Origin of the sequence: Amycolatopsis sp. NPDC101161, from assembly GCF_044768185.1 — a bacterium.
Taxonomy (GTDB): domain Bacteria; phylum Actinomycetota; class Actinomycetes; order Mycobacteriales; family Pseudonocardiaceae; genus Amycolatopsis.
This window is the reverse complement of the sequence record NZ_JBIWPI010000001.1, coordinates 1,394,800-1,452,470: the sequence shown is the minus strand read 5'-3', so window position 1 is coordinate 1,452,470 and position 57,671 is coordinate 1,394,800. Positions and strand designations below refer to the sequence as shown.

Sequence of the window (57,671 nt, the reverse complement as noted above, 5' to 3'; positions counted from 1 at the left end):
GGCAGAGCTTGAACCCGGCCGGCTTGCCGCCGGCCAGCCGCCGCAGCTCGGCGAGGAACAGCACCAGCTCGCGCGGGGTCGAGAAGACCCGGTGGTACGGCGGGGAGATGACGGTCTTGCCCTGGGGCACGTCGCGGACGCGGGCGATCTCCGCGTTCACCTTGCCACCGGGCAGCACGCCGCCGATGCCGGGTTTCGCGCCCTGGGAAAGCTTCAGCGACACGCACTTGACGGCGTCGTGGGCGGCTTTGTCGGCGAATTCGGCTCGGTCGAAGTCACCGTCGCCGGTGCGGCAGCCGAAGTAGCCGGTGCCGATTTCCCAGACGAGGTCACCGCCGTGCCGGAGGTGGTATTCGGACAGGCCGCCTTCGCCGGTGTCGTGGGCGAAACCGCCGAGTGCCGCGCCTTTGTTGAGGGCGAGGATGGCGTTGGCCGAAAGGGAACCGAAGCTCATCGCCGACACGTTCAGCAGCGCCATGTCGTACGGCCGCGTGCAGTCCGGCCCGCCGATCCGGATCCGGGGCGGGTCGTCCGGGGGCGCGACCGGGGCCATCGAGTGGACGAGGGATTCGTAGCCGTCGGCGTAGACGTCGCGCTCGGTGCCGAACGGCTCTTCGGCGTCGGTGCCCTTGGCCCGCTGGTAGACGATGCTGCGAACGTCCCGGTCGTAGGGGCGGCCGTCGAAGTTGCGTTCGACGAAGTACTTGCTGCAGCTCGGGCCGCACGGCTTCGAGGAGGAACCGCAGGTGCCCGAGCACCGGGTAGTTCCGCAGGACCGAGTGCTTGCGCTGAACCAGATCCCAGCAGCCGATGGCGGCGAGCACGAGCAGCGGCACGGCGAGCAGCCACCACCACGGGCCGGCGGCCACGGCGAGCGCGCCGGCGCCGAACGCCAGCAGGACGAGCACGGCGACCGCACCGAATCTGACCACGAACCGAAAGCTATCCGCGCCGTCGCCCGGGTGCAGCCCGAGCGCACCGTTCGGGGTGTTCACGACACCGATGAGGCATTCGTCCCACGGCGAGCGTCGCCGCGACGGCCGAGTCCGCTGGCCCCTCCGGCCGATCCTCCACGCCGCAGCCGGCGCGTGCGGCCCGGCGGCGTCAGCGTCGAACGGCAAGTACCGCTTTCGCCTCAAGGCCGGCAACGGCGAAGTCGTCGCTGTCGGCGAGGCCTACGAAAGCAAGTCGAGTGCGCGAGCCGGCTGCGAGGCCGTCCAGCGAGCCGCCGCCGGAGCGTCGATCGTCGAAACCGATTCCTGATTCGCGGCAACCGGGCTGGAGCGCGAGACCCGCGCTCCAGCCTCAATTCAGCTGAAGTCCCCGGCGTGGTCCGCGGCCCACTCGGCGAAGCCGCGCGCCGGGCGGCCGGTGACCTCCCGGACGGTCTGCGTCGTAGGCTGCGGACGATCCACCAGCGCCGCCAGCCGCCGGATCCGGGCCTCGATCACCTCGGCCGACCCGACGCTGCCGAGCCCGCGTGCCTCGAACGCCGCGGTGAGCTCGCGGCGGTAGTCGTCGAGGTCCTGGGTTTCGACGCGGACCGGCCGTCCGGCCACCCGGCCGAGCACCGACGCCTGCTGCCGCACCGTGAGGGACTCGGGACCCGTCAGCGCGTACGCCGCACCGAGGTGTCCGGACGACGTCAAGGCGCACGCGGCGACGGCGGCGATGTCGGCTTCGTGGATCAACGCCGAATGCGAATCCGGGAAGGGGTCGCGCACGACGCCGTCGCGGACGGACCTGGCCCACAGCAAGCGGTTGGCCGCGAACCCGCCGGGGCGCAGGAAGGTCCACGGGATCCCCGAGTCACGCACCGCCTGCTCGGCTTCGCCGTGGGCGCGGGTGATGGCGTCGTCCGACGCCGGATCCGCGCCCAAGGCCGACAGCAGCACGACCTGCGTCAGGCCGCTCGCCCGGGACAGGAACCCGTCGAGACCCGCGGTCCCCGCATACAGGAACGCCTTCGTGACGCCGTCGAGGGCCGCGTCCCAGCTCTCGGGCCGGGCCAGGTCGGCCGCGACCACCTCCACCCCGCCGGGCAGCCGGGCCCCGCCCGGGTCGCGCCCGGCCGCCCGGACCTCGTGTCCGCCGTCGAGCAGTTGTCCCACCAGCGCGCGGGCGACGTTCCCGCGGGCGCCGGTCACCAAGATCGTCATGCGCTCAGACTCGCCGCCGGGGCTCGGAGCGGGGTAGGCACTGGCGGTACCACCCCGGCGCGGGGTGATGATGGGAGCGTGGACAGGACGGAGCTGAGCGGGTTCCTGCGCAGCCGGCGGGACCGGCTGCGGCCCGCCGACGTCGGCTTGGCGCCCGGCCCGCGGCGGCAGGCACCGGGGTTGCGGCGCACCGAGGTCGCGCTGCTGGCCGGGATCTCCGTCGACTACTACGTCCGGCTCGAACAGGGTCGCGGGCCCCGGCCGTCGGAGCAGGTCCTGACCGCCCTCGGCCGCGCGCTCCGGCTGACCGGCGACGAACACGCGTACCTGCTGCGGCTGGCGCGCCCGGCTCCCGCGTCCGCGCCGCGGCCGGTGCCCGGGAACGTCCTGCGGCTGCTCGACCGCCTCGATGACGTACCGGCGATGGTCATCGACGCGAGCTACGACTTGGTGGCGTGGAACCGGATGCTGGTCGCGCTGATCGGCGACCCGACCACGTGGCCGCCGCGGCGGCGCAACCGGCTGCGGCGGCTGTTCGACACCGGCGACGCGATCACCGGCAACCGCCTGGACCTGGCCCGGCTGTGCGTCGCGGACCTGCGCGCGAGCGGGCGGTACCCGGCCGATCCCGCGGTGCGCGCACTCGTCGGCGAGCTGCTCGAAGAGAGCCCGGAGTTCGCCCGGCTGTGGGCCGAGCGGGAGGTCGTCGTGCAGCGGACGCTGACCAAGCGGACCGTCCACCCGGTCGTGGGCCCGCTGGAGCTGGACTGCGAGATCCTCGCCGTCCCCGGATCCGAGCACCGGCTCCTCGTCTACACGGCGGCGCCCGGCACCCCGTCGGAGGACGGCCTGAAGCGGCTGCTCGCCGGGTGAAAGCCCGCCCGGCGGGCTGACGGCTGCGGAAGAACGCCTGGGCAGCTGCCCATGCCCGACGGTCTTCGTGCACGGTGACCTGTGGTTCGGGAACACCCTGTGGTCCGGCGACCGCTGCACCGGCCTGGTCGACTGGGACTGCGCCGGCGCCGGATCGCCGGGGATCGACCTCGGTGGGGCGCGCTTCGACGCGGCCCTGATGTACGGGCTGCCCGCCGCCGAACAGCGTTCCTCAGCGCGGCACTGAGCCGGCTCGCAGGCAGTGCCTGATGTCTTCCACGTGGTGCGTGACCTCGTGGGCGGCCTGGCGGACCAGCCAGCGGGCCGTGCGGTGTTCGCCCGGCAAGCGCGTCACGACGCGTTCGCCGTCCGCCGGGGTCAGCCGTCCGATCTCGTCGACGAGTCCGGCGGCGCAGGCCGCCAGCTCGTCACGCACTCCTTCGAAAGACCGGTCGTTGTAGCGGAAACGTCGGGCGCGCAGGTCGTTGAGCATCGGCTCGAGCACGGGCCGGTCCTCGGTGCGGGCTCGGTGCACCCGGATCGTGTACGTCACGCAGACATCGCGCAGGTGGAGGAGGTACTCCAGCGCCGACCAGCGTTCCGGCGCGGGCCGGCGCCGGAGGTCCTCCCGGGACGCCGCCCCGGCCACGGCCTCCACCGCATCGGGCAGCGACGCGATGATCGCGCGGGCGGCGTCGAGCGTGAGCGCCGGATACGAGATTCCGCATTCGGCGCAGGTGTGGTCTTCCGCGGCCAGTGGCGGGATACCGGCGGGCGGCTCATCGGGCATGGCCACCATCATGGCCGAGATCGCCAGCAGCGTTGCACTGAACGGTCAGGAACCGGACAGCGGCTGGCTGAACCGGATGCTGTTGCCGAAGGGGTCGCGAAGGCCGCAGTCGATCCCGTACGGGCGTTCGGTCGGCTCGTCGGTGAACTCGACGCCCTTGGCCAGCAGCGTCTCGTACGTCTTGCGGCAGTCGTCGCTGCCGAAGAACAGCGAGCCGCCCATCGCGCCCTTGGTCAGCAGGTCCCGGACCTGGTTCGCCGTCGCCTCGTCCATCCGGGGCGGGCCGGGCTTCTCCAGGAGGATCTCGCGGTCCGGCTGACCGGGCACGTTGATCGTCAGCCACCGCATGAAGCCCAGGTCGGCGTCGGTGTGGACCTCCAGGCCGAGCTTGCCGACGTAGAAGTCGAGCGCCTCGTCCTGGTCGAGCACGAAGATCTGAGAGATCGTGATTGCGTTGAGCATGGGGGCGACGGTAGTTCAGGTGGGCGCCGGGGCGCTTATCCGAAACGATCAGTTCCGCGGCCGCATCCACGCCATGGCGAAGCAGGTCGGCACGCCGGCCAGCGGCCCGCGCCGCCGGTAGGCGGTCGGCGACTCGCCGACGATGTCCCGGAAGGTCCGGCTGAACGTCCCGAGGCTGGTGAAGCCGACCTCCAGGCAGATGTCGGTAACGCTCCGATCGCCCGAGCGCAGCAGGAACATGGCCCGCTCCACCCGCCGGCGTTGCAGGTAGCGGTGCGGCGTTTCGCCGAAGGTGGCCCGGAAGGTCCGGCCGAAGTGCGGCACCGAGACGTGCGCGACCCGGGCCAGCGCGGGCACGTCCAGGGGCTTCGCGTAGTCCCGGTCCATGGTGTCGCGGGCCCGCAGCATCCGGCGGTTGACGTCCTCCACGGCGCGGCTCACCCCCGGATCACACCACACCGGGACGCCCTATACGTCGTTATACGCGCTGGGCGCCGCCCGTCAGCAGCTGCCGGCGGAACTCCGCGGGCGTCAATCCGTTCTCCCGCTTGAACACCTGCCCGAAGTGCGACGCGCCGGGAAAACCCCACCGCGCGCCGATGGCGGACGCCGGGACGTGCGCGAGGGCCGGGTCGGCCAGGTCGAGCCGGCAGCGTTCGAGCCTGCGCTCGCGGATGCTGCGGGACACCGTGGTGCCCGTCCGCTCGAACAGGCCGTGCAACGCCCGCGACGAGAGGAAGTGCGCCGCCGCGATCCGGGCGGGGTCGAGGCGCGCGTCGGCCAGGTGGCCGTCGATGTAGGCGAGGATCCGCTCGAGCAGGTCCTCCTGCGGGGCCCGCGCGGGGACGCGGTGCCCGAGCTCGCCGCGCAGCATCGCGGCGACGAGGGTCATCAGGGACCGGATGGCGGTGGGTCCGTGCGGGCCGAGCGCCTCGAGGTTGCGGTTGACGCTGAGCACCGTGCTCCACACGGTGTCGGTGAGTCCCGGTGCGCAGGCGAACGGCGTCGCGGTGATCTCGGCCAGCGGATCGTCCTGGCGGGGGGTGATCGCGGTCTTGGGGAACCGGATGCAGGTGGAGCGGTAGCCGTCACCGACGGTCAGGACGGCCGGTTTGCCCGAGTCGTACAACGCGAACAGGCCCGGCTCGAGCCGGGCGACGCGGCCGTCCTGGGCGATCCGGATGTCGCCGGCGAGCTGCAGGGTGAGCACGTAGAACCCGGCGTCGGCGGCGCGGATCGTGCGCTGGTCGCGGTAGGCGGCGTGCCGTCCGGAGGCCATGTCGACGAAGCTGACCCCGTGCAGGTGGCGGTCCCGGACCCGGCCGGTGAACTTCTCGGGCCGGTCGCAGTCGAACTCGAAGGTCAGCACGCTGCGCCGGACGGCGTCCGCCCAGGACCTGAGCGTGATCGGGCGCGGCGCGACGCCGGTGAACTGTTCCGGTAGCGATGTGAACGACGTCATCGTCAGCTCCACGGTCGGTCAGCCCACGGTACCCAGCCGCCCCCGCGCGGACCAGTGCGCTGGTTCGACATCGCCGTGCGCTCTCGCGCCACCCACCGGCCCGCCGCGTTCCTAGAGTTCGCCTCGGCGGACATCTCAGTGTGGAGGAGCCACCCATGACCTACGTGCACGGTTCGCACCACGTGACGCTCTCCGTGGCGGACGCCCAGGAAGACGTCGACTTCCACGTCAAGATCCTCGGCATGCGCTTCATCAAGCGCACCGTCCTGTTCGACGGCTCCCTGCCGATCTACCACCTGTACTACTCCAACGCCGCGGGCGACCCGTCGAGCGTGGTCACGACCTTTCCGTGGGCCCAGGCCGGGTTCTTCGGCAAGCGCGGCACCAACCAGGCCCGCGAGGTCCTGCTGTCGGTCCCGGACCACTCGCTGGACTTCTGGCACGGCCGGCTGACCGAGCACGGCGTCGAGGTCACCGACGTCGAACGGTTCGGCAGGCGCCGGCTCGCGTTCCGGCACCCGTCGGGCATCGAGTACCTCTTCGTCGGCAACAGCGGCGACGAGCGCGTGGGCCACCCCGGTCACGGGGTACCGCCGGAGCACGCGATCCACGGCATCCACGGCATCGGGGTGCACATGGCCACGCCCGACCGCATGGTCGAGTTCGCCGGCGAGTCGTTCTTCGCCCGGGACGACCTCGCCGAGGAGGGCGACGTCATCGGGCTGCAGATCGGCGACGCCAAGCACGGCAACCACCTCGAGATCACCGTCAACCGCACCGACGACCAGGGCACCTGGGGCTACGGCGCCGGCACCTACCACCACTTCGCGTGGAACGCGGCCACCTTGGAGAACCAGGACGCGCTGAAGTTCGAGATCGAAGGGCGCGGCTACACCGACATCTCGGAGCTGAAGGACCGCAAGTACTTCAAGAGCGTCTACGTGCGCACGCCGAGCGGCGCGTTGTTCGAGCTCGCCGTCACGCACGCCGACGGCGGCTGGACCTGCGACGAGTCCCCGCACGAGCTCGGCACCCGCTTCCAGCTGCCGGAACAGTTCGAACACCGCCGCGACGAGATCCTGGGCCGGCTGGAACCGATCGACATCTGAGGGCGGGAACCGTGACCGCACCGCACGTGGCCGGCGGGCACCGGGTCACCGTCCGGCGTGGACAGTTCTGGGTACCCGGCGAACGGGTGCGCACGGAGCACGGGACGGTGCAACGGGCGCCGCTGTTCGTGCAGTGGGAAGCACCACCGGGAGACGCCCATCCGATCCCGCTCGTGCTCGTGCACGGGGGCGGCGGTCAGGGCACCGACTGGACCGGCACCCCCGACGGCAGGCCGGGGTGGGCGACCCGGTTCGTCGAGGCGGGGTTCGCGGTCTACGTCGTCGACCGCTGCGGGCACGGACGCTCGCCGTACCACCCCGATGTCGTCGCCCCGATGGGCGCGCCGTTCCCGTACGAGGCGGCGCGGGCGCTCTTCCTCCCCGAGGAGGCTCGCGACGCGCAGACGCAGTGGACGTACGGGCCCGAGCACGTCGACCAGCTGCTCTGCCCGATGGGACCGCTGCCCGCGGACCTGGCCGAGTCGCAACGCCTGGACGCCGAGCGGCTGGGCAGGCTGCTCGACATCGTGGGCGAGGCCGTGCTGGTGACCCATTCGGCGGGCGGCCCGGTCGGCTGGCTGACCGCCGACGCGCGCCCGGACCGGGTCGCGGCCATCGCCGCCGTCGAGCCGATGGGACCCCCGTTCGCGCAGTTCCCCGGGCTCGGCACGCTGACCTGGGGCCTCACCAGCGCCGAGATCACCTGCGACCCGCCGGCCGGCGACCCGGCCGAAGCCGACGGCCGGCGCATCCCGGCCCTGGCGGGCAAGCCGGTCGCGGTCGTGACCGGCGGCGCGTCGGCGTTCGCCGGGTTCGCTCCGCGGATCGTCGAATTCCTGAACACCGCCGGGGCGCATGCCCGGCAGCTGCACCTGCCGGACTTCGGCATCACCGGCAACGGGCACGGCCTGATCTTCGAGGCGAACTCGGACGAGACCGTGAAACCCGTCATCGACTGGATCCTGGCCACGCTGCGCACCCGAGGAGGGACATCGTGAACCACCTGCACGTCAGCGACGAATTCGACGCGGTCATGACCCGGCTCGACGCGATCACACCGGTCATCGAGGACAACGCCGACCAGGGCGAGGTGCTCGGCCGCGTACCCGACGAGCCGGCCAAGGCCCTGCAGGGAACCGGCGCGTTCAAGATCGGCATCCCCCGGGAGCTCGGCGGATACGAGTTCTCGCCACGCCAGGTGATCGACACGATCGCCAAACTGTCCTATGCGGACGCTTCGGTGGGCTGGGCCTTCATGGCCGTGCAGATGGTCACCGGCACGACGGCCGCCTACCTCGGCCCGGAGGCCGCCGCGGACCTGTACCCGGACGCCGGTCACGGCGGCCACGCGCTCATCGCCGGCCAGGGCACCAAACTCGGCGCGGCCGTGCGGACCGACGGCGGCTACCGCGTCAGCGGGCACTGGCACTTCGCGTCCGGGATCTCGATGGCGACGCACATCCACACCGCCGCGCTCTGCGCGGAGACCGGCGAGGCGCTGGTCTTCACGCTGCCCAAGGAGCAGGCCACCGTCATCGACAACTGGGACGTCATGGGCCTGCGGGCGACCAGCAGCCACGACTACGTGTGCGAGGACGTGTTCGTGCCGGAGAGCCACGTCTACGGCATCGCGACCACCGACGTCCGGCACGGCGGCGCGATCTACCGCATGGGACTGGCGAACATGGCCGGCGTCTGCCACACCGGGTGGGCGCTCGGGGTCGGCCGCCGGATGCTCGACGAGCTGAAAGTGCTGGCGGCCAAGAAGACCGGCAGCCCGGGCGCGTCGGTGGACACGCAGCAGTTCTACGCCGAGTACGCCCAAGCCGAGGCGAAGCTGCGCGCGGCGCAGGCGTGGGCGTCGGAGGTCTGGGCGGACAACGAAGCCACCCTGGACCGCGGCGAGCCGCTGGACACCGGGCAGGAGACCTTGACGCGGCTGATGCTCAACAACACCACGTGGTCGGTGCACGCCGTGGGCCAGACCGTCTACAAGTGGGCGGCGACGGCGGCCCTGCGCCACGGCGTCCTGCAGCGGTTCTTCCGCGACCTGCACGCGGGCACCCAGCACATCACCTCCAGCCCGGTCGTGCTGCAGAACTGCGGCAAGCTGCTCAGCGGCCTGGCACCCGGCGCGCGGTGGGTGTTCCTCGACCTCCAGGAAACGCCGTGACCCCGTCGCTCACCGAGTGGGGCGTCCCGGCGGACCGGGCGGCACTGGCCGTGCTCGCCGTGCACGGCCGCGGCCAGAACCCGGATTTCATGCACGCGACGGCTCAGCGGCTCGGCACGGTGTCAGCGCGGTTCTTCGCGCCGGAGGCCGAGGGCAACACCTGGTACCCGTTGTCGTTCCTGGAGCCGGTCGAGCGCAACCAGCCGGCGCTGGACCGGTCGGTGCGGGTGCTGGAAGCGTGCCTCGACCGGCTCGCCGAGGCCGGTTTCGGCGGTGACCGCGTGGTGCTGTGGGGCTTTTCCCAAGGCGCCTGCCTGCTGTCGCACCTGGTGCTGAGCGCCCCGCGGCCGCTGGCCGGGCTCGTCCTGTTCACCGGCGGCTACCTCGGCACGACGCCGCCGGTGCCGGACGAGAAGGCCCTGCGCGGAGTTCCGGCGGTGCTGCGGAGCATCGAGGACGACCCTTGGGTCCCGCGGCACCGGGTCGAGGAGACGGCCGCGTTGTTGCGGCAGGCCGGAGCGGAGGTGGACGTGCGCGTCGACCCGGGCACCGAACACATCATCACCGACGAGGCCTGCGCGACGGCCACCGAACTGCTCAACGCGATCGCCGCGCGCGCGGCCACTCATTGACCGCCACGCTCCGCACTCCGTAGGTTCGATGCCGGACGCGGATCAGGTCACCGAACGAGGAGACTCAGGTTGAGCCATCTGGTGCGATTCGCCGACGGAACCGGCACCGTCCGGGTCGGCCTGCTCGCCGATGACCAGTTGCGGCCTCTCGCGGTGGCGTCGATGAGCGACCTGCTGCGCCGCCCCCTGGCCGAGATCCGCGAACTGGCCGAGGCCGCCGGGGAGCCCGTGCCCGCGTCCGGCGCGCGGCTGCTGCCGCCCTTGGACGGGCGGATGGAGGTGTGGGCCGCCGGGGTCACCTACCTGCGGTCCGAGGAAGCCCGCCGGGAGGAGAGCGCCGACGAGGACGTCTACGCGCGGGTGTACCGCGCGGAGCGGCCGGAACTGTTCTTCAAGTCGGCCGCGTGGCGTGTGGTCACCGATGACGAGCCGATCGCCGTTCGCACCGACTCCGCCAACAACGTGCCGGAGCCGGAACTCGGCCTGCTGCTGACCCGGACCGGGGAGATCGCCGGGTACGTCGTGGTCGACGACGTCAGCTCCCGCAGCATCGAAGGCGAGAACCCGCTGTACCTCCCCCAGGCCAAGATCTACACCGGTTCGTGCGCGGTGTCGGCGCGGGTGCGGCCGGCGTGGGAGGTGCCGGACCCGCTGTCGCTCGCCCTCCGCATGCGCATCCTGCGCGACGGTCACGAGGTGTTCGCCGGCGAGTCCAGTACCGCGCAGCTGAACCGCGAACCGGCCGGACTGGTCGAGTACCTGTGGCGGGACAACGACTTCCCCGACGGCGCCGTGCTCTCGACGGGCACCTCCGTCGTGCCGGGACTCGATCAAGGGCTGCAGCCGGGAGACGTGGTCGAGATCGAGATCGGCGAGGTCGGGTCGCTGCGCTCCCCCGTGGTGCCGGGCGCGGACGAGGTGCGCCGGGCGCTCGCGGCTCGACCGTCCACTTCGGACCACTGACCGCCACGGCCGTTCGGAAGCGCCACCACGCACCGGCACGACCCGGCCACGTGGCTGATCCGGATCCGGTCGGCCGAAGCGAACACCGTTCGGCCAGCCGCACCGAAGTCCACGCCGATGCTGTCGTGGGCGACATCGGTCACCGTGCCGCGGTGGACCCGGGACCACCCGGTCGCCGGATCCGGCTCGCCGAACACGAGCACCCGGTCACCCGGGGCGAAGTGGCTCCAGCGGCCACCGTCGACGTCGTTGCGAGCCGTCGGGAGTTCGGCAAGCGCTGCGACACGGGTTGAAGGGAACATTCTTCTTCCTCTGGTCGGTCCGGCGAAGCCCCACCCTCCGGTTCGGCGGGCAACGCGACCAGCCTTACATACTTGTTGGTCGTCTGACAAGTATGTAAGGTAGCAGTTTGGACCGGCCTCCACGACTGACGGAGGCCGGTCCGCGGTCAGGACTGCTCGGCGACCTCGGTTTCCGTGAACACGTCCTCGTTCCGCCGCCGGCCCAGCATCGTCAAGGCGATGAGGGCGGCCGCCGCGGCGGCGATGCCGCACACCAGGTAGCCGATGGCGTACGCGTGGGAAAGGGCGTGGAACGCGACGTCCTTGAGGGGGTTGAACGGGATCGGCGTGCCGTCGGGTCCCGGAACCTGCGCCGGGACGCCGTTCTGCCCGAGCGGACCGGACTTCACCGCGTGGACGGCGGCTTCCACCGTCGGGCGCTGCGCGGCGGGGACGTGCTCCGGTGCGGCGTAGAAACTGTCCAATGCGGACTTGAGGGACGGCGACGACGCGATCTGGGCGTTGATCGCGTTCGCGGCGTTCGTCAGCGCGATCGCGCCCACGATGGCGGGCCCGAGCGTCAGGCCGCCGTCGCGCAACATGCTCGTCGCCCCGCTGGCCATGCCGGCTTTGGACGTCGGGACGCTGTTCACGGCGACGACCGTGATCGAGGTGACGGCCAGCTTGAACCCGGCGCCGACGACCAGCAGCGGCACCGCGACCGCCCCGATCGACAGGTTGGTGGCCGGGATGGCGGCGAGCGCGAAGTCGCCGATCGCGATCAGCGCCATCCCGCTTCCGAGCACCACGCCGGGGCTGAAGCGCTCGACGACCCGCGTGCTGACCGGGAACAGCACCACGCCCATCACGTTCAGGCAGAAGAAGCCGAGGGACGTCGCGAGCGGCGTGTACTCCTGGATGGCCGACAGCCGGATGCTCGTCGCGTACGCGGTGCCCAGGTAGGCGAACATGCCGACGACGGTCACCACCGCGGAGACCGTGAACATCCGGTTGCCGAACAGGTCCAAGCGGATCAGCGGCCGGTCCACCCGGCGCTCGATCGCCACGAACAGCACCATGAACACGACGGCGACGACGAACCCGCCGATCACCGGGAGGCTGCCCCAGCCGTCTTCGGCTCCTTGGATCACCGCGTACAGCAACGCGAACAGGGAGACCGCGATGGTGATCTGGCCCGGCCAGTCCAGGGACCGGCCCACCGGCGCGGAGGAGTTCTGCGCCCCCACCAACGTGATCACGCAGCTGACCAAGGCCAGGACCGCCATGGCGAGGAAGGCGTACCGCCAGCTCGCGTACTCACCACCCGAGTGCTGGATGCGGGCCAGCAGGCCGGCCAGCACCGGGGAGATGAACCCGGCGCCGGTGAGGGCGGCGGCCCAGATCGAGATGGAGTGCGCGCGCTGCCGGACGCTCTGCGTGCCCGCGGCGAGCATCGCGATCGACGTCGGGAAGATCGCCGCGGCTCCGATGCCGGACACCACCTGACCGGTGATCAGCACACCGGTGCCGCCGCTGGGCGTGAAGAAGCCGAGCAGCCCGCCGACGGCCATCAGCGCGGCGCCCGCGGCCAGCAGCCGCTTGCGCCCGAAGAGGTCGCCGACCACGCCGAAGGACAGCTCGAGCAGCGTCACCGGCACCAGGAAGGCGTCGGAGATCCACGTCAGCGTCGTCGACGAGGTGTGCAGGTCCTGGTTGATGAATCCGTTGATGACGGCCGGGATGGACAGGCCGATCTGGGCGACGGCGACCGCTGCCGCCGCGGCCACCAAGGTGCCGCGGCGGAGCTGCGCTGGTGCGGTCGAGCCGGAGGGGGCGACGGTCTCACTCACGATTGTGAAGCAAACCACACCGAAAACCAGATGTACAGGTTTCCTGACTATCGCGAGGAGGTCGGCTTTTTCCGGGGTTTGCCGTCCACCGGGCCGGGTGGTGGGTCACTTTCGACCCGGCGCTCGAGCAAGGCGCGGCGGCACAGTTCCAGCGAGCGTTGGAGTTCGCCGGCCTGCCCGTCGGAAAGCAGCGAGAGCATGTGGTCCTGCAGCGCGGCCACCTCCGGCCGCAGCCGGTCGAGCAGCCGCTGGCCCGCGGACGTCAGGGCGATGACCAGGCGGCGGCGATCGGCGGGGTCGCGGTGGCGCTCGATCAGCCCGCGGTTCAGCAGCGTCGTCACCATGTCGGCCATGCTCTGGTCGGTGACGAAGGAGTGCCGGGCCAGGCGCGCCGCGGTCAGGTCGGGGTGGCGTTCGAGGACGGTCAGGGCGGTGTACTGCAGGGTCGTGATGTCCGCCGGCCGGACGAGGGCGTCGAGCCCGGCGCGCACGGACAGCTCGACCTGCTTCACCAGGTACAGCAGAGTCGACGGCGGCGTCGCCGGATCACCCGAACCGGCCCGGTGCGCCGGCGTGTCACCAGTCGTCATGATCAGCCAGGACCTCCCTGGACAACCATCGTAGGCGTCTCCCCCGGTCAGATCCGCCGTCGTCGCACCGCCGTGAAGACGAACACCCCGGCGAGCAGCCACAGGAACCCCGCCCCGGCCCAGCCCGACGCGTCGGGCGGGTCCATCGCCATACCGGCCGTGGCCAGCAGCGCGACCACGCCGAGCACCGCAGCCACGATGAACAGGGTCCGTGCGGCACGTTTCGCCGATGACGTCGGCGGCCGGTTCGCCGGAGCCGGGACCGCCCGCGCGGCCTGCGGCAGTGTCCGATGTGGACCGATCGCCGCGTCGATCGTCGCGGTCACCGCCGGGGTCACCCCGGCGAAGAGCGTCGGGTCGACCTGGACCGTCCGGCCGTCGAGGCCGATGAGGCGGCGGCCGCCGTCGGGCCACGCGAGCAGCGCCGCGCAGTCGGCGAAACGCACGGTCGACACGCCTTCGGAAGTCTGCACGCTGCAGCCGTCGGCGCCCACGACCAAGTGGGCGTCCGGCTGGTTGTGCGCGGGAAAACGGGTTCCCGCGACCGCCGCCGAGGAGAACCGCGGCACCTCGGTGTAGCCGGCCCAGTCCGCGGACCGGCCGTGCGGTGCCCGCAGCAGCATCGAGCCGCACGCTTCGACGGCGACCGCGTGGACGCTCGCGACGTCGACCGCGCGCAGGCCGGCGATCCGCTCCTCGGTGCTCGGCAGCGGCACCCCGGAGAGCAGCGCGACCGCGTGCTCGGGCAGCCGCGCCGCGTCCGCGTCCTCGCCGTAGAGCGCGGATTCGGCCTGCGTGCGAACCGTTTCGACGTCGCGGGGATCGATCCGGCCGGCCTTGAACTGGGCCAGGACGTCGATGACGCCACCGAGCACCGCGGCCTGCTTGTCCGGCAGGGCGTCGGCGAGCCCGACGATCTCCGCGAGGCCGTCGCCGCGGACCTGGTACGACGTCGCCGCCTGGTACGAGTAGCCGCCCTCTTGGCGCAGCGCCCGGAACAGCTCCCGTTCGAGGACCTTCGCGAAGACCTGCGCGTCGGCTCCTCGGCGCACGACCGCGCTGAAGGCGACACCGCCTTCGCCGTAGGAGAAGTAGGCCGGCCCCGCGGCCAGGATGGCGGGCCGCGGCGGCACCGGACGCCGGACGCCCGGCGGAAGCCGCAGCCGCAGCCCCGCGGGCACCTGCTCCCCCGCCACCCAGAGCGCCGCGTTTTCACGGGTGAACCAGGTGCGGGCCCAGTGCGCGACCTCCGCGGGGCCCAAGCGGGGGACGCCGAGCTCCAGGAAGTCGGTCAGGCCGTACCCCTGCGCCCCGTAGCGGTGGCGGGCCAGCAGTCCCCCACCGCCGCGCCTCGACTCCTCCGTGCGCAGGACCGACTTCTCGGTCTCCAGCCGCTCCATCGGAAGATCGCTCAGCGACGCGCAGACACCGCTGAGGAACGCGACCACTTCGGCTTCCGAGCCCGCCATCTCGAAGTACGTGTGGTCGGCACCGGTCGCGCCGCCGAAGTGGTGTTCGCCGACCCCGAAGCGGTGCAGCGCGAGGTGCTCGACCAGGTGCGTGATGCCGGCCGTCGCCAGCGTCTCGTCGGCCCGGCCGACGCGGAAGACGAGGCCGGCGGTCAGCGGGCCGGATCTCTTGGCCGCCACGGCGGGAACGCCGTCGACCTCGAACGTGGACAGCACGGTTCAGCCTTTCGCGAGGGCGCGGTCGCGGTGGCGCACGTGCGCGGCGACCGGGTCGGGCAGGTAGTGCCAGGGGGCTTCGCTCGCGCGCCCGCCGAGCGCGCGGAAGTGCACGGCGGCGCGCGGGAGGTCGCCGATCAGGCTGAACACCATGGCGAACGTGCTGTGCGCGCTGACCCAGCCGAACCGCGACCGGTAGGCGGGGTGCAGCACCGACGCCGACGCGGCCGCGGTGATCTCTTCCCGGACTCCCGGCTGACGCAGGTAATCGTTGCCCGCCTCGGATTTGAGCTCGAGCCAGCGCTCCAGGTGCAGCTCGGGGACCAGGACCCCCTGCGGACCGCCGGGCCGCGCGGCCGTCGTGCATTCGCGGACGAACGCGTGCGCGGCGTCCCAGGAGCCGCCCCACTTCGGGCAGAGCTGCTGGAGCAGGTTGCGTTGCGCGGCCAGGAAACCGGGGTGGTGGGCGGTCAGCCGGTCGTAGCGGCGGCGCGCCTCGCTCTGGCCGAGCTCGAGCCCGCGCGCGGTGGCGAGCCGCAGCCACCAGGCCGGCGCGTTCGCCGGGTCGCGGGCGGTGACGTCGATCAGCAGCTGCTCGGCCCGCCGCAGGTGTTCGTGCATCCCGGCGAACTGCTCGCGGCTGACCCCGGTGGCCCGGCCGCCGCCCCGGATGCTCCACCCCCGCTGGACGAGCTGGGCGGCGAGCAGCACCCGGGCCAGCTCCGAGCGGGGTTCCCGCTCGACCACCGCGCGCAGCATCGGCTCGGCCGCCGGCACGGACATCGTCGTGCCGACGCCGAAACTGTGCTCGTCCGCAGCGGTGAACCGGGCGAAAAAGCCCGAAACGGTCGGCCAATCACCCGCTTCCGCGGCGGACCGCAGCACACCCGCTTCCGGGTAGGCGGCAGCCGGGTCGAAAACCGGCGCCGGCGCCATGCCGGTGGAAGTCATGGGAATTCCTTTACCAAAAGGGAAGGAGCGAACTCCGGACTCTACTTCGCCCGCCCGGCCCGGCCGCGCGGAGGCCGGGAAGCCGCACCCATGTCCGATTTTCCCGTTCGCCGCCGCCGTTTTTCCCACCACCGCGGGTGATCCGCACCGCCATCGGTAACGCCGGGGGGTCCCCGTCGATAGCGAGGTGGACGAATACCGGGTGGAGGTTTGTGGTGGGTGGGTTTCGTGGTGCGGTGACCGCGGGTGCGGTCGCCGTTTTGGTCGCGGGTGTGCTGGCCGGAACGCCGGCGATCGCCTCGGCTTCGGGCGGTGGCGCGAGCGCGCCGGCCCATCCGGACTCGGACTTCATGGGGTCCACGATCGGTGCGCACGCGACGGCGACGCGGAAGGCCGCCGCGAGCGCGACCGCGGCCTCGGGCGTGACGACGCCGGGCATGGACGTCTCCCACTTCCAGGGCACGGTGGACTGGGGTGCCGCGGCCGGCCAGGGCGCCAAGTTCGCCTACATGAAGGCCACCGAGAGCACGACCTACACCGACCCGCAGTTCGCGACGAACTTCGCCGGCTCGGCGAACGCCGGGCTGCTGCGCGGGGCGTACCACTTCGGGCTGCCGGACACCTCGTCGGGCGCGGCGCAGGCGCAGTTCTTCCTGAGCCACGGCGGCGGCTGGGTCGCCGACGGCAAGACGCTGCCGCCGGTGCTGGACATCGAGTACGACCCCTACAGCACGCAGGACTGGGCCGGCTGGTGCTACAACATGACCCCGGCGCAGGTCTCGGCGTGGATCTCCGACTTCGTCACGACGGTCCACGACCGCACGAACCGGTGGCCGGTCATCTACACCACCAACGGCTGGTGGTCGAACTGCACCGCGAACAGCCCGAACTTCGTCAACGATCCACTGTGGATCGCCTCGACGGTCACCATGCCGGCGAGCTGGACGGACTACACGTTCGACCAGACCGCGTCGTCCGGCACGTTCCCGGGTGACCAGGACGTGTTCAACGGCGGCGTGACCGATCTGCAGTCCTTCGCCACCGGCACCGAGGCCGACAAGATCGCGCAGCACTACACCGAGCTCGGCGGCGCGTCGTCCTACCTGGGCAACCCGTCCGGCGGCGAGTACACGGCCGCCGGCGGCTGGGCGCAGGACTACGAGCACGGCGTCATCGGCTACTTCCCGGCGACGGGCGCGTACGCCGTGCACGGCGCGATCTGGCAGCGCTACCAGCAGCTCGGCGGCCCCGGCGGCCTGCTGGGCCTGCCGACGACGGACGAGTCCGGCACCGCGGACGGCGTGGGCCGCTTCAACCACTTCAACGGCGCCCAAGGCGCCTCCATCTACTGGACCTCCGCCACCGGAGCCCACTCCGTCCACGGCCAGATCCGCCAGAAATGGGCGGCGCTCGGCTGGGAGACCGGACTCGGCTACCCCACCAACGACGAGGACGGCACCCCCGACGGCGTCGGCCGCTTCAACCACTTCAACGGCGCCCAAGGCGCCTCCATCTACTGGACGCCCGCGACCGGCGCCCAGTCCATCCACGGGCAGATCCGGCAGAAGTGGGCGGCGCTGGGCTGGGAGGCCGGTCTCGGTTACCCGACCACCGACGAAGACGGCACCCCCGACGGCGTCGGCCGCTTCAACCACTTCAACGGCGCCCAAGGCGCCTCCATCTACTGGACTTCCGCCACCGGCGCCCAGTCCCTCCACGGGGCGATCCGGCAGCGGTGGGCGTCGCTGGGCTGGGAACGCAGCGGGCTGGGCTACCCGTCGAGCGACGAGTACGGCGTGACCGGCGGCCGCCGCAACAACTTCCAGCACGGGACGATCACCTGGCTCAGCGCCAGTTCGACGACCCAGGTCGCCTACAGCTGATCCCCGACCGACGGGCCGCAGGGCGCTCGGGGGAGGAAATCGCCGTCTATGCTCGGCCGGTGGCGATCGATTCCCCCGCCCTGAAGGCGCGCCGGGTGGCACCCCGCGAGTGGATTCCCCAGTGGTCGACGGCCGCTGCCCTGCGTGCGGTCCGGGCCACGCTGGTGGTGCCCACGCTGTTCGCCTTCAGCGTCACCGTGATCGGTGACCTGCAGGTGGCGACCTTCGCCGCCTTCGGGGGGTTCGCCACGCTGGTCCTGGCCTCGTTCGGCGGCGACCGGCGGGACAAGCTGCGCGCCCACTTCGGGCTCGCCGTCGTGGGCAGTGTGCTGCTGGTCGTCGGCACCGCCGCCAGCGTGTCCCTGCCACTGGCCGCCGTCGTCACGCTGATCGTGACCTTCCTGGTGTTGTTCGGCGGGGTCGCCGGACCGAACGCGGCGGCCGGGGGCACCGCCGCCCTGCTCGCCTACGTGCTCCCGGCCGCCTCCCCCGGCGCCATGAGCATGGTGCCCGCCCGCCTCGGCGGCTGGTGGCTGGCGTCGGTGGTCGGCACCGCGGCCGTCCTGCTGCTGTCGCCCCGCTCCCCCGCCACCGCCCTGCGTGACGCGGCGTCCCGCGCGGCCGGCGCGATGGCCGACTACCTGGACGGGGCGCTGGGCGGCGGCCCCGCCGTCGGCGCCGCCCACGACGCGGCGGTCGAGGCCAAGCACCACCTGATCGACGAGTTCACCGCGACGCCGTACCGCCAGACCGGCCTGGCCGCCGAAGACCAGGCCCTCGACAACCTGGTGGGCCTGCTCGAATGGTGCGGTTCGGTCATCGCCGACACCCTCGGCGAATACCCGGACCTCAGCGGAGCACCGGACGTCGAACGGCAGCTGCTCGCCGAAACCAGCGCTTGCCTGCGCACGGTCGAGCGGCTGATGGCCGGCCGGGCCGCCTCCTTCGACGCGGACGAACTCGACCGCAAGATCCAGGCGAGTGTGGAGTGGCTGCGCGGCCTGGGTTCCGGCGACCCGGGTTACGCCGACGCGGTCCACCTGTCCTTCCACGCCCGCACCGCGGCTTTCGCCGTCCGCGCCGCGGCTGTCGAAGCGAGTGCCGCGACACCGGGCAGCCGGCGGACCCGCCTCCCGAGGGGGATCCCACTGGCGTCGCTGACGCGGGTCGCTTCGCCCCACACGAGCCTGCGGTCGGTGTGGTTCGTCAACAGCCTCCGCGGCGCGGTGGCCCTGACCGCCGCGGTCGTGGTCGCCGGCGTGAGCGGGGTCGAGCACGGGTTCTGGGTCGTGCTGGGCACTTTGTCCGTCCTGCGCGGCAACGCGGCGGCGACCGGGTCGACCGCGCTTCGGGCGTTGCTCGGCACCGCGCTGGGAGTCGTCGTGGGCGCGTTGTTGCTGCTGGTCATCGGCACCAGCGCGCCCGCGTTGTGGATCGCCCTGCCGATCGCGGTGCTGGTCGCCGCCTACGCGCCCGGCGTTCTGCCGTTCACCGCCGGCCAGGCCGCCTTCACCGTGACGGTGTCCGTGCTGTTCAACCTGCTCGCGCCGGCCGGCTGGCAGATCGGGGTCGTGCGGATCGAAGACGTCGCCATCGGCTGCGCGGTGTGCCTGGTGGTGGGCGCGCTGTTCTGGCCGCGCGGCGCCCGGGCCGTCGTCGCCGACGACCTCGCGGACGCGTTCCGCACCGGCGGCGCCTTCCTGGCCGCGGCCGCGAACTGGGCACTCGGTCTCCGCCACGACGCGCCCACGCCGGCCGCCGCGACCGCGGCCGGGACCCGCCTCGACGACGCGCTCCGCGGGTTCCTCAGCGAACAGGGCACCAAGCACGTCCCCAAGCACGATCTGTGGCGGCTGGTCATGGGCACCGTCCGCTCGCGACTGACCGCGCAGTCCCTGGCCGGACTGCCGAACCCCCACGTCGAGCCGGACCCGTTCCGCCGGCTCCTCGGCGACCAAGCGGGACAGCTCGCCGCCTGGTACGACCACCTCGCGTCCCGCCTGGACCGCACCGACCACGGCGACGTGCCCATCCTCGCCCCACCCGCGTTCCCCGACCTCCTCGAGCAGCCGGGCGCTTCGGTGCGCGACCTCGCCTGCGCGCTGTGGGTGCACGAACACATCAAGCACGTCTCGGCCCGGCTCGCCGAGCTAGTCGAGCCCGCCGCGGTGGTGGCGGCCCAGCGCCACCGTCCGTGGTGGCGCTAGTGCCTGTCCTCTGGGTGGCACGAGCTGACCGATGAGCAGTGGCTGGTCATCGGTCAGCTGTCGGTGGATTCCAGCATCGTGCGGGCGCATCGGCACGCCGCCGGTGCTCGTCGTGTCCCGGCACGGGCGGCCCTTGTCGGTGGTGCTGACCGGCGGCAACATCAACCGGCGAGCCGGCCCAGCTCGGTCCGCCCGGCGTGAGCACCACCATCGCCTGGTGCGGCGGCGCGTGATCCTTCATGGACAGAGCGCAAGCGGGCCGGCGGCGGCATCGGCTTCGATAGCCCGCCCGCCGGCCCCGAGAGTCGCGAAACGTCGTGGCCGGGCCGGCGAGATCAGTCGCCGGCGCGGAGTTCGGTGTTGAGGCGCTGAGCCTCGTGGAGCTGGTCCTCGAGACTGACGATGCGGCAGGCGGCGTCGATCGCGGTGCCCTGATCGACCAGCTCCCGCACCCGGGCGGCCAGCCGCAGCTGGTACCGCGAGTACCGGCGATGCCCACCGGCGGAACGCTGCGGCGTGATCAACCCCGCCTCGTCGAGACTGCGCAGAAAGCCTTGCGTCGCGCCGAGCATGTCCGCGGCCCGGCCCATCGTGTAGGCCGGATAATGCTCGTCGTCGAACTTGTCGGCCCGGCTCGGCGTGCCCGGCCCTTCCTGATCAGGAATCAAATCCACCTCCGCATCACAAAGGACCCCGGGTGCCGTCCACGGCACCCGGGGTCCTCAAAGGGTTGGGTTTCACCATTGTCAACCGGCGCGACCGCCGGCTTCCTGCACCCGCGTCCGGCCGAAAGCCGGGTCTCGCGGGGATCGCTTACTCGTGACCGAGCACCACCTCCGAACTCGATGGAACTGCGGCACCCGCGCGGCACTGCTATCCCGCCGCCGCGGGCGATCCAATGATGGCTCCGTTCCCTTCTTTCCTGGGTTTTCCACTTACTCGGTACTGCTACTTCACTTACTGCTGGCGTCACCGCGGGGACCCTTCCACTGATCGGTCCCAGCACGCTGACGCCGCTGGTCACTGCCCGGAGCCCCACTCACTGATCGGCTCCGGCCACCTGACCGGTCCTGCCACTGCACTTGCACTTACCTACAACTCGCGGGCAGTTACGTCCTCTCCCGCGCTTGCTTGACGTTGTCTTCCTCGTTACGAAAAGAACACTACACACACCCGCAACCCAATGTCTACTTCAGCCGGCATAGATTTTCTGAGGCGTGTCGGAGGCCTACGCAAGGGTCGCCGCGCACGGGACCGCGTCGACGCCGTCGCAGGACACCTCGGCCCACACCGTCTTGCTGCCCCCGGGGTGGTCGAGCACGCCCCAGGCGCAGGCGAGCTTGTCCACGATGTACATGCCGCGGCCACCCAGGCGCTCGGGTGACGGCGGGGCGAGCACCGGGTGGTCCGGGCAGTTGTCGTCGACTTCGATCCACACCCGGCACGGGCTCGGGGTGTGTCTCATCCGGACGCCCAGCGGGCCGTTGCCGTGGTCGTAGGCGTTGGTCACCAGCTCCGTGGCCACCAGCAGCACGTCGCCCAGGTGGGCGTCGTCGACCCGGGCCAGCGTCCGGGACGCCCAGCGGCGGATCTCGACCAGCGCCGGCGCGCTGGTGCCGCGCAGATCCATCGACCACGACGTCGGGTCCTCGCTCGGCTCGGGCATGACGAGTCAACCCTCCCGGGGGTCTCCGTCCTCGCTGCTGAAGACGTCCGCTATCCGGCGGTACCCCGGGAGAAGCCGAGTCAACCGTCGCCCGGGCCGGCCGGGAGCCACACGCGCATGGCCACCGGCCCGCGCTCGGCCCACCGGCAGTACGGGGTCATCGGCAGGTCGAACGCCGGCCCCCGGTCCGGCCGGGCACGCGGACCGTACGGCCAGGCCGGATCCTCAGCGGAGAAAGCGTTCGCTCGCACCACCGTCCGCCCGTCGCGCTCGGCCACGCCGGCCGCGACATCGATGCCGACGGCGTCGAGGCCGACGCCGTCGGGCAGGTCGACGGACTCGGCGCAGAGCACGAGCGGGCCGCGTTCCACCGCGACGCAGCCCCGCAGCGCGTCCACCCGGGGATCGGGCCACGTGAGCCGGGGCCGCACGGGCAGCCGCAGCCGCAGCGTCTCCCCCACCGTGAACCGGCGGGTCGTCGCCACCAGGCCCGGCGCCACCTCGCGCCGGCGCCCGTCCTCCTCGAGGGACGCGCCGTCCGCCCACGGCGGGATCCGCAGGCGCAGCGTGACCGGGTCCGGCGGAGCTGCCTCGACCCGGATCGTCACGTCGCCGTCGTGCGGGTACCGGGTTTCGACGTCGAGGCGGAACCGGCCGCCGCCGAGTTCGGTGTCGATGCGGGCGGACGCGTACTGCAGCACGGTCAGTTCGCGGTCGCCGGCGGTGGCGAGGTAGGCGGGCCAGGACGCGAGCGTCCGGGCCACGTTGGTGGGACAGCAGGAGACGTCGAACCAGGCCGCGCGGCTGCCGCCCTCGGCGCGCGGGTTGACCTCGTCTTCGTCGCCCGGCGCGCCGGGAACGCGCTGGTGCAACGGGTTCGCGTAGAAGAACGCGCGGCCGTCGGCGCGGGGCGAGGTCGCGATGACGTTGTAGAAGGTCCGTTCCATGAGGTCGGCGTACCGGACGTCACCGGTCGCGAGGTGCAGCCGCCAGGCCACCATCACCGACGCCACCCCGGCGCAGGTCTCGCAGTAGGCGCGGTCCGGGGGCAGCTCCCAGTCTTCGCCGAACCCTTCGTCCTGGTGCCGGGACCCCATGCCGCCGGTGAGGTGCGTGCGCCGGGCGACGGTGTGGCGCCACTGCCGTTCGATCGCCGCCAGCAGCTCGCGGTCGTCGAGTTCGACGGCGACGTCGACGGCGGCCGCGGCCAGGTAGAGGGCCCGCACGGCGTGCCCGCGGAAGGCGCCGGCCTCGCGGATCGGCCGGTCGTCCTGGAAGTACGCCCGGCCGAGCGGGATGTCGCGCAGGCTGCCGTGCCCGCGCCGGTCGAGGAACCGCCGGGCCTGCTCGAGGTAGCGGGGCTCGCCGAGGGCCCGGCCGAACTCGGCCAGGCCCACCTCGATCTCCGGGTGCCCGCACAGGCCGGCGCCCGCGAACCGCGCGCACACGTGGTCGGCGGCTCGGCGCGCGATCTCCACGAGGTCGTCGGGTCCGGCCGTGCGCAGCCGCGCGACGGCCGCCTGCAGGAGGTGGCCGGCGTTGTAGAGCTCGTGGCCCGTTTCGAGGTCGCTGTAGCGCGGCGGCTGCCCGGGGTGCCCGAAGGCGGTGCTCAGGTAGCCGTCGGGGTCCTGGGCGCGGCCGATCCGGGCGGTGAGCCGGCGGATCCGCTCGTCCAGCGCGGGATCGCCGGTGCGGCCGTGCTCCCACGCCAGCGCTTCGAGCAGCTTGTACGCCTCCGAGTCGGCGAAGACCCAGCCGGTGCGGCCGAGGCCGATCGTCCCGTCGGCGACCCGGTCGAAGTTGGCCAGCCAGCCCAGCCGTTCCATCCAGGCTTCGCAGTGGTCGAGCGTCGCGACGGCGTTGACCTCCTGGCGGTCGGCCCAGAACCCGCCGGTCAGCGTCGTTTCCCGCAGCCCGAGCGGCCGCAGCGGGCCGCGGGAGGGCACGACGGGACGGCCGCCGACGGTGGTCGTCGTCCCGGTCACCGCGGCCCCCACGGGACGCCGGCGCCTTCGCGGGTGAACACCGGGATCCGGTCGAGGGGTGCGGCGGCCTCGACCGTGGTGCCGCCGTCGAACACCGCGCCGCTCGCGTCGACCCAGCGGGTCCCGGCCGGCAGGTACACCGGCCGGGAGCGCTGCCCGGCTTCGGTGACCGGGGCGACGAGGACGTCCGGGCCGAGCAGGAACTGGTCTTCGACCTGCCACGCCCGCGGGTCGTCCGGGTGGTCGACGAACAGCGGCCGCATGGGCGGCACGCCGTCGCGGGCGGCGGCGCGCAGCTGTTCGTGCAGGTAGGGCCGGAGCCGTTCCCGCAGGTCCAGCAGCCCCACGATGATCTCGTAGGCCTCGTCGCCGTAGGACCAGACTTCGTTGGGGCCGCCGGTCATGGCGTACCCGGTGGGCGTGCGCGGCTCGCGGTCGCCGTGCAGGCGGAACAGCGGGCAGAACACCCCGTAGGCGAACCAGCGGACGAACAGTTCGCGGTAGGCGGGGTCGGCCGGGTCGCCGCCGTGGAACCCGCCGATGTCGGTGGTCCACCAGGGGATCCCCGATATGGCGATGTTCAGCCCCGCCCGGATCTGCTGCCGCAGTGACTGCCAGGTGGCGGGGATGTCCCCGGACCAGACGGCGGCGCCGTATTTCTGCGAGCCCGCCCAGGCCGACCGGCACAGCAGCACCGTCGGCTCGTGCCCGGCCGCCGCCATGCCCTCGGCGAACAGGCGGGCGTTGTCACGCGGGTAGATCGAGGCGACCTCGGCCCCGGGGCCGGCGTGGAAGGCCAGGTTCCCCGGGTGCGCCGGGTTCAGCTCGGGTTCGCACGCGTCGAGCCAGAACACCGAGATGCCCTGGTCGAGGTAGTTGCGCCGGACCAGGTCCCAGACGAACGCGCGGGTCTCGGGGTTCGTCGGGTCGTAGAACGCGACGGGCATCGGCACGTCCATGCCCTTGTCCTGGATGGTCTGGTGGAACTCGGCGCCTTGGTCGGTGCCCACGAGCAGACCGTGGTCGCGGTAGGTGTCGAAGTGCTCCGACAGCGGCGACACCGTCGGCCAGATCGACACCATGAGCTTGACGCCCAGCTCGTCCAGCTCCGCGACCATCCCCGGCACGTCGGGCCACTCGGTCTCGTCGAACCGGTAGTCCCCCATCGCGCTCCAGTGGAAGAAGTCCGCGACGATCACCGACATCGGCAGCCCCCGGCGGTGGTGCTCCCGGGCGACGTCCAGCAACTCCTCCTGGGAGCGGTAGCGCAGCCGGGACTGCCAGAAGCCGCTCGCCCACTCCGGCAGGTCCGGGCTGTGGCCGGTGGCGTCGGCGTAGCGGCCGAGGATCGCGGCGGGGGTCGGCGCGGCGGTCAGCCAGTAGTCGATTTCGCGCGCCTGGCCGGCCGTCCAGCGCGTGGCGTTGGCGGAGAACTCCACCCGGCCGACGGCCGGGACGTTCCACAGCAGACCGTAGCCGCGGCTGGAGAGCACGAACGGGATGCTGACCTCACCGTTGCGCTGCACCAGGTCCAGCGACAGTCCTTTGAGGTCCAGCCGGCCGTGGGTGCGCTGCCCGAGCCCGTACAGCTTTTCGTCGTCGTAGGCGGCGAACTGCTGGTGGATTTCGTGGGCGCCGGACCGGTTGCCCTGGAAGAACCGGGCGCCGGGCAGCCAGAAGTGCTCCCGGCGTTCGGCGAGCAGCTCCTGCCCGGTGCTGGTGCGGCTGAAGGTCAGCAGCGGCTCGGGGTAGGCGGCACCGGCGTCGAACACGACGTCGACGGTCAGCTCGCCGTGCACGAAGACGGCGTGCCGGTCGGCGGTCTTGATGACCGGCGGCTCGGACGGCGGCGGCCGGTCGAGCGCGCCGTGGCTCCCGGCCGGGAGCCGGAACTGCGCGGCGCGCACGCGGACGCTGTCGGGGCCCCAGGCTTCGATGGTGAGCACCTCGTGCCGGTGGCGGACCTCGAGCGCGGTCTCCGCCGGGAAGAACCTGACCAAGTTCGGTCTCCTTGCTTCGGAAGGGAGGTGGCTAGTCCTTCACCGCGCCCGCCGTCACGCCACCGGCGACGTACCGCTGGGCGACGACGAGCAGGACCGCGGCCGGCACCGACGCGACCGCGGCGGTGGCCATGATCGAGTTCCATTCGGTGGTGTTGTTGCCGATGTACCGGTAGATGCCCAGCGTCACCGGGATCATCGAGCCGTTGCGGTCCAAAGTGGACGCGAAGATGAAGTCCGACCACGCCCACAGGAAGGCGAACAGCGACACCGTGATCACGGCGTTGCGGCTGACCGGCAGCACGATCGAGGTGAACGTCCGGACGGTGCCGGCGCCGTCGATCTTCGCCGCCTGCACCAGCTCGCCGGGGATGCCGGACATGAACGCCGTGAACACCAGCACGCCGAACGGCACCGCGATCGTGGAGTCCGCGACGACGAGGCCCCACAGCGTGTTGAGCCAGCCGAGGCGCACGTAGATGGCGTAGAACCCGATCGCCATCACCACGCTCGGGATCATCTGTGCCACCAGCAGCACGAAGTTGACCGTGCCGGCCCCGCGCACCCGCAGCTTGGCCAGCGCGTAGCCGGCGGGCGCGGAGATCAGCACGGTCAGGACCACGCACCCCAGCCCCACGAGCAGGCTGGTGCCGAGCGCGGGCAGCTGGTCGCCCAGTGCGTTCGCGTACCCGTCCAGCGTGGGGTTCCACGGGAACCAGTGCGGCGGATCGGTCCGCATGTCCTCGGTCCGGGTGAGCGAGACGTTGACCATCCAGTAGACCGGGAAGAGCATCCACCCGGCCAGCACGACGCCGAGCGCCGTCTTCCACGCGCCGCGCCGCCGGGTCATGACCGCTCCTGACGTCGTTGCAGGTGCACGTAGAGGAAGCCGAAGACCAGGGCGATGACGATCAGCAGGTTGCCGATCGCCGCGGCGGGCGAGAAGTCCGGCTGCCCGGTGCCGAAGGCCTCGCGGTAGGACCAGACCGCCAGCGTCGTCGACACCGTGCCGGGCCCGCCGGTGGTCATGATCCAGATGATGTCCACCACCTTGAGCGTGTAGACGAGCCCGAGCAGCAGGGTGATCGCCGAGACCGGCCGGAGCATCGGCAGGGTGATCCGGCGGAACTTCTGCCACGCGGTCGCGCCGTCGAGCTCGGCGGCTTCGTACAGCTCGGCGGGGATGTTCTGCAGCCCGGAGTACAGGATCACCAGGTTGAACGGGATGCCCAGCCAGATGTTGGCGATCACCACCGAGGTCAGCGACCAGTGCGGCGAGGTCAGCCAGTCGATGCCGTCGAGGCCGAACGCCCGCAGGACGGCGTTGACGATCCCGTTGTCGCTGCCCAGCATCCAGGCCCAGGTCGAGCCGGACACGATCAGCGGCAGCAGCCACGGCACCAGGAACAGGCCCCGCAGCAACCCGGACAGCCGGAAGTTGCCGCGGAAGAACACCGCCAGGGCCAGGCCGATGGCGTACTGGAAGGCGATCGACACGAGGGTGAACACCGCCGTGTTCCCCAGCGCGAGGCCGAAGTCGGGCGAGGAGAAGATCGCCGTGTAGTTGTCCGCGCCGACGAACTTCGCGTTGCCCTGCACGAACGCCCGCGCGTTGTAGTGGTGCAGGCTGAGGTCGATGTTCCGGTAGAGCGGGTAGACGTAGAAGATCAGCAGGTACGCGGTGAGCGGCGCGAGGAAGCCGGCGGCCGCCCACCGCGCCGGGCGGCGCACCCGGCGCGGCGGCGGGCTCGCCGAGCGGGCGCTCGACCGCTCGGCGAGCAACGTCGTACTGGTGGTGGGCATGGCGTCAGCCGACCGCCTTGGCCGCGGCCTTCTGGGCCTCGCCGAGCGCGTCCTGCGGGGACTTCGCGCCGCTGAGCGCGTTCTGCACCGCGGTCCACAGGGGTTCGGAGATCTTCGGGTACTTGGTGCCGAGGTTGTCGGCGGTGCGGCCCTTCGCGGTGCGCACGGCGTCGACCCACGGCTTGAGCTCCGGGTGCTGGGCCAGCAGCGCGTCCTGGCCGGCCCGGGTCGGCGGGATGTAGTAGGCGAAGGTGTTCGCCGTCTCGACCATGCCCTGCGGCGTCGTCATGCAGTCGACGATCTTCTTGGTCACCTCGTAGCGCTTGGTGTCCTTCTGCACGGGCGCGGTGATGAACTCGCCGCCGGTCGGCGTCGGCGCCACGCCACCGGAGCGGCCCGGGAGCTGGACGACACCGGTCGGGAACTTGGCCTTCGACGCGCTGGTGACCTGCCAGGTGCCGTTGACGGCGAAGCCGAACTCGCCGGTGAGGAACTCCTCCCAGCTGGTGTTCTGCGAGTCGTGGATGACCGAGTTGGGCGCGTACCCGGACTTCAGCCAGCCGGTCCACAGGTCGAGCGCGGCCACGGCCTCGGGCGAGTCGAGCTGACGCAGGTTCGCGCCGGCGCCCCAGAAGAACGGCAGGAACTGGAACGTGCCCTCTTCGGTGCCGATGCCGGCGAACGTGATGCCCTTGTGGTGGGCCGCGGTGACCTTCTGCAGCGCCGCGGTCAGGCTCGCCCAGTCCTTGATCGACGCCGGGTCCACGCCCGCCGACTCCAGGACGGTCTTGTTGTAGTACAGCGCGAGCGTGTTGGCCCCGATGGGGATGCCGAAGGTCTTGCCGTCGACGACGCCGGCGCCGAGCAGGTTCTGGTCGACACCCTTGGTGTCGACGCCGAGATCGTCCATTGTGGACAGCATGCCGGTGTCGGCCAGCGTCGAGACGGCCGGGTTGTCCAGCAGGATGACGTCCGGCGAGGTCCCCTCCTGGGCGGCGAGCAGGGACTGGTTCGTCAGCGCGGTCGTGTCGTAGGCGGTGCGCTTGATGCTCACCCCGGCCTGCGTTCCGCACGCCTCGACCCGCTTCGCCCAGCCGGAGGACGCGTCGTGCTGCGGGTACGGGTCCCACCACGTGTAGGTGGTGGGCGTGGCGCCGGCCGCCCCGCCGTCGCCGGACGACGAGGAGCAGGCGGCGAGGGCGGTGACCAGCGCCAGGGTGCCGGCGGCGGCCGCCAGCCGGATGGGTGAAGGCTTCACGGTATTCCTCCTTGAACTGCGTGAAGGGGTCAGCTTCGGTGCGGGGTGCCGGTGCTGCCGCGGTCGACGAGCTCGGGCGCGAGCAGGTGCAGCACGTCGGGTTCCTCGCCCGCTTCCAGGGTCTCGATCCGGTGGACGAGCTGGCGCACGGCCAGTTCGCCCAGCCGGTCCGGGGCACTGTCGATCGACGAGAACGGCAGGGAAAAGGTGCGGGCGAACTCGTCGGAGTACCGGCCGATCACCGACAGGTCCTCCGGCGCGCGCAGCCCGCGGTCGTGCAGCACGGACGGCAGCGCGGCGGCCGCCGCCTCGTTGTTGAGCAGCAGCCCGGTCACGCCGGGGTGGGCGTCGAGCAGGGCGTGCAGCTCGCGACCCACCTCCGGCTGGCGGGAGGCGCCGAACACGGCGTGCAGCACCATCCCGCGCCGCCCGGCCTCGTCCTGGGCCCCGTTGCGCAGCCGCCAGACGTACGAACCGCCTCGCTCGACGACGTGCTCCGGCTGGGAAACCAGGACCAGCTCGCGGTGCCCGGCGGCGTGCAGGTGCCCGACCATCAGCCGGCCGGCGGCTTCGAAGTCCAGGTCGAACACGTCGACGCCGCTGGGGTCGCGGGTGAGGCCGACGAGCGCGCCGGGCTGGGGCGCCGCCCGCAGCAGCGGGACCCGGTCGTCCTCGTGGGCCACGTTGAGCAGCACGATCCCGTCGACCATGCGGGAGCTGGTGATCCGGTCGAGCGCGTGCGCCCCGTCGGACTCGGTCACCAGCAGCGTGTCGTAGCCGAGTTCGCGCGCGGTGTCCGAGACGCCCAGCATGTACTGCAGCATCGCGGGCTTGAACTCGTCCTCCAGGAACTGCGCGAGCAGGCCGATGACCATGGTCTGGGCCGTGGCCAGCGCCCTGGCGCCGGCGTTCGGCGTGTAGCCGAGCTGCCGGGCCAGGTCCTGCACCCGCACGCGGACCTCCGCGGAGATCGGGCGTTTGCCGGAGAAGGCGTAGGACGCCGTGCTGCGGGAGACCCCCGCCGCCTTGGCGACGTCGCCGATGGTGACCACTGTTTCCTCCGAAGGTGGCTCAGCGCACCGGGGCGCTGAACGGGGCGATCGCGATCCGGTCGAGTACCGGGGCGTAGGGCGATCGCAGCAGGACGCCGGGGTAGGTGTCCGACGCGTAGGTCGTGCCGTCGAAGTCCGGCAGCTCCTCGGACCGGAACGAAAGAGTGTTGTCCCCCGGCTTCAGCTGGACGGGCACGGTCAGCTCCCAGAAGTTGTTCCGGTGGAAGGTGTGCGGGAAGAGCACCCGCCGCGCCGCACCGCCGTTGACCGAGATGTCCGCGTGGCGGGCCAGCGGATCCGGGTTGTAGTGCGTTGCCTCGGACTGCTCCGGGTTGGCGTAGCGGATCCGCAGGGCGTAGGTGCCCGGCCGGTCGGCGGTGACGTGAAACGTTACGGTGTTGCCGTTGCCGGGCGCGCCGCCCACGCCGGTGACCGCCCGGCCACCGTCCGCATGGGACAGTGCGGTCACCTGCGCCGTCCCGGCGAGCTGGGCGTTCTCCGCCTCGTAGGTCTTCGCGGGCAGCGTGCCGTCGGTGCGGCGCACGTCGAGCCGGTCGACCCAGGACGCCGCCGCGACCCCGGTGACGGTGACCTTGTTGATACCACCGGAGAGGGACACCGCGACCGGGCCCGTGGCCTTCCCGAGGTCCTGCCCGTTGACCGCCAGGTTCGTGAGCCCGAGGCCGCGCACGGTCAGCGTCGACTCGGCGTCCTGCGGCGAGTACACCCAGAACGTCGCCGTGTCCCCGCGGCCGAGCCGGAGCGTGCCGGCGCCGGAACCGGGGCCGTAGACCGGTTTCCCGCCGGACGTCGTGGCCAGTTCGGCCTCGTACACCGCGGTGGCCGCGGCCGGGTTCGGCAGCGACAGCTGGAGGCTGTCGACGATCGCGTCGCCCTGCGTCGCGCGGGTGCCGTCGAGGCTGCGGGCGGCGAGGGACAGCGTGTGCTTGCCCTTGCTCAGCCGCACCTTCGTGTCGGCGTGGTCCCAGACCACCCACTTGTAGCCCAGCGGCAGCAGCAGCTCCTGCTCGGCCGCCCCGTCGACGCGCAGGAACACGTTCGTGGGCCCGTTCGCCTTGACCAGGTCGTAGGTGTTGAGGGAGTTGGCGAACACGCTCAGGTCGTAGGTGCCGTCGCTCGGCACGTCGACGCCGAAGCTCAGCACGCCGTCGGAACCGGTCCGGAGGCCGCCCACGTCGTAGCCGCCCGAGGTGTAGAACTTCGAGACGTCGTTCGGGGAGCCTTCCGGGCCGTTCTTGCTGTAGCCCGAGCCGGTGTAGGTCGCGGCCTCGGCTTCGTAGCGCTGCTCCCACAGCTTGGGCGTGGCCGCCGCCGGAGCGCCGGTGCCGCCTGGGCTGAGCACGATTTCGTAGGCCGACGACTCCTTCAGCTTCGGCAGTGAACCGCCGAAGTCGAACGCCGCCACGCCGTTCTGCACCTTGACGTCACGTTCGGAGATCAGCTCCGGCTGGGCCGAGTCCCCGATCTGCCCGGTCCACGGGATCTCCCGGATCCAGGCGTGCGCGGTGCCACCGAGCGCCTTCGGCACGTTCGCGAACTCGACCCAGGCGTTGCCGTCCTTGCCGCCGAAGATCGCCCGCGCCTGGGCCTTCGCCGGGTCGAGGGTCGCGACGCCCTGCAGCGAGTAGTTCTGCCCGGGGAAGGGCGGGGTCACCTCGACGGTGTGCCCGCTCATCTCGCCGTAGGCGTTGAAGAGCCACCACTGACCGTTGCCGCGGTTGGCCTGCACGGCCGAGTCGGACAGGTTGCCGTCGATGTTCCAGTACGCGATGTCGGCGTCCACTTTGGACTCTTCGATCGCGGAGACCCACTGGATCATCTGGCCCGGGACCGAGGTGTGGTAGTTGAACGCGTACTCGTCGATGTTGATCGGCAGCTGCTTCCCGGCGTAGGGCGTTCCCGCGAAGACCTGGGCCTCCCAGCCGCGGTACTTCGCGACGCTCGTGCGGATCTGCTCGGGGTGGCTCAGCTCGTGCCACGTCATCACGTCCGGCACGGTGCCGGCGGCGACGGCGTGCTGCAGGAAGCCCTTGACCTGGTCGTAGAGGACGCTGGTGTTCGGCCCGGCGATCCGCGCCGCGGGCAGCTTTCCCTTGATCAGCCGGTAGGTCTGGTCCCACGCGGCGAAGTAGCCGGCCGGGTTCGTCAGCCAGCTGACCCCGTCGTAGCTCCACTCGCCGGTGCCGAACATGTTGCCTTCGGGTTCGTTGAACGGCACGAACACGACGTTGTCCCGGTACATCGGGTCCAGCGTGAGCACCTGGTCGACCTGCTTGGCGATCTTCTCCGAGTACAGCCGCAGCTTCTCTTCAGGGGTGTTTCCCGGCCACTGGTAGGGGAAGCCGCGGTGGATGTCGGTCATGTAGACGTAGACGTCGCCGTTCGTGCTGTCCGCCAGCGGCTTGACGATTTCCAGGGCGTCGGCGCCCGGGTGCTGGGGGCCGTCCTGCGCCTTCGTGGCGATCGTGCGGACGTGCATGCCTTCGATGAGGTTGTTGGTCGGGACGCCATCGCCGTACAGGCCGTAGAGGCTGCCGGCGGCGCCGCCGTGGAACGGCCCGGTGTCGCTGCCGAGGTCGATGGTCAGCTGGCCGTCGCGGACGACCGTGACCGACGCCGTCACCGCCCGGCCCGCGGCCGTCCCCGGCACGGTGAACGTGCCGGGGCGGCTGTAGGCCGCCGGGTCCACAGTGGACCACTGGATCGGCACGTCCCGGTCGTAGCCGTCGCTGAACGTGCCACGGACCGCGCCCGGGAGCGCGGGCGGCGTGCCGACGGTGGCGCGGAGGTCGAGCTGCGTCTGGGTCAGGCCGGTGACGGCGGGTGCTGGTCCGGCCAGCTCGGCGACCTGGGTGGCGGACAACGCCGTGTCGTACAGCTGGAAGTCGTCGATCGCGCCCTTCAACAAGGGGTCGGCGTAGAAGCTCTTGCCGAGGTAGCCGGCGAACGAGGTGCCCGCGTCGGCGAGCTGCGCGGCGGTGACGTCGGTGCTGGCCGACGAGACGGCGGCGCCGTCGAGGTAGGCGGTGAGCCGGTGCGCGGCCGAGTCGAGCGTCACCGTGACGGTCTGCCACGTCGTCGGGAGCGCGGCGTACCCGGTCACCTGGGCCTCGGCGCCGCCGCCGGCGGTGGTGACCGCGCCGCGAAGGCGTCCGTCGGCGTTCGACGGCGTCGCGAACAGGTACTTCGTGGTGTCCTTGCCCAGCGCGAAGAGCCACTGCCACGGCGCGGCGTTCGCGTTGTCCCACTTCACGCGCACGGAGACGGTGACATCGGGCGCGCTGCCGAGGGCGGCGCGCGGGAGCTTGACGTAGGCGCCGTTCGAGGTCGGCGCACCGCCGGGCAAGGCCAGCGCACCGCCGCCACCGGCCCCGGCGACGACCTGGGCGGTGGCGCCGTTGACCAGCGTGCCGTCGAGCCCGTGCCCGGAGGAGTCGGACACGACCCCGGTGCTCACGTCGGTGGCGTCGAAGTCGTAGTGCACCAGCGGCCCCGGCGCCTCGGCCGCAGCTGCTGGTAGCGCTAACAGTTGGCCCGCGCCAAGCAGGGCGGCGCCCAGCACCAGCGTCACCGTGCGGACCGGCGTCCGCGTTCCTCTCGATAGCACCATCGTCGCTGCTCCTGAGTAGGTCCGAACGGCTGAGCGTGTCGACCGAGGCGGTGATCATCGAACCGGTTCGACGACCAGCCTCAAGCGCACATTGTGAGCGTTAACACGATCCGGTGGCAAGCCCCTTCACGGATCGAGTGCCGACGACGCCGGACGGTGACTGCGGCTCGACCGCGGGAGCGGCCGGAACACCCGGTCGCGCTCGCCTGGTACGCGGGACTCCTCGTCGGCGCCTACGTCTTCGCCACGGCCGCGTACCGCCGCAAGATCTCCAAGTCCGACACGATGAACATCGAGCAAGGCTGGGGAACCGCGAGGCGCCGCGTTCCGGCGGGCCTGCCCGCCTCTGCCGAGGGTGGGCCGGGCCCCCCGGCGGCTCGATCGCGTTCGGCGACCCCTAGGCCGGCGCCGGCGTCGCACACCCGGGCTATTCGTCCTCGAGCTCGGCCAGCACCTCGGCCGCGGTCCGGCTGCCCTCGTTGGCGAGCCGGCGGAGCTCGTCGAGGTCCTCGCGTTCAGTAGCGGCCTCGATGAGCAGGTCGACGGCATCGGAATGCCCCGCGGCCGCCCACCTCCGCAGTTCGGCGGTGTCGCCGCGCTCGGCCGCCAGCTCGATGGCCTCATCGGGATCGGTCACGGCTCGAGCCTACGGCGCGGCCGGGCCGTCCAAACCGGCGAAGACCAGCGTCGTTGACGAGAACCTGACGATCACCCCGGAGACACTTACGATTTCCCTACGCCGACGCGCGGATCTTGACGTTTTCTCTACGCCGGCTCCCCGGCGGCCGAGGCACGCTGCGGTGGTGCCGGCACCCACCTCATGGCTCAAACGGCTGGTACTCGGCCGGCCGTTCCGGAGCGACACGCTCGGGGAGACGCTTCTGCCGAAGTGGCTCGCCCTGCCGATCTTCGCCAGTGACCCGCTCTCTTCGGTGGCGTACGCGACCCAGGAGATCCTGCTGATCCTGTCGATCGGCGGGCTGGCCTACCTCACGATGGCGCCGTGGGTCGGTTTGGGCGTGGCCGTGCTGCTCACCGTCGTCGTGATCTCCTACCGGCAGGTGGTGCGCGCCTACCCCAGCGGCGGCGGCTCGTACGAAGTCGCCTCCCGCAACCTCGGCAGCCGCGCCGGGCTGGTCGTCGCCGGGGCCCTGATGGTCGACTACATCATGACGGTCGCGGTCTCGGTCGCGTCCGGTGTGGACAACATCATCTCCGCCGTCCCGGAGCTCAACGACTACCGGATCGCGCTGAACGTCGGCTTCATCGTCGTGCTGATGGCGATGAACCTGCGGGGCATCCGCGAGTCCGGCCGGGCGTTCGCCGCGCCGACGTACCTGTTCATCGCCTCGGTCATGCTGCTGATCGTCGTCGGACTGGGCCGCACCCTCACCGGGCACGCTCCGGTGGCCGAAAGCGCCGGTTACGACGTCCGTCCCGAACAGGTCGGCTTGACCGGTTTCGCCCTGGTCTTCCTGCTGCTGCGGTCGTTCGCGTCCGGCTGCACCGCGTTGACCGGCGTCGAGGCGATCTCCAACGGCGTGCCCGCGTTCCGCAAGCCCAAAGCCCTGAACGCGGCGCGCACGATGACCGCCATGGGCACCATCGCCGTCGTCATGTTCGGCGGCATCACGGCGCTGGCCCTGATCACCAAGGTGCACATCGCCGAGAACACCTGCGACCTGACGGGCTTCGCCGGCGATTGCCGGAACGACCCGCAGCGCACGGTGATCAGCCAGATCGGCGCCGCGGTCTTCGGCGGCGACCACAGCGTGCTGTTCTTCGTCCTGCAGGCCGCCACCGCGTTGATCCTCATCCTGGCCGCGAACACCGCGTTCAACGGCTTCCCGCTGCTGACGTCGATCCTCGCGCAGGACCGCTACCTGCCGCGCCAGCTGCACACCCGCGGCGACCGGCTCGCCTTCTCCAACGGCATCATCGCCCTGTCGCTGGTGGCGGGCATCCTGATCTTCGCCTTCGACGGCTCCACCACGCGGCTCATCCAGCTGTACATCCTCGGCGTCTTCACCTCGTTCACGCTCTGCCAGGTCGGCATGGTCAAGCACTGGAACCGGGTCCTCGCCGACACGACCGGCGCCCGCGACCGGCGGGCCGCCCACCGCTCACGGCTGATCAACGCGCTCGGGGCCGCCCTCACCGCCATCGTCCTCGTCGTCGTCCTGGTCACCAAGTTCACCCACGGCGCCTACCTCGTCGTGATCGCGATCCCGTTGCTGTACGGGCTGATGCGCGCCGTCCACCGCCACTACACGCACGTCCGCGAAGAACTGCAGCCCGACGACGAGTTCGAGCTGCTGCCCAGCCGCGTCCACGCGATCGTGCTGGTGTCCACATTGCACAAACCGAGCCAGCGCGCGGTCGCGTTCGCCCGCGCCACCCGGCCCGACACCCTCACCGCGATCACGGTCAACGTCGACGACTCAGACACCCGCGAACTGCAGCGGCAGTGGGAGCGGCGCGGCGTGAAGGTCCCGCTCAAGGTCCTCGAGTCGCCGTACCGCGAGATCACCCGGCCGGTCGTGCAGTACGTGAAGAGCCTCCGCCGGTCCAGCCCGCGTGACGTCGTCAGCGTCTACATCCCCGAGTACGTCGTCGGCCGCTGGTGGGAGAACATCCTCCACAACCAGAGCTCGCTGCGGCTGAAGGGGCGGCTGCTGTTCGAACCGGGCGTCATGGTCACCAGCGTCCCGTGGCAGCTGAGCTCCACCCACCGCCGCGACCTCCAGCGCGTCCGCCCCCTACCCGGCGACATCCGCCGGGGCGTCACCACCCAGCGGGTGAGCTCGCCTGCCGGCAGTGGCGCTTACAGCAGCTCACGGCGGCACGTCAAGAGCCCCGAGAAGCGGACTACCTGAAGCGGTTCCCCCAAGCGGAGCAACCGGCTTCCCGCCCTCCGCCGTGGCTATGATCCTGCGCATGGTGTCACCACTTCGGGGGTCGATCCCGCGTATCGTCAGGTGACCGACTGCTTAGTAGGCTCGCGGGCACGAGCCCGTTTCTCAACGACGAGGAGGTCCCCGTGACCGATTCCCCTTCCCGTGTCACCGTGGTCACCGGTGCCGGCCGCGGCATCGGTGCCGCCGTGGCCGCCCGGCTGGCCGAAGACGGTTTTGCCGTCGGGCTGCTCGACCTGGACGAGGCCGGCGTCAAGCAGGGCGCCGAGGCCATCGTCGCCAAGGGGGGCAAGGCCGTCGGCGTTGCCCTCGACGTCAGTGACGCCGAGCAGGTCGAGGCCGCCGTCACCCGGGTCGCCGATGAGCTGGGCCCGCCGGTCGTGCTGATCAACAACGCCGGCATCACCCGCGACAACCTGATCTTCACGATGACCGAGCAGGACTGGGACTCCGTCCTCGGCGTGCACCTCAAGGGCTCGTTCCTGATGACCCGCGCGGTGCAGAAGTACATGACGCAGGAGAAGTACGGCCGGATCGTCAACCTCTCCAGCACCTCGGCGCTGGGCAACCGCGGCCAGGTCAACTACTCCGCCGCGAAGGCCGGCATGCAGGGCTTCACCAAGACCCTCGCCATCGAGCTGGGCAAGTTCAACGTCACCGCGAACGCGATCGCGCCGGGGTTCATCGCCACCGACATGACCGCCGCGACGGCCGAGCGGATCGGCATGGGCTTCGAGGAGTTCAAGGCCGCCGCCGCGTCGCAGATCCCGGTGCAGCGCGTCGGCACGCCCGACGACATCGCCCACCTGGCCTCCTTCCTGGTCAGCGAGGGCGCCGGGTTCATCTCCGGCCAGGTCATCTACGCCGCCGGCGGACCGAAGGACTGAGGCCGATGCGCGAGTTCGAGAACCTGGACGCCTTCGCCGCCGCGGTCGGCGAGCACCTCGGGTACAGCGAGTGGCTGAAGGTCACCCAGGACCGGGTGAACCTGTTCGCCGACGCCACCGACGACCACCAGTGGATCCACGTCGACGAGCCGATGGCGACCGCGGGCCCGTTCGGCGGCACCATCGCCCACGGCTTCCTGACGCTGTCGCTGCTCTCGGCGTTCGGCCCGAAGATCTACAAGGTCAACGGCATCAAGATGGGCATCAACTACGGCCTCAACAAGGTCCGCTTCCCGCAGCCGGTGAAGGTCGGCTCGAAGGTGCGCGCCGGGGCCGAGCTGGTGGAGGTCACCGACATCCCGGGCGGCAAGCAGGCGGTGTCGAAGTGGACCGTCGAGATCGACGGCGAGGCGAAGCCCGCTTGCGTCGCCGAGTGGGTGACGCGTTTCCTGGCGTGATGCCATCCGGGAAGCGTCACTTTCGTGGGGAAAGTGACGCTTCCCGGCGCACTCTGTACGTCATACCGACTAGTCGGTATGCTCGCCCCAGCGAAGCTTGAGGAGGCCGGATGAACCCGCCAGGACTCGACCTGGACCGCCTGCGCGCCCACCTGGACGCGCACCGGCCCGGCCTGGTCGCCGGGGCGCTGACCGCGGACGTCGTGGAGGGCGGCCGGTCGAACCTCACCTACGTGGTGGGCGACGGCCGCTCACGCTGGGTGGTGCGCCGCCCGCCGCTCGGGCACGTGCTGCCCACCGCGCACGACATGACCCGCGAGTTCCGGGTGATCTCCGGCCTGCGCGACACCGCCGTCCCGGTGCCCGAAGCGCTCCTGCTCTGCGAGGACGCCGACGTCGTCGGGGCGCAGTTCTACGTCATGAGCTTCGTCGAGGGCACCCCCTACCGGACCGCCGACGAGCTCGCGGAACTCGGGGAAGCACGCACCCGGGCCATCGCCGACGCCCTGGTCGACACGCTCGTCGACCTGCACGCCGTCGACCCGGCGGCGGTCGGGCTCGGCGACTTCGGCCGGCCGGAGGGCTTCCTCGAGCGGCAGCTGCGGCGGTGGAAGAAGCAGCTCGACGCGTCCCGCAGCCGCGACCTCGACGGCATCGAGGAGCTGCACGACCGGCTCGCCGCGGCGGTGCCGGTGTCCGGGAAGCCGTCGATCATCCACGGCGACTACCGCCTCGACAACGTCCTCGTCGACGGCGACGACAAGATCTCCGCCGTGCTCGACTGGGAGATGTCGACGCTCGGCGACCCGCTGACCGACCTCGCGCTGCTGGTGGCCTACGCCGAGCGCGACAAGGTGTCGCTGCAGTTCGTCTCCAACGCCAGCTCCGCGCCCGGGTACCCGAGCACCGACGAGGTCGTGCGGCGCTACGCCGAACGTTCGGGGCGGGACGTCTCGCAGCTGAACTGGTACGTCAGCTTCGCGTTCTTCAAGCTGGCCGTGATCCTGGAAGGCATCCACTACCGCTACACGCAGGGCAAGACGGTCGGCGCGGGCTTCGAAGGCGTCGGGGCCGGTGTCCCGCTGCTCATCTCGCACGGCAACGAGATTCTCAAAGAGGAGAAGTAGATGGACTTCGCGTTCGACGAGAAGACCGAGGAGCTGCGCGGGAAGCTCCTCGAGTTCATGGACTCGCACATCCACCCCGCCGAGCCGGTGTTCGAGCAGCAGCTCGCCGAACGCGACGACCCGTGGGCCATCCCGCCGGTCATGGAGGAGCTGAAGGCCGAAGCGCGCAAGCGCGGCCTGTGGAACTTCTTCCTCCCCGGCGAGCACGGCGCGGGCCTGACGAACCTGCAGTACGCGCCGCTGGCCGAGATCACCGGCCGCAGCATCCGGCTCGCCCCGACCGCGCTCAACTGCGCCGCGCCGGACACCGGGAACATGGAAGTGCTGGCCATGTTCGGCAACGAGCAGCAGCAGAAGCAGTGGCTGGAACCGTTGCTGAACGGCGAGATCCGCTCCGCGTTCGCGATGACCGAGCCGGACGTCGCCTCCTCCGACGCCCGCAACATCGAGACCGCGATCCGGCGCGACGGCGACGAGTACGTCATCAACGGCCGCAAGTGGTACATCTCCGGCGCGATGAACCCCGCGTGCCAGATCTTCATCGTCATGGGCAAGACGGACCCGGAGGCCGCGCCGCACAAGCAGCAGAGCATGATCCTGGTCCCCCGCGACACCCCGGGCCTGACGGTCAAGCGCGGCATGCACGTCTTCGGCTACGACGACAGCGACCACGGCGGCCACGCCGAAGTGCTGTTCGAAGACGTCCGCGTGCCGGTCGAGAACCTCATCGCCGGCGAGGGTGACGGGTTCGCCATCGCGCAGGCCCGCCTCGGGCCGGGCCGCATCCACCACTGCATGCGCGCCATCGGGATGGCCGAGCGCGCGCTCGAGCTGATGTGCAAGCGCGCGATCTCCCGCGAGGCGTTCGGCAAGCCGATCGCGCAGCAGGGCGTCGTGCAGGACTGGATCGCCGAGTCGCGCGTCAAGATCGAGCAGCAGCGGCTGCTGGTGCTCAAGACCGCGTGGCTGATGGACACCGTCGGCAACCAGGGCGCGCACACCGAGATCCAGGCGATCAAGATCTCGACCCCCGCCGCGGTCGAGTGGATCCTCGACAAGGCCGTCCAGGTGCACGGCGCGGGCGGCGTCAGCCAGGACTTCCCACTGGCCGCGATGTGGGCCGGGAACCGGACGCTGCGGCTGGCCGACGGGCCGGACGAGGTCCACAAGCGCTCACTCGCCCGGCGTGAGCTGAAGAAGTACCTCTCGGAGGGCGCGAAGTGACTGTCACCGCCGAAGACCTGACCCGTCAGGCGACGGAGTTCCTGGCCGCGCACGACCCCGCGTCGACCGACCGGATGGAGTTCCTCCGGGCTCGGTTCGACGCCGGCCTCGCCTGGGTCCACTTCCCCGCCGGCCTCGGCGGCCAGAACGCGCCGCGCGCGCTGCAGTCCGCTGTGGACAGTGTGTTCACCGAGGCGGGCGCGCCGGACAACAACCCGCGCCGGATCGGCATCGGCCTCGGCATGGCCGCGCCGACCATCCTCGCCTTCGGCACGCCGGAGCAGCGCGAGCGCTACCTGCGTCCACTGTGGACCGGCGAGGAGGTGTGGTGCCAGCTGTTCAGCGAGCCGGGCGCCGGCTCCGACCTCGCCGCGCTGGGTACCCGCGCCGTCCGCGACGGCGACGACTGGATCGTCACCGGCCAGAAGGTCTGGACGTCGGGCGCGCACGAGTCGCAGTGGGCGATCCTGGTGACGCGCACCGACCCGGACGTCCCGAAGCACCAGGGCATGACGTACTTCCTGTGCGACATGACCGCGCCCGGCGTCGAGGTCCGGCCGCTGCGCCAGATCACCGGCGAGGCCGAGTTCAACGAGGTCTTCCTGACCGACGTCCGGATCCCCGACAGCCAGCGCCTCGGCGCGGTCGGCGAGGGCTGGAAGGTCGCGCAGACGACGTTGATGAACGAGCGCGTCGCGATCGGCGGGCACGTCCAGCCGCGTGAGGGCGGGCTGATCGGGATCGTCGCGAAGACCTGGCGCGAGCGGCCCGAGCTGCGCACGCCGGAGCTGCGTGACCGCCTGGTGCACCGCTGGGTCGAGGCGGAGACGCTGCGGCTGGCCGGTACCCGGCTGCGCCAGCAGCTGACGGCGGGCGCGCCCGGGCCGGAAGGTTCGGCCATGAAGGTCGCGTTCTCCGAGCTGAACCAGGCGCTGACCGGCCTGGAGGTCGAGCTGCTCGGCGAGGAGGGCCTGGCGTACGACGACTGGACGTTCCGGCGCCCGGCGATCGTCGACTTCACCGGCCGCGAAGCCGGCTACCGCTACCTGCGCGCGAAGGGGAACTCCATCGAGGGCGGCACCTCGGAGGTCCTGCGCAACATCATCGCCGAGCGCGTGCTGGGGCTGCCCTCGGAGCCGCGCGTCGACAAGGACGTCGCCTGGAAGGACCTCCCCCGATGAGTCAAACACAGCCTGATCTGCTGTACTCGGACGTCGAAGAGGATCTGCGGGCCTCGGTCCGGGACCTGCTGAAGGACAAGGCTTCGCCGGAGGCGCTGCTGGCGCGCGTGGAGACGGCCGAGGGGTACGACCTGAAGCTGTGGCGCACGCTGGCCGAAGAGGTCGGGGTGGCCGGGCTCGCGGTGCCCGAGGAGCTGGGCGGGCACGGCGCGTCGGCGCGTGAGGTGGCCGTGGTGGCCGAGGAGCTGGGCCGCAGCGTCGCGCCGGTGCCGTTCCTGGGCAGCGTGGTGCTGGCGACGACGGCGCTGGTCCGCGCTTCGGCCGGCGAGTACGTCCGGCAGCTGGCTTCGGGTTCGGCGATCGGCGCGCTGGCCGTGCCGCTGTCGACGGCGCCGGGCGCGGGTTTCCCGTCGTCGGTGACCGCTTCCGACGGCCGGCTCAGCGGCCGGGTCGGCACGGTGGCCGACGCGTCGGTCGCGGACCTGCTGGTCGTCCCGGCGGCGGGCCCGGACGGTCCCGCGCTGTACGTCGTCTCGGCGGCCGACGCGACGGTGACGGAGCTGGTGTCGTTCGACCTGACCCGGCGCGTGGCCGACGTGGAGCTTTCGGACGCGCCGGCGACGCTGGTGGCATCGGGCCCGGAGGCGGCTTCGGCGCTGGAGGAGGCGTTGCTGTTCGGGGCCGGGATCCTGGCGTCGGAGCAGACGGGCGTCGCCGAGTGGGCGCTGACGGAGACGGTGTCGTACCTGAAGGGGCGCTACCAGTTCGGCCGGCCGGTGGGCGGGTTCCAGTCGCTGAAGCACCGGCTGGCGAACCTGTACACGGACCTGGTGCTGGCCCGGGCGGCGGCGCGCTACGCGGCGGACTCGCTGGCGACGGGGACGGACGTGCCGATCGCGGTGGCGGTCGCGCAGGCGCGGGTGTCGCCGATCGCGGTGAAGGCGACGGAGGAGGCGATCCAGCTCCACGGCGGCATCGGGATGACGTGGGAGCACCCGGCGCATTTGTACTTGAAGCGGGCGAAGGCGGACGAGCTGGCGCTGGGGACGCCGGGGAAGCACCGGGCTCGGTTGGCCGAGTTGGTTGATTTGCCTGCTTGAGGATTTGCCGGCCGAGCAGGTGGGGCGAGGCGGGGTGGTCCTGGCCGCACCCCTGCTCGCCCCGCCCCACGGGCTTCCCAGGCGAGCCGGCACGAGAACGGGCACTGACGAGAACCCAGACTCCCCCGCACCCCGATCCGAAGCCAGAACACGGCCGGCAGCGCCGGGTCAAGGCATCTTTCCCGCCTTGACCCGGTGTTGCCGGCCGTAGTCACAATGACAGCTTCGGGGTGCCGGAGGGCCACTAGGGGAAAGCTATGCCCGCCTAACGCACTCCTCACCCGCCCGCGCGGGCCACCCGCGCCGGTGGCCCCGCGCGGCGGCAACTCCCCTTTCGTGAATCCCGTTCATTTTTCTTCCGAATTTTCGCTCATCTGAGCGAAAATTCTGTGAGCCGCGCCACTTGCAGGGCAAAAGGGTGGCAAAACTGCCCCCGTTCCCATGGTTCTCCCCACCCGCCGGGATCTAGCCTGGGCGCCATGGAATTCGCCGTCGCACCGACGGAAGCGCTGGAGGAAGCGACCGTCGTCGTCGGCGGGCATCGGCACAGCGCGCTCGCCGCCGGGCCCGCGTCCGGTGAACTCGTGCTGCTGCTGCACGGCTGGCCCGAATTCGCCGAGTCCTGGACCGAGCAGCTGCACGCCCTCGGCGAGGCCGGGTACCGCGCCCTCGCCGTCGACCAGCGCGGGTACGCCCGGGACGCCCGGCCCGAGGGTGTCGAGCACTACTCGATCGAGCACCTGGTCGACGACGCCCTCGCCTTCGCCGACAGCCAGGGCGCCGACCGGTTCCACCTGGTCGCGCGCGACTGGGGCGGCATGGTCGCCTGGGCCCTCGCCACCGCGCACCCCGGCCGGCTGCGGTCGCTGACCGTCCTCTCCACGCCGCACCCCTCGGCCCTGCAGCGCGCCGCCGCCACCGATGACGGGCAGTTCCACGACCTCGGCTACATCCGCTTCTTCCGCCGCGGTGTCGGCAAAGCCGAGAAATTCCTCTTACGCGACGAAGCCGCGCAATTACGCGCTGTCTACAATCGCCGGATTCCGGTCGAAATCGTCGAACGCACGGTCGCGCGCCTTTCCGAACCGGGCGCGCTGACCGCGACGCTGAATTGGTACCGCGGCGCCACGAACGACGTTTTCGACGTCCCGGCGGGCCGCATCACCGTGCCGACGCTATACCTCTGGGGCAGCGAGGACCCGTACCTCGGCCAGAGCGCCGCGGAGCTGACGGTCCACCACATCGACGCGGAGTACCGCTTCCAGATCATCGAGGGCGCGAGCCAGTGGATGGCGATGGAGGCCCCCGACGAGGTCATCGCCCTCCTGCTGGACCACCTCCGGCGCCACTAGCCGGTCTTGCGGACCAGGCCCGTGTAGCCGACGAGCGCCAGCGTGGCCAGCGCCCAGATCGCGGCCTGGACCAGCCAGATCGCCACTGTGAACCACTGCCCGGCGGCGATCCCGGTGTTGAGGTCGCACCGCCCGCGCACCCCCGGCGACAGCGGCAACCCGCGGTCGAGGCCGACGCCGATCAGTTCCACCGTCGTGCACAGGGTGCCGGTCGCGGCGTTCAGGTCCGCCGTCCGCTCGGCCGCGCGGTGACCACCGTCGCCGACGTGCCCGGCCCAGAGCCCCAGTCCCCCGGCCGCGACCACGGCCAGCAGCAACGCCGCCGCCGTCCGGCGCGCGCGGTAGCCGTACCCGGCCAGCGCACCCCACAGCCAGTGGAACCGGCGGGCCGGCCAGCCGCCGACGGCCTTCGGCGCCCGCCGGTGCAGGTCCCGCTGCTGGGCGATGAGGATCCGCCGCGCGTTCCCGTCGTGCCCGGCAGCGCGTTCGGACGCGGCCAGCTGCTGGTACGGCCCGGGCCGGTACGCGGCGGTGTGCGACCGGATCAGAGTCAGCCACTCGCGCCAGGTGACGTCGCCGAGCGAGCCGAACCGGAACCCGTCGAGCTCGACGAGACCGTCCAACCCGTCGGGCGGGAAGACCGTCCCGTCGACGACGGCGCCTTCGAGGCTGACGAGCGTTCCCTCTTCGTCGCGCGTGTCCAGCGTCGCGCCGGAGAACGCCAGCTGACCGCCGATGTGGGCGCCGAGCAGGTGGATCGCCGGGTCCGCGCCCGCGCCGGTCCCGCGCAAGCCGGTCAGCGACAGGCTGTCGCGGATCTCGCACCGGTCGGCGACCAGCACCGGTCCCGCGTCGTTGACGACCTCGGCGTCGGCGAGGACAGCCGAGCCGCCGATCCGGGCCGACCGCAGGCTCAGCGCGCCGAACTCCGACGAGCAGGTCACCTTGACGCCGGCGAGGTCCAGGTACGGCCCGACGCGGAGGTCATCGGCGCCCAGGGCGGGTCCGGACGCGTTGGCCAGTTCCGCGCCCGGCAGCCGCAGCTGGCCGGCGATCCCGGCGTCCCGCAGCCGGAGCGCCCCTTCTTCGCCGGCGCCGGTGACGTGCGCCCCGGCCAGGTCGACGCTGCCGCCGATCTCCAGCCGATCGGCGTGCAGCGCGGGTCCGGCGTCGTTGGCCAGCCGGGCTCCTTCGAGGTAGAGGTCGCCGTCGATCCGGGCGGTGAGCAGGCGGATCGTGCCCGGCTCCCCGGCTCCGGTCGCGGTCAGCCCGGAGAAGTGGACGTTGCCGCCGACCCGCAGCCGGTCGCCGCTCAACGCGGCCCCGGAGTCGTTGGCCAGCTCCATGCCTTCGAAGTAGCAGTTCCCGCCCACGTGCGCGCCGAGCAGGCAGAGCGCCCCGTACTCGCCCGAGGCCCGGGCTTTCAGGCCTTCGGCGGAGAAGCTGTCCTCGACCCGCATGCCGTCGGCGCTCAGCCCCCGGCCCTCGGTGGTGGCGAGCACCGCGCCACCGAAGTCGACCTGGCCGCCGATCCGCGCCCCGAGCAGGGAGACCGCGGCGTCTCCCCCGGCGGCGGTCACGGTGACCCCGGTGCAGCGGAGGTCGCCCGCCCGGAGGCGATCGGCCTCCAGGCCGGGTCCGCTCTCGTTGGTGAGCACGGCTTCGTCCAGCGCCACCTCGCCGCCGATCCGGGCACCGTGCAGGACGGCCACGCCGTCCGGGCCGGCCCCGGTCAGCTTCGTCTCCGCCAGGCGCAGTTCGTCGTCGACGACGAGGCCGCCGGCCACCAGCGCGGGCCCGGAGCCGTTGGTCAGCTCGGCGCCGTCGAAATCTACGTCCCGGGTGATGTGCGCGCCGATCGCGCGGACGGCGCCCAGCGGTCCCGCGCCGGTCGCCCGCAGGTCGACGCCCCGGAGTGAGCCGCTTTCGAGGCCGTCCAGGTAGACGGCGGGGCCGTCCTCGTTGGTGACCTCCGCGTCGGAGAGGAGCGTCCGCCCGGTGATCCGGGCGTCGCGCAGGCAGATCGCGCCGTACTCGCCGGAGCCGGTCGCGCGGACGCCGGTGAGGTCGAGGTCGTGGCCGATCCGGAGGCCGGTGCCGTCGAACCCGGCGATCCGGCCGCCGGACAGGTCGAGCCAGGGCAGCTTCGCGTGCCGCGCGCTGATCGGGTTCACGACCACGCAGCCGGCCAGCGCCAGCCCCACCGGTGCCTCGACGTGGTCCAGGTTCAGCGTCCCGGCGATCCGGGCGCCCTCGACGCGCACCCCGCGCGGGTCCACCGGACCGCGCAGGCCCAGCAGCAGCTCGCGCAGCACCGCGGCCCGCAGCGGGGCGTCGGTCACGTACGCGAGACCGTTGCGGGCCGCGTCGAGCAGCTCTCGTTCCGCGCCGGTCAGCTTGTCGAGGACGGGCAACGTCACCCGGGTGGCCGCAGAGCGTCCAGCAGCAGGTCCGCGTAGTGGTCCCCGACCTGGCGCGCCGACAGCGTGCCGCCGCGGCGGTACCACGAGCCCAGGTGGTGGACCGAGCCGAAGAAGAAGTCGACGACCACGTCGGCCGGCTTGTCCGTGCGGAACTCGCCCGACGCCTGGCCTTCCTCGATCAGGCCGCGGAAGCGCTCGTGGTACTTGCGGCGCTCGGCGCGGACCGCCTTCTGCTTGTCCGGGGACAGCTGGTGCATCGACTGCAGGAAGATCGTGTTGTCGTCGAGGTTGTCGATGCTGGACACCACGACGTCGGACGCGGCGGCGCCGAGCCGCTCGCGCAGCGGGGCGTCCGACGAGGCGACGCTCTCCAGCTGCCGGGTCTGCTCGCGCAGGACGCGCGCGTAGATCTCGTAGAGCAGGTCGTCCTTCGAGCCGAAGTAGTGGTACATCGCGCCCTTGGTGACGCCCGCGGCTTCGACGATCTCCTGGACGGACGTGCGGTCGAAGCCCTTCTTGGCGAACAGCTTCGTGGCGTGCTCCAGCAGCCGCCGCGGCACGGCGGCCTGGTCGTCGCCGGAGGCCTCGCCCGGCTTACGGGTGCTTGCTCGGGTCACCGCAAGTACCCCCTCTCCGAGTCAGGACGCACCAGGATAACGGCTCAGCCCTGCCAGGACAGGAACCGCCGCGGGTTGTCCACGAGCATGGTCGTGATGTCCGTTTCGGACACCCCGCGCTCCCGCAGCGCGGGCAGCACGTCCCGCGTGATGTGCAGGTAGTGCCAGTTCGGCGTCAGCACGGGGAGCTGGTCGGCCGGCAGCCAGTCGATGTAGCAGGACGCGTCGTGCGAAAGCACCATGCTGCCCGCGTAGCCGCGTTCGCACAGCGCCGCGACGGTGTTCACGCGCTCCTCGAACGGCAGCAGCAGGTCGAGGCCGAAGCGGTCCATGCCGAGCAGCGAGCCGCGGTCGGCCAGCTCGGTCAGGTACCCGAGGTCGGTCGAGTCGCCGGAGTGCCCGACCAGCACCTTGCCCAGGTCGACGCCCTCGTCTTCGAAGATCGCCTGCTGCTCCAGGCCCCGCCGGGTGCCGGCGTGCGTGTGGGTCATGATCGGCGCGCCCGTCTCGACGTGGGCCTTCGCGACCGCCCGCAGCACGCGCTCGACGCCGGGCGTCACGCCGGGTTCGTCGGTGGCGCACTTGAGCAGTCCCGCCTTGACGCCGGTGCCGGCGATGCCCTCGCGGATGTCCCCGACGAACATCCCGACGAGCGGGTCCTCGCCCTGCAGCATCGTGCCGGGCCCGCGGTAGTGCAGGTAGTGCGGCACGTCGTTGTAGGTGTACAGCCCGGTCGCGACGACGATGTTGACCTCGACCTCGGCGGCGACCCGCTGCACGCGCGGGATGTAGCGGCCCAGGCCGATGACGGTGGGGTCGACGATCGTGTCGATCCCCGCGTCCTTCAGCTCCTTGAGCCGCCGGATCGCCTCGGGGACGTGCTCGTCCTCGCGAAACCCTTCGTGCTCCGGGTAGTTGGCGACGAACTCGGGGCTCAGCACGAAGAGGTGCTCGTGCATGAGGACGCGGCCCAGCGCTTCCGGCGCGATCGCGCCGCGAACGGTCTCGACCACCTCGTCACCCCCGGGCCCGGAGCTCGCGGCGCAGGATCTTGCCGCTGGTGGTCTTGGGCAGCTCGTCGAGCACCACGATGGTGCGCGGGTACTTGTAGGCGGCGAGCCGTTCCTTGCACCAGGCGACCAGTTCCGCGGGGTCGGCGGTCGCGCCCGGCGCCGGGCTGACGTACGCCTTGACCGTCTCGCCGCGGTATTCGTCGGCGACCCCGACGACCGCGGCTTCGCGGACCGCCGGGTGCGTGTACAGGACGTCTTCGACCTCGCGCGGCCACACCTTGAAGCCGGACGCGTTGATCATGTCCTTCTTGCGGTCGACGACGTAGACCCAGCCGCGTTCGTCCATGAAGCCGATGTCGCCGGTGAGCAACCGGCCGCCGGGCAGCGCTTCGGCGGTCGCGTCGGGGCGGTTCCAGTAGCCGGAGACGACCATCGGGCCTTCGACCGCGATCTCGCCCGCCTGCCCGAACGGCAGCTCTTCGCCGTTCTCGCCGAGGATGCGGACGATCGTGTCCGGCACCGGCAGGCCGATCGAGATCGTGCCCGACTCGGGGTCGATCGGCGCTTCGAGCGTGCCGGGGACGACGACGCAGCCCGCGGTGGTCTCGGTGAGGCCGTAGCCGTTGTGGATGTAGTGCCCGGTCTTCGCGCGGAACGCCTCGACGACGGCGGGCGGCAGCGCGGCGCCGCCGGAGTAGAGCAGGGCGAACGAATCGAAGTGCTCACGGCTGAAGGACGGGTGCGCCATCAGGGCCATGTAGGCCGTCGACGGCCCGACCGTGTACGACGGCCGGTGCTCGAGGAAGGCGTCGAGCACCACGCCCGGTTCGAAGCGGTAGGCGAGGGCGAGCGTGCCGCCGATGTCGATCGCGGAGCCGACTTCGCAGACCATGCCGGTGATGTGGAACAGCGGCGCGAGCCCGAACAGCGTCGAGCCCGCGGGCAGGCCGCTGAACGACCCGAGGACGGCGGCGTTGATGCCGATGTTGCCGTGGGTGTTGGTGGCGCCCTTCGGCGTGCCGCTGGTGCCGGAGGTGTAGCTGATCAGCGCGGTGTCGTCGAGCGCGAACGCGGGTTCCGGCGGCTTCGGACCCGGCGTCGCCGCGGCTTCGAGGAGCTCGGTCGCGCCCGGGGTCTCCTCTTTCTCGATCTTGGCGAGGACGCGCTCGTCGTCGCGGGTCTGGAACTCGAGCTCGCTGGTGGTGAGGGCGATGCCGACGCCGTTGTCCGCGGCCGTCTTGCCGATGTAGGCGTTCCAGCCGCGCTGCGAGCAGACGACCGCCTTGACGCCGGCGTCGGTGAAGACGTGGGTGAGCTCGCGCTCGCGGTACATCGGGTTGACCGGCACGACGATGCCGCCGGCCTTCCACGCGCCGAGCAGCGCGATCACGAACTGCGGGATGTTCTGCAGCACCAGGGCGAGCCGGTCGCCGCGCTCGAAGCCGTTCTGCGTGAGGTAGCGCGCGAAGCCGTCGGAGAGCTCGTCGACCTCGCGGTAGCTCAGCCGCGCGTCGAAGTACGCGATCGCCGCCCGTTCCGGACCGGCGTCCACGGCGCGGCGGAACGACTCCGGCAGCGTCGTCGGCCGGGCCGGTTCCGCGTCCCGCACCCGTTCGTCGTAGCTCGCGAGCCAGGGCTTCGCGTCGTACCAGCTCATCCAGTGACCTCCCTTGGACACCGACCGGTCGGTATGCCGACGCTAGGAGGCCGGGGCGGTCCGCGTCAAGACCCGGCTTCGCGGGAATCGCACAAGCCGCCTTTCACCGCTTTATACGGACGCCGGTTCGGAATGGTTCAGCATCTCTCGATTTACCGTTTCGCCCTGGACAAATCCCTGGTGGAGCCGCCACGATGACCTCCGCGGCCACTCGGCCGCGCCATTCGGAACAACCGCGCGCTGCCCGTGTGGACCCTCTCTGTTCACGCTAACTTGGAGTGATTCATGCCTGCTACCGGTGGACGGCACCGCCTCTCGCGGCGGACGAAGATCGCGACGGCGGCCCTCGGCCTCGCGATCGCGGCCGGCGCTCTCGTGATCGCGACGACCGTCGGCGACCCCGGCGCGGCCAACGCGGCCGGCGTGGCTTCGGGCGGTCGGATCACCTGCCCCGACGTCGCCTCCCGGCTCCCCGCCATCCCGGCGTCGGCCCAGGCCGAAGTCCAGCGCAACCTCGACCTGCTGAACACGCAGCTCACCGAAGCCAACAACCGCCTCGTCAGCACCGCCGGCCAGGGCGGCCCGAACTTCGTGCAGAACGCGATCCTCGGGCCGTTGAAGGACAAACGCGTGTCGACGATCGACCGGATCGCCATCGCGATCGGCCGCCAGGGCCAGAAGCCGCAGGGCCTCGACAGCCTCGCCGCGTGCTCGCAGGGCGGGCAGGCGAACACGGGGACCGGGGCGGGCACCGGCGCGGGCCCGGCGTCGACAGCACCGGCGAAGGGCACGGGCACCGCGGCCGGGCAGATCACCTGCCCCGATGTCGCGTCGCAGCTGCCCGCCATCCCGGCGTCGGCCCAGGCCGAAGTCCAGCGCAACCTCGACCTGCTGAACACGCAGATCGCCGAGGCCAACAACCGCCTCGTCAGCACCGCCGGCCAGGGAGGGCCGAACTTCGTCCAGAACGCCATCCTCGGCCCGCTCGAGGACAAGCGCGTCGCGACGATCAACCGCATCGCGACCGCCATCGGCCGCACCGCGGCCAAACCGCAGGGTCTCGACGCGCTAGCCGCGTGCAGCCGCTGACAGGGCGCTGATCCGCAGGAAACCCTTCGCGGTCATGGTGATCCGCACTTCGGTCGTCGTGACGGGATCGAACTCGAGCGTCGTCGGGTCGTTCGAGCCGCTCCCCCACGTCACCTTCGGGTGCCGCACCGGCTCCCAGCCGCGCGCGGTGCGGTGGGTGACCTCGATCGCCGACGGCACCGCGTGCTTCCCGTCCACGACGAAGTTCGCCGTCACCGCGCCGATCCGCCGCGCCGCGGGGAAGGCGAGCGACACCCAGTCCCGCGCACGCGGCCGGCTCACCGCGGGCAGTGTCGCCGTGGCCTGCTTGACGTAGAAGTTCGACCAGCCCGTCGTGGGGTCGCCGTCGAGCATCGCCGCCGGCAGCGTGTCCGGCGCGCCCGAATAACTCGCGTCCGCCGCGACGAAAGCCGGAACCACCGGCCGGTCCACGGCCCGGGCGCCGGGACCGTTGCGCTGCCCGAGGTTCGTCCCCGGCAACGTGGCCTGTCCCGGGGCCAGGCCGGGCGCGCTCGCCGTCACGGTGATCGGGCCCCGGCCGCCGGTCGCGGCGATGACGGCGACCGCCTGGCCACGGAAAGCCGGGATCGTCGGCTGCTGGTAGCCCTGGGCGAGCTCCTGGCGCCCGTTGTCGACACCGGCGACCCGCCCCGGCCCGCGGACGGCGAACCGCAGCACCGGTTCCACGCCGGGCACCACGACCCCGCGGGAGTCCACGACGGACGCGGTCACGAACGCCATCGCGCCGTCGCCGCGCGGCTCGGCGGCCAGCGTGACGGCGTGCGGCGGCCCCGCCGTGACGAGCCGGTCGCGCGCCACCTCGCGGCCGCCGGACGTGGCGATCGCGGTGAGCGTGCCCGGTTCGAACGGCACGGTCCAGGTCAGGTGCAGCTTGCCGGTGCCACCGTTCGGGCTGGTGTAGCTGCCGGAGGGGTCGTTCTTGTCGTCACCGGCGGGTTCCGACGTCTCCAGGTACGGACGTCCGTCCACAGTGGTCTTGAGGTCGAACCGCCTGACGCCGAGCGACCGTCCGTTGAGGACCAGCTCGACGGTGTCCACAGTGGAGTAGACCCACACCGCGACCGGTTCGCCCGGCCGGTGGGTCGACCAGTCCATCGGCGTCAGGTGCACCATCGGCGCGGTCGTCCACTGGCTGCGGAAGAGGTGGAAGGTGTCCTTGGGCAGGCCCGCGCTGTCGATCGCGCCGAAGAACGACGTCTTGACCGGGAAGACGTCGTACGGCGTCGGCTCGCCCAGGTAGTCCTGCCCGGCCCAGAGGAACTGGCCCTGGCAGAACCGGCGGTCGCGGTCCTTCTTGAGGGAGTACTCGCCGCTGAACGTCCACGAGGCCAGGTTGTTGTCGTACGACGACGTCGCCCGCTTGCCCGGCGTGTGGTTTTCGCCGGTGTTGAGCAGGTCCGGGTCCTGGTAGACCCCGCGCGTCGAGGTTTCCGACGACGACTCGGACTCGAAGAAGAACTTGTCCGGGTACTGCGCGTGCAGCCCGTCGATCGACTGGGCGGTGTTGTAGTTGACGCCCAGGCCGTCGAGCTGGCGTAGGATCAGGTCCTGCGGCGAGCCGGGCGCGGGCACGCCGCGGTAGCGGTCGGAGCCCATGACGACGGGCCGGGTGGGGTCGATCCCGCGGACCGCCTTGATGAGCTCCGCCGCGATGGCCGGGCCGCCCGCCATGGACGCGTCCGGTACCTCGTTTCCGATCGACCACAGCACGACGGCGGGCGAGTTCTTGGCCGCGTGCACCATTTCCGCGATGTCGCGCCCGCTCCACGCGTCGAAGTCGCGGTGGTAGTCGAACTCGACCTTGCCGGTCCGCCAGCAGTCGAACGCCTCGACCATCATGAGGATGCCGAGCCGTTCGCAGACGGTCACCAGCTCGGGCGCGGGCGGGTTGTGGGCGGTCCGCAGCGCGTTGGCGCCCATCGCGAGCATCAGCCGCATCTGGCGTTCCAGCGCCGCCGGGTCGATCACCGCGCCGAGCGGCCCCTGCGTCGCGTGCAGGTTGACCCCGCGCAGCTTCATCGGCTCGCCGTTGAGCGAGAACCCGCGGTCCGGGTGGAACTCGGTGTACCGGAAGCCGAAGTCCGCGGTGGTCGTGTCGAGCACGCGCCCGGCGACGACGACGTCCGTGCGCACGCGGTACAGCCGCGGCTCGCCGACCGACCAGAGCCGCGGGGCGGCGACGGTCTGGGTGGTGACCGCCGTGGCGGTCTTGCCGGCGGCCACCGGCACGGTCGCCGCGCCCGTCGCCACGACCCGGCCCGCGGGGTCGGTGACGGTGGTGCGCACCTGGGCGGCCAGCGCCCCGGCGGTGTCGTTGACGACGTCGGTGGCCACCTTGACGGTCCCGCGCCCGGCGGCGATGTCCGGCGTCGTGACGAAGGTGCCGTGCCTGGCGACGTGCACCGGTTCGGTGACCACCAGCCGGACGCGGCGGTGGATGCCGCTGCCGGAGTACCAGCGGCTGCTGGGCAGCGGGTTCACCGCGCGGACGGCCAGGACGTTCGGCGTCCGGCCGTCGGTGTGCAGGCGGCCGGTGAGGTCGAAGGCGAAGCCGGTGTAGGCGTACGGGTGGTTGCCGAGCAGTTCGCCGTTGACGAAGACGTGGGCGTCGGAGTAGACGCCGTCGAACTCGACGGACACGCGCTTCCCGGCGAGCGACGGCGGCAGCGTGAAGGTCCGGCGGTACCAGCCGAGGCCGCCGCGGAAGAAGCCGGAGCCGCTGTCGGTGCCCTGGGCGGTGGGCGGGAGTTCGATGCTCCAGTCGTGCGGGACGTCGACGAGCTGCCACGTCGAGTCGTCGTAGGCGGGGTCCGCGGCGTCGGCGAAGCGGCCGTCGGGGTCGGTGACGCCGTCGGGGTTGGCGAGGGCGAACCGCCAGCCGGTGCCCAGGTCGGTGGCCCGGCCGGTGAGGTCGAGGTCCGGCCGGGAAAGGGCTTCCGCGGCGCGGGCGGCGGGCGCGAGGGCGGAGGTGACGACGGCGGCGCCGAGGCCGCCGAGGACGAGGCGCCTGCTGGGGGTGGTCGGCATCGACGAAGTCCCTTCCGGCGGCGGACGCGGCGGAAAGCACTATTGCACAAGGGTTTCCGGACGGACAAAGGGTTCGACACTTTCGAACCGCGAAGCCGTCAGCGGCCGTTCTGGCTCCGGGACCAGGCGCCAGCGTCGGCGCTGTAGCGGACGAGGAGCCGGGCGAACTGGGCGCGGTCCTCCGGCGACCAGCCGGCGGTGATGGCCTCGAACGCCCGGCGCTGCTCGGCCGCGAACCGGTTTCGCTCCGCTTCGCCGCGTTCGGTGAGCTCCAGCACGGTCCGGCGGCCGTCGGCCTGGGACGCCGCCCGCCGGACCAGGCCGTCGGCGATGCAGGCCGCGACCGTGCGGCTGGCCACCGGCTGCGCGACGCCCATCTCGGCGGCGAGCCCGCCGACGGTCAGCTCGCCCGGAGCGTCGGCGATCACGTTCAGCACCAGGTTGCGGGACAGATCCCGGCCCGAAGCGGGGGTGCGCCGGCGCAGCCGCGACAGCGCCGGCCCGATCCGGTCGAGCAAGGAGTCCTCAGCGCTGTCCACTCCTCGATCGTAGTACCCCCCGCATTTGCATGCCAGTCGTTAACTGCATAGCATTGGGTATGTAACTGCGAACGAGAAAGCGAGGCCACCATGGCCACCACCGCCATCACCGGAGCCCGGGTCTTCGACGGGGAGAAGGCCCTCGGGGAGCGGACCGTCGTCCTCGACGGCCCGAAGATCCGCCGGATCGGCGGCGACGTCCCCGCCGGCGCCGAGGTCGTCGACGGCCGGGGCGCCACCCTGCTGCCCGGGCTGATCGACGCGCACGTCCACTCCGCGCCCGGCTCCCGGGCGCTGGCCCTGCGGTTCGGCGTCACCACCGAGCTGGAGATGCAGGGCATGAACACCCGGGAGAACCGGGAACGCGTCGCCGAGGACGACACGGTGGCCGACATCCGGTCGTCCGGCTTCGCCATCACGCCGCCGGGCGGGCACCCCAGCGAGCTGATGCCGGAAGGGTTCCGGCCGGGCGGCGACCTGCCGCCGGTGATGCCGCTGATGCCGTTCTCCACCACGCCGGAAGAGGCCGCCGCGTTCGTCCCGCGGCTGCTCGCGCGGGGCTCCGACTACATCAAGTTCATGATCGACGACGGCAGCGTCGAGGGGCATCCCGGGCTGCCGATGCTCGACCAGGCCACCCTCGACGCGGGCGTCGCCGAGGCCAAGAAGTACGGCGCCCTCACCGTGGCCCACACGCTGACCCTCGACGCGACCCGGATGGCCGCCGAAGCCGGCGTCGACGGGGTCGTCCACGTGTTCATGGACCGGCCGCACACCGAGGAGATCGTGGACCTCGTCGCCGCGGCGGGGATGTTCGTCGTGCCGTGCGTCTGCCTCGACGCGTCGATGATGGGCATCACCGGCAGCGACCTCGCCGACGACCCGCGGGTCGCCCGCCACCTCGACGGCAAGTGGGAGGAAACCCTGCGGGCCAGCTACGACCGCTACCCGCAGGGCAAGCTCGAGGACGTGCTGGAGACCGTCCGGGCGCTGGACGCCGCGGGCGTCGACATCCTGGCCGGCACGGACGCCTCCATGGCGGAGACGTTCTTCGGCGGCCTGGCGCACGGAGCCAGCCTGCACCGGGAGCTGCGGTACCTCGTGGCCGCGGGGCTGACGCCCGAGAAGGCGCTGCGCGCCGCCACGGCGACGACGGCGCGCCGCTTCGGCCTCGGCGACCGCGGCCGGATCGCCGAAGGGCTCCGCGCGGACCTCGTGCTCGTCGACGGCGACCCGACGGCCGACATCGACGACACGCTGAACATCCGCGCGGTCTGGCGGCGGGGCACCCGGCTCGGCGAATCGTGACGCACCTGGCCAGGAGCCAAGCGACCGCTTAGTCTGGTCTCCGACCCCGAGGAGGCCGCCTTGTCCACTGTGGATGGTGTCCGGTACGCGGCGGACAGCGCCGTCGCCACGCTGACGTTCGACAAACCCGACCGCAGCAACGCGATGGACGTCCCCATGCAGGCCCGCTACGGCGCCCTCCTCAGGCAGGCCGACGCGGACCCGGACGTGCGCGCGGTGGTCGTCACCGGGGCGGGGAAGGCGTTCTGCCCCGGCGCCGACCTGGGCCTGCTGGACGACATCGCGGCGGCACCCCCGGCCTCCGGCGGCGGCCACGAGAACTTCCGCGACGTCCTGGCGGCGTCATCGGTGGGCGTCCCGGTGGTGGCGGCGATCAACGGCGGCTGCGCGGGCCTGGGCTTCGTGATCGCCTGCTCGGCGGACGTCCGCTTCGCCGCGGCGGGCGCGAAGTTCACGACGGCGTTCGCCCGGCGCGGGCTGATCGCGGAGTACGGGATCGCGAAGCTGCTGCCGTCACTGGTCGGCGAGGGCCGGGCGCGGGACCTGCTGTTGTCCGGACGCACGTTCACCGCGGAGCAGGCCAAGGACTACGGCTTGGTCCAGGAGGTGGTCCCGGCGGAGGAGCTGCCGCTGCGCGCCCACGCGTACGCGACGGAGCTGGCGACGTACAGCGCACCGCGGTCGATGGCGGTGATGAAGGCGCAGTTCACCCGGGAGGCTTTGCTGCCCCTGGAGGAGGCGGCGCGGGAGGCGACGGCGTTGATGATCGAGTCGTTCGGGCGGCCGGAGCTGGCCGAGGGGCTGGCCAGCTGGAACGAGCGGCGGGAACCGAAGTTCCCACCCCACCCGGCCGGCTGAAGAAGGGCTTCAGGGCGAGCGCGCGAACAGGCGGTGCCACCAGCGGCCGGAGCGGACGTGCGGCAGGTCGCAGCGGTACTCCGGCGGCGATGGCGGTGGCTGCTCCGGTTCCGCCTGCGCGGGTCCTTGGTACATCGCGAGGATTCGCTGCAGGTCGACGATGCGCTGCTGGGCGTCCTCGAGCCGGCCTGCCAGCTCTTCACGCCGCCGTCGTTCGTACTCCGCGCGCTCGAAGTGCAGTTCCAGCAGGTCGACGACCCGGCTCGCCTGCTGCGAGTCCGCCGACTCGGCCGCGACCAGTTCCACCTGCGCCTCGGCGCGTTGCCTTGCCTGGTTGATCGAGACGAGCTCGGCCCGCATGTTCTCGATGTGTTCGCGCTCGCGCTCGTGCAGGACCCGCAGTTCACGTTCCCGTCGGTCGTCGCCCGGCACGGATCCGCCGGCGACCGGCGCGCGAAGCGCCCGCATGCGTTCGAGATCGGCTTCCAGCTGCCGGCATTTGATCTCCTCCCGGGCCAGGCGCGCCGCCAGCTCTTGCTCCCGCTGCCGCAGGTCGGCCACTTCCTGGCGGGCCTCGGCGAGCCGGTCACGCAGGTCGCGGGAGAAGTCGTCGAACTCGGTCCGGACCACGACCAGATCGTGCTCGCGGGGCGGAGCTTCCAACCGCGCCCGAGCCCGCTTCCACGGTTCGAGCGCATCCGGTGGGACACCGCAGGCCAGCAGGACCGCGACCAGCTGGCCGTCCCGCGGTAGGCGTCGTCCCTTGAACAGGTCGGACAGCGTCGACTTGGCCAGCGTGCTGTGGTGGTCCGCGGCCCAGCGGCTGATGTACTCGAACGTCTTGCCCGACCAGGCCTTGACCTGCTGCAGCAGGTCGGCGAACTCGCCGACGGACGTCGCCTCGTCCGGGGCGAGGTCGTCGAACAGACGAGGAGACGCGGCTGCTTCCACAACCGACTCGGTCGTTCCGGCCGCACCGTGCGTTACTTCCCGTTCGAGTGCGTTCGCCGCTGTTCTCCCTCGATCCGGTTTCGTTCGATCGCCTGTGAAACAGCTCCCGACCAGGGCTTTCTGGGTGCATGAAGACATCGAGAAAGCCTCATCGCAACCCGGTGCCGACCCGGGACCTGGAACTGATCCGGCTCGTCCGATGGGTCGTCGGTTCCCGGGAGCACTCCCGCAACCTTCGCGGGTTGCTCTGCCTCGTGGGCGGTTTCACCACGATCATCGTGGGTGAGCTCGCCGCATCGGGCGCTGCCGCCTCGGTGGCGACCGCGCTCTGCGGCATCGCGCTCGGCATCGGTTGCCGATCGCGGCGAAGACCGCGGTGATCGACGCCGTGGTGGGGGGGTGGTGGGGGGGCGGGCCCCCACCCGCCCCGCCCGAGCCCCCCGGGGAACCCCGGGGCCC

General features: G+C 71.7%; 48 protein-coding genes and 1 pseudogene (1 of these 49 running past the window's edge). 22 read left to right on the top strand and 27 right to left on the bottom strand.

Features of this window, described 5'->3' with window-relative positions:
• On the bottom strand, positions 1-919 hold the 5' portion of the coding sequence (locus ACIRSS_RS07095; RefSeq protein ID WP_400891578.1) for an FMN-binding glutamate synthase family protein. It extends 653 nt beyond the left edge of the window; the window shows 919 of its 1,572 coding nt (coding positions 1-919); its start codon is at positions 917-919; its stop codon lies off the left edge, out of view.
• 83 nt (positions 920-1,002) lie between these two features.
• Here ACIRSS_RS07095 and ACIRSS_RS07090 point away from each other — a divergent pair, with 83 nt between their 5' ends.
• Complete coding sequence (locus tag ACIRSS_RS07090; RefSeq protein WP_400891575.1) at positions 1,003-1,263, top strand: YegP family protein; 261 nt, start codon at positions 1,003-1,005, stop codon at positions 1,261-1,263.
• 47 nt (positions 1,264-1,310) lie between these two features.
• On the opposite strand, the gene ACIRSS_RS07085 is transcribed toward ACIRSS_RS07090, so the two are convergent.
• Complete coding sequence (locus ACIRSS_RS07085; protein WP_400891573.1) at positions 1,311-2,159, bottom strand: NAD(P)H-binding protein; 849 nt, start codon at positions 2,157-2,159, stop codon at positions 1,311-1,313.
• Between the two features lie 78 nt (positions 2,160-2,237).
• Between ACIRSS_RS07085 and ACIRSS_RS07080 the strand changes: the two genes are divergently transcribed.
• Both ACIRSS_RS07080 and ACIRSS_RS07075 read left to right on the top strand, forming a co-directional pair.
• A complete protein-coding gene (locus tag ACIRSS_RS07080) occupies positions 2,238-3,032 on the top strand; it encodes a helix-turn-helix transcriptional regulator (protein WP_400891571.1) in 795 nt (264 codons plus the stop codon).
• A gap of 16 nt (positions 3,033-3,048) precedes the next feature.
• Positions 3,049-3,279, top strand: a complete 231-nt coding sequence (locus ACIRSS_RS07075) for a phosphotransferase family protein (protein ID WP_400893400.1) — start codon at positions 3,049-3,051, stop codon at positions 3,277-3,279.
• Here the strand turns inward: ACIRSS_RS07075 and ACIRSS_RS07070 are convergent.
• From ACIRSS_RS07070 to ACIRSS_RS07055, 4 genes are all read right to left on the bottom strand, one after another.
• Positions 3,265-3,822, bottom strand: coding sequence for a DinB family protein (locus ACIRSS_RS07070; protein ID WP_400891569.1), 558 nt, complete (start codon positions 3,820-3,822; stop codon positions 3,265-3,267). The two genes, ACIRSS_RS07075 and ACIRSS_RS07070, sit on opposite strands and share 15 nt — an antisense overlap.
• A gap of 45 nt (positions 3,823-3,867) precedes the next feature.
• Positions 3,868-4,284, bottom strand: a complete 417-nt coding sequence (locus tag ACIRSS_RS07065) for a VOC family protein (RefSeq protein ID WP_400891567.1) — start codon at positions 4,282-4,284, stop codon at positions 3,868-3,870.
• Between the two features lie 48 nt (positions 4,285-4,332).
• Positions 4,333-4,692 (bottom strand): helix-turn-helix domain-containing protein, encoded by a 360-nt coding sequence (locus tag ACIRSS_RS07060; protein WP_400893398.1) that lies wholly within the window; start codon positions 4,690-4,692, stop codon positions 4,333-4,335.
• 70 nt (positions 4,693-4,762) lie between these two features.
• A complete protein-coding gene (locus ACIRSS_RS07055; protein WP_400891565.1) occupies positions 4,763-5,746 on the bottom strand; it encodes a helix-turn-helix domain-containing protein in 984 nt (327 codons plus the stop codon).
• Positions 5,747-5,901: 155 nt separating this feature from the next.
• Between ACIRSS_RS07055 and ACIRSS_RS07050 the strand changes: the two genes are divergently transcribed.
• The 5 genes from ACIRSS_RS07050 to ACIRSS_RS07030 all read left to right on the top strand — a co-directional run bounded on the left by ACIRSS_RS07050 (position 5,902) and on the right by ACIRSS_RS07030 (position 10,623).
• The gene (locus ACIRSS_RS07050) at positions 5,902-6,855 is read left to right on the top strand and encodes a VOC family protein (RefSeq protein ID WP_400891563.1); all 954 of its coding nucleotides are present in this window, start codon (positions 5,902-5,904) and stop codon (positions 6,853-6,855) included.
• An 11-nt stretch (positions 6,856-6,866) separates the two neighbouring features.
• Entirely contained in the window at positions 6,867-7,853 is a 987-nt protein-coding gene (locus tag ACIRSS_RS07045; RefSeq protein ID WP_400891561.1) for an alpha/beta fold hydrolase, read from the top strand.
• Positions 7,850-9,028 (top strand): acyl-CoA dehydrogenase, encoded by a 1,179-nt coding sequence (locus ACIRSS_RS07040; protein WP_400891558.1) that lies wholly within the window; start codon positions 7,850-7,852, stop codon positions 9,026-9,028. The genes ACIRSS_RS07045 and ACIRSS_RS07040 overlap by 4 nt, the downstream gene beginning before the upstream one ends.
• A complete protein-coding gene (locus ACIRSS_RS07035) occupies positions 9,025-9,660 on the top strand; it encodes an alpha/beta hydrolase (RefSeq protein WP_400891556.1) in 636 nt (211 codons plus the stop codon). Before ACIRSS_RS07040 ends, ACIRSS_RS07035 begins: the two co-directional genes overlap by 4 nt.
• A 69-nt stretch (positions 9,661-9,729) precedes the next feature.
• A complete protein-coding gene (locus ACIRSS_RS07030) occupies positions 9,730-10,623 on the top strand; it encodes a fumarylacetoacetate hydrolase family protein (protein WP_400891553.1) in 894 nt (297 codons plus the stop codon).
• A 448-nt stretch (positions 10,624-11,071) separates the two neighbouring features.
• On the opposite strand, the gene ACIRSS_RS07025 is transcribed toward ACIRSS_RS07030, so the two are convergent.
• Genes ACIRSS_RS07025 through ACIRSS_RS07010 form a run of 4 tightly spaced genes read right to left on the bottom strand, consistent with a single transcriptional unit; the run spans position 11,072 to position 15,980 of the window.
• Positions 11,072-12,754 carry an MFS transporter gene (locus ACIRSS_RS07025; protein ID WP_400891552.1) on the bottom strand — a complete coding sequence of 561 codons (1,683 nt, stop codon included), beginning with the start codon at positions 12,752-12,754 and terminating at the stop codon, positions 11,072-11,074.
• A 47-nt stretch (positions 12,755-12,801) separates the two neighbouring features.
• Positions 12,802-13,344, bottom strand: coding sequence for a MarR family winged helix-turn-helix transcriptional regulator (locus ACIRSS_RS07020; protein WP_400891550.1), 543 nt, complete (start codon positions 13,342-13,344; stop codon positions 12,802-12,804).
• A gap of 47 nt (positions 13,345-13,391) precedes the next feature.
• Entirely contained in the window at positions 13,392-15,029 is a 1,638-nt protein-coding gene (locus ACIRSS_RS07015; protein ID WP_400891547.1) for a hypothetical protein, read from the bottom strand.
• A gap of 3 nt (positions 15,030-15,032) precedes the next feature.
• A complete protein-coding gene (locus ACIRSS_RS07010) occupies positions 15,033-15,980 on the bottom strand; it encodes a hypothetical protein (RefSeq protein WP_400891545.1) in 948 nt (315 codons plus the stop codon).
• A 236-nt stretch (positions 15,981-16,216) separates the two neighbouring features.
• Here ACIRSS_RS07010 and ACIRSS_RS07005 point away from each other — a divergent pair, with 236 nt between their 5' ends.
• The 3 genes and pseudogenes from ACIRSS_RS07005 to ACIRSS_RS06995 form a co-directional block, all read left to right on the top strand.
• Complete coding sequence (locus ACIRSS_RS07005; protein ID WP_400891543.1) at positions 16,217-17,863, top strand: GH25 family lysozyme; 1,647 nt, start codon at positions 16,217-16,219, stop codon at positions 17,861-17,863.
• Positions 17,864-17,922: 59 nt separating this feature from the next.
• Positions 17,923-20,070, top strand: a complete 2,148-nt coding sequence (locus ACIRSS_RS07000) for an FUSC family protein (RefSeq protein ID WP_400891541.1) — start codon at positions 17,923-17,925, stop codon at positions 20,068-20,070.
• Positions 20,071-20,100: 30 nt separating this feature from the next.
• Positions 20,101-20,220, top strand: a pseudogene (locus tag ACIRSS_RS06995) (IS5/IS1182 family transposase); the annotation flags it as partial.
• Positions 20,221-20,405: 185 nt separating this feature from the next.
• Here the strand turns inward: ACIRSS_RS06995 and ACIRSS_RS06990 are convergent.
• The 10 genes from ACIRSS_RS06990 to ACIRSS_RS06945 all read right to left on the bottom strand — a co-directional run bounded on the left by ACIRSS_RS06990 (position 20,406) and on the right by ACIRSS_RS06945 (position 34,102).
• Positions 20,406-20,738 (bottom strand): MerR family transcriptional regulator, encoded by a 333-nt coding sequence (locus ACIRSS_RS06990; protein ID WP_400893397.1) that lies wholly within the window; start codon positions 20,736-20,738, stop codon positions 20,406-20,408.
• Between the two features lie 560 nt (positions 20,739-21,298).
• A complete protein-coding gene (locus ACIRSS_RS06985; RefSeq protein WP_400891538.1) occupies positions 21,299-21,736 on the bottom strand; it encodes an ATP-binding protein in 438 nt (145 codons plus the stop codon).
• A gap of 80 nt (positions 21,737-21,816) precedes the next feature.
• Positions 21,817-23,721, bottom strand: a complete 1,905-nt coding sequence (locus tag ACIRSS_RS06980; protein WP_400891536.1) for a glycoside hydrolase family 127 protein — start codon at positions 23,719-23,721, stop codon at positions 21,817-21,819.
• Positions 23,718-25,721, bottom strand: coding sequence for a TIM-barrel domain-containing protein (locus tag ACIRSS_RS06975; RefSeq protein ID WP_400891533.1), 2,004 nt, complete (start codon positions 25,719-25,721; stop codon positions 23,718-23,720). The genes ACIRSS_RS06980 and ACIRSS_RS06975 overlap by 4 nt, the downstream gene beginning before the upstream one ends.
• 31 nt (positions 25,722-25,752) lie before the next feature.
• Complete coding sequence (locus ACIRSS_RS06970; RefSeq protein ID WP_400891530.1) at positions 25,753-26,571, bottom strand: carbohydrate ABC transporter permease; 819 nt, start codon at positions 26,569-26,571, stop codon at positions 25,753-25,755.
• A complete protein-coding gene (locus tag ACIRSS_RS06965; protein ID WP_400891527.1) occupies positions 26,568-27,524 on the bottom strand; it encodes a carbohydrate ABC transporter permease in 957 nt (318 codons plus the stop codon). Before ACIRSS_RS06965 ends, ACIRSS_RS06970 begins: the two co-directional genes overlap by 4 nt.
• Before the next feature lie 4 nt (positions 27,525-27,528).
• Entirely contained in the window at positions 27,529-28,782 is a 1,254-nt protein-coding gene (locus ACIRSS_RS06960; protein WP_400891524.1) for an extracellular solute-binding protein, read from the bottom strand.
• 29 nt (positions 28,783-28,811) lie between these two features.
• Positions 28,812-29,834: a LacI family DNA-binding transcriptional regulator gene (locus ACIRSS_RS06955; RefSeq protein ID WP_400891521.1), complete on the bottom strand. Its 1,023-nt coding sequence runs from the start codon at positions 29,832-29,834 to the stop codon at positions 28,812-28,814.
• 19 nt (positions 29,835-29,853) lie between these two features.
• Positions 29,854-33,465 (bottom strand): LamG-like jellyroll fold domain-containing protein, encoded by a 3,612-nt coding sequence (locus ACIRSS_RS06950; protein WP_400891518.1) that lies wholly within the window; start codon positions 33,463-33,465, stop codon positions 29,854-29,856.
• 427 nt (positions 33,466-33,892) lie between these two features.
• Positions 33,893-34,102, bottom strand: coding sequence for a hypothetical protein (locus tag ACIRSS_RS06945; RefSeq protein WP_400891516.1), 210 nt, complete (start codon positions 34,100-34,102; stop codon positions 33,893-33,895).
• A 166-nt stretch (positions 34,103-34,268) separates the two neighbouring features.
• Here ACIRSS_RS06945 and ACIRSS_RS06940 point away from each other — a divergent pair, with 166 nt between their 5' ends.
• The 8 genes from ACIRSS_RS06940 (at position 34,269) to ACIRSS_RS06905 (ending at position 43,709) form a co-directional block, all read left to right on the top strand.
• Positions 34,269-36,341, top strand: a complete 2,073-nt coding sequence (locus ACIRSS_RS06940; RefSeq protein WP_400891514.1) for an APC family permease — start codon at positions 34,269-34,271, stop codon at positions 36,339-36,341.
• A gap of 164 nt (positions 36,342-36,505) precedes the next feature.
• Positions 36,506-37,267, top strand: coding sequence for a 3-oxoacyl-ACP reductase FabG (gene fabG, locus ACIRSS_RS06935; RefSeq protein WP_400891511.1), 762 nt, complete (start codon positions 36,506-36,508; stop codon positions 37,265-37,267).
• 5 nt (positions 37,268-37,272) lie between these two features.
• The gene (locus ACIRSS_RS06930) at positions 37,273-37,725 is read left to right on the top strand and encodes a MaoC family dehydratase (RefSeq protein WP_155542941.1); all 453 of its coding nucleotides are present in this window, start codon (positions 37,273-37,275) and stop codon (positions 37,723-37,725) included.
• 110 nt (positions 37,726-37,835) lie between these two features.
• Positions 37,836-38,852, top strand: a complete 1,017-nt coding sequence (locus tag ACIRSS_RS06925) for a phosphotransferase family protein (RefSeq protein WP_400891508.1) — start codon at positions 37,836-37,838, stop codon at positions 38,850-38,852.
• Positions 38,853-40,076 carry an acyl-CoA dehydrogenase family protein gene (locus ACIRSS_RS06920; protein ID WP_400891506.1) on the top strand — a complete coding sequence of 408 codons (1,224 nt, stop codon included), beginning with the start codon at positions 38,853-38,855 and terminating at the stop codon, positions 40,074-40,076.
• On the top strand, positions 40,073-41,257 hold the full coding sequence (locus ACIRSS_RS06915) for an acyl-CoA dehydrogenase family protein (RefSeq protein ID WP_400891503.1): 1,185 nt from the start codon (positions 40,073-40,075) through the stop codon (positions 41,255-41,257). Before ACIRSS_RS06920 ends, ACIRSS_RS06915 begins: the two co-directional genes overlap by 4 nt.
• A complete protein-coding gene (locus ACIRSS_RS06910; protein WP_400891500.1) occupies positions 41,254-42,357 on the top strand; it encodes an acyl-CoA dehydrogenase family protein in 1,104 nt (367 codons plus the stop codon). Before ACIRSS_RS06915 ends, ACIRSS_RS06910 begins: the two co-directional genes overlap by 4 nt.
• A gap of 479 nt (positions 42,358-42,836) precedes the next feature.
• The gene (locus ACIRSS_RS06905) at positions 42,837-43,709 is read left to right on the top strand and encodes an alpha/beta fold hydrolase (protein WP_400891498.1); all 873 of its coding nucleotides are present in this window, start codon (positions 42,837-42,839) and stop codon (positions 43,707-43,709) included.
• Here the strand turns inward: ACIRSS_RS06905 and ACIRSS_RS06900 are convergent.
• From ACIRSS_RS06900 to ACIRSS_RS06885, 4 genes are read right to left on the bottom strand one after another with little or no spacing between them, the layout of a single operon-like run.
• Entirely contained in the window at positions 43,706-46,129 is a 2,424-nt protein-coding gene (locus ACIRSS_RS06900; protein WP_400891495.1) for a hypothetical protein, read from the bottom strand. The two genes, ACIRSS_RS06905 and ACIRSS_RS06900, sit on opposite strands and share 4 nt — an antisense overlap.
• Positions 46,126-46,749: a TetR/AcrR family transcriptional regulator gene (locus ACIRSS_RS06895; RefSeq protein ID WP_400891492.1), complete on the bottom strand. Its 624-nt coding sequence runs from the start codon at positions 46,747-46,749 to the stop codon at positions 46,126-46,128. Before ACIRSS_RS06895 ends, ACIRSS_RS06900 begins: the two co-directional genes overlap by 4 nt.
• A 44-nt stretch (positions 46,750-46,793) precedes the next feature.
• Entirely contained in the window at positions 46,794-47,762 is a 969-nt protein-coding gene (locus ACIRSS_RS06890; protein WP_400891489.1) for a phosphotriesterase, read from the bottom strand.
• A 4-nt stretch (positions 47,763-47,766) separates the two neighbouring features.
• Positions 47,767-49,419, bottom strand: a complete 1,653-nt coding sequence (locus ACIRSS_RS06885) for an AMP-binding protein (protein ID WP_400891487.1) — start codon at positions 49,417-49,419, stop codon at positions 47,767-47,769.
• 285 nt (positions 49,420-49,704) lie between these two features.
• On the opposite strand from ACIRSS_RS06885, the gene ACIRSS_RS06880 reads away from it, so the two are divergent.
• Positions 49,705-50,508 (top strand): hypothetical protein, encoded by an 804-nt coding sequence (locus tag ACIRSS_RS06880; protein ID WP_400891484.1) that lies wholly within the window; start codon positions 49,705-49,707, stop codon positions 50,506-50,508.
• Here the strand turns inward: ACIRSS_RS06880 and ACIRSS_RS06875 are convergent.
• Positions 50,488-53,556, bottom strand: a complete 3,069-nt coding sequence (locus ACIRSS_RS06875) for a glycoside hydrolase family 2 TIM barrel-domain containing protein (RefSeq protein ID WP_400891482.1) — start codon at positions 53,554-53,556, stop codon at positions 50,488-50,490. The two genes, ACIRSS_RS06880 and ACIRSS_RS06875, sit on opposite strands and share 21 nt — an antisense overlap.
• Positions 53,557-53,654: 98 nt before the next feature.
• Positions 53,655-54,095 carry a MarR family winged helix-turn-helix transcriptional regulator gene (locus ACIRSS_RS06870; protein ID WP_400891480.1) on the bottom strand — a complete coding sequence of 147 codons (441 nt, stop codon included), beginning with the start codon at positions 54,093-54,095 and terminating at the stop codon, positions 53,655-53,657.
• Positions 54,096-54,185: 90 nt separating this feature from the next.
• On the opposite strand from ACIRSS_RS06870, the gene ACIRSS_RS06865 reads away from it, so the two are divergent.
• On the top strand, positions 54,186-55,403 hold the full coding sequence (locus ACIRSS_RS06865; RefSeq protein ID WP_400891478.1) for an amidohydrolase family protein: 1,218 nt from the start codon (positions 54,186-54,188) through the stop codon (positions 55,401-55,403).
• A 60-nt stretch (positions 55,404-55,463) separates the two neighbouring features.
• Positions 55,464-56,261, top strand: coding sequence for an enoyl-CoA hydratase-related protein (locus tag ACIRSS_RS06860; RefSeq protein WP_400891476.1), 798 nt, complete (start codon positions 55,464-55,466; stop codon positions 56,259-56,261).
• Between the two features lie 9 nt (positions 56,262-56,270).
• Here the strand turns inward: ACIRSS_RS06860 and ACIRSS_RS06855 are convergent, their stop codons facing one another.
• Positions 56,271-57,212: a hypothetical protein gene (locus ACIRSS_RS06855; protein WP_400891475.1), complete on the bottom strand. Its 942-nt coding sequence runs from the start codon at positions 57,210-57,212 to the stop codon at positions 56,271-56,273.
• Positions 57,213-57,671: the final 459 nt, after the last annotated feature.

Excerpts from the sequence above, each read along its gene's own strand:
- ACIRSS_RS06920 (WP_400891506.1), top strand. The coding sequence starts at position 38,853 with ATGGACTTCGCGTTCGACGAGAAGACCGAGGAGCTGCGCGGGAAGCTC.
- ACIRSS_RS06910 (WP_400891500.1), top strand. The coding sequence starts at position 41,254 with ATGAGTCAAACACAGCCTGATCTGCTGTACTCGGACGTCGAAGAGGAT.
- ACIRSS_RS07010 (WP_400891545.1), bottom strand. The coding sequence starts at position 15,980 with ATGACTTCCACCGGCATGGCGCCGGCGCCGGTTTTCGACCCGGCTGCC.
- ACIRSS_RS07050 (WP_400891563.1), top strand. The coding sequence starts at position 5,902 with ATGACCTACGTGCACGGTTCGCACCACGTGACGCTCTCCGTGGCGGAC.
- ACIRSS_RS06885 (WP_400891487.1), bottom strand. The coding sequence starts at position 49,419 with ATGAGCTGGTACGACGCGAAGCCCTGGCTCGCGAGCTACGACGAACGG.
- ACIRSS_RS06880 (WP_400891484.1), top strand. The coding sequence starts at position 49,705 with ATGCCTGCTACCGGTGGACGGCACCGCCTCTCGCGGCGGACGAAGATC.
- ACIRSS_RS06950 (WP_400891518.1), bottom strand. The coding sequence starts at position 33,465 with ATGGTGCTATCGAGAGGAACGCGGACGCCGGTCCGCACGGTGACGCTG.
- ACIRSS_RS07065 (WP_400891567.1), bottom strand. The coding sequence starts at position 4,284 with ATGCTCAACGCAATCACGATCTCTCAGATCTTCGTGCTCGACCAGGAC.
- ACIRSS_RS06905 (WP_400891498.1), top strand. The coding sequence starts at position 42,837 with ATGGAATTCGCCGTCGCACCGACGGAAGCGCTGGAGGAAGCGACCGTC.
- ACIRSS_RS07060 (WP_400893398.1), bottom strand. The coding sequence starts at position 4,692 with ATGCTGCGGGCCCGCGACACCATGGACCGGGACTACGCGAAGCCCCTG.
- ACIRSS_RS06875 (WP_400891482.1), bottom strand. The coding sequence starts at position 53,556 with ATGCCGACCACCCCCAGCAGGCGCCTCGTCCTCGGCGGCCTCGGCGCC.
- ACIRSS_RS07020 (WP_400891550.1), bottom strand. The coding sequence starts at position 13,344 with ATGACGACTGGTGACACGCCGGCGCACCGGGCCGGTTCGGGTGATCCG.
- ACIRSS_RS07085 (WP_400891573.1), bottom strand. The coding sequence starts at position 2,159 with ATGACGATCTTGGTGACCGGCGCCCGCGGGAACGTCGCCCGCGCGCTG.
- ACIRSS_RS06925 (WP_400891508.1), top strand. The coding sequence starts at position 37,836 with ATGAACCCGCCAGGACTCGACCTGGACCGCCTGCGCGCCCACCTGGAC.
- ACIRSS_RS06965 (WP_400891527.1), bottom strand. The coding sequence starts at position 27,524 with ATGCCCACCACCAGTACGACGTTGCTCGCCGAGCGGTCGAGCGCCCGC.
- ACIRSS_RS06970 (WP_400891530.1), bottom strand. The coding sequence starts at position 26,571 with ATGACCCGGCGGCGCGGCGCGTGGAAGACGGCGCTCGGCGTCGTGCTG.
- ACIRSS_RS07070 (WP_400891569.1), bottom strand. The coding sequence starts at position 3,822 with ATGCCCGATGAGCCGCCCGCCGGTATCCCGCCACTGGCCGCGGAAGAC.
- ACIRSS_RS06865 (WP_400891478.1), top strand. The coding sequence starts at position 54,186 with ATGGCCACCACCGCCATCACCGGAGCCCGGGTCTTCGACGGGGAGAAG.
- ACIRSS_RS07055 (WP_400891565.1), bottom strand. The coding sequence starts at position 5,746 with ATGACGTCGTTCACATCGCTACCGGAACAGTTCACCGGCGTCGCGCCG.
- ACIRSS_RS06985 (WP_400891538.1), bottom strand. The coding sequence starts at position 21,736 with ATGCCCGAGCCGAGCGAGGACCCGACGTCGTGGTCGATGGATCTGCGC.
- ACIRSS_RS06930 (WP_155542941.1), top strand. The coding sequence starts at position 37,273 with ATGCGCGAGTTCGAGAACCTGGACGCCTTCGCCGCCGCGGTCGGCGAG.
- ACIRSS_RS07090 (WP_400891575.1), top strand. The coding sequence starts at position 1,003 with ATGAGGCATTCGTCCCACGGCGAGCGTCGCCGCGACGGCCGAGTCCGC.